Source organism: Paenibacillus polymyxa (genome assembly GCF_018614975.1).
Lineage (GTDB): Bacteria > Bacillota > Bacilli > Paenibacillales > Paenibacillaceae > Paenibacillus > Paenibacillus polymyxa_E.
In genome coordinates, this window is sequence record NZ_JAGGNR010000012.1 from 346027 (window position 1) to 401837 (window position 55811).

Here is a 55811-nt window from a genome sequence, read left to right on the forward strand (position 1 = left end):
CATCAGCCAGCTGATGATTTTCATCAACGATGCATACAAAGCGGACACACTGCCTCGTGAAGCGATGGAGAACTTTGTACAGCTGTTGTCACCACTGGCACCGCATATGGCAGAGGAGCTGTGGAGCCGTTTGGGTCATGAAGGTGGAATCTCTTACGTGGCTTGGCCTGAATATGATGAGTTCATGACAGTGGATGCGGAAGTAGAAATCGTTGTTCAGGTAAATGGTAAAATTGTAACTCGTGCTACAATCGCGAAGGATCTGGATGCACAGGGTATGCAGGACTTTACGATGGAGCTCGCACCTGTTAAGCAGGCGCTGGAAGGCAAGACCATTCGCAAGGTCATTGCCGTTCCAGGCAAACTCGTTAATATTGTTGCCGGTTAATCTCACCGGCTCGGAATAGTTCATCCAGCTTTAACAAATCTTCATCATATTTGTCATGTGTCGTGTGGATCAGGCTGTCGAAAACGCCGTCAAGACTAACCTTCAGCAGTGCAAGTGCCTGAGCGGTAATACCGCCAGGTACAGCGACACGAGCCTGAAGCTCTTGCGGGGTGTATCCCCCTTCGGTGAGCAGCTTGCCTGTTCCCAGGAGCATTTCGCCAGCCAGAGCGCAGGCATCTGCCCTTTTGATGTCTGTCAGCTTCACTGCACTTTCGATCCACTGTTCCAAAAAGAACGATATGAATGCAGGTCCGCAGCTGGAGAAGTCAGATGTGATTCGTGTACAGGCTTCATCCACTTGGTACGGCCTGCCGATATGACTGAGCAGACTTTCCAACACAGCGCGGTCTTCACTGGTCATTCGTTCGCCGTGTATGCATAGGGACGCGCCGCTGCCGACTTGGTGTGTGACGCTGGGAATTACCTTGGAGACTTTGCAAGGAAGTGAAGATTCCAGATGTCGCAGCTGCACGGGACTGGTGATCGAGACAATGATATGATTGGGATTCACGACAGGCAGGATGTCGTCAATAACATGTTTGAATTCAAGCGGCTTCACGCACAGGAAGATGATATTACTTCGGATCACCGTTTCCCGATTGCTCTGGGATTCATGCAGACCGGGGTAACGGAGGGATAACTGACGTACTTTGGACGGGGTTCGATTGCTGGCGGCGATCTGCCGGGGCTCAAGTGCACCCGATTGGATCAGGGCATAGATCAGCAGGCTGCCCATGCTGCCGGTTCCGATAAATCCAACCTTCATTGTTTCAGGCCTCCTTTCATGCTTTACGGTACTGGCGCAGTTCATTCCCTCTATTCTATGCGTGAGCACCTGTTTCACATGACATGAAAAATGCACAACTTGTTTCATCAGGAAAGTTCAACGGTTCGGAAGCACCGCCCGTGTTCGAAATGAATGATTTTGAATTCAGGGAGAGGTGTGGAAGAATGAGATGGAATAAAGGGATGACCATTGCTGCTGCGGTGGTTGGAATTATACTTATATTATGGTCGGGCAAAAGTGAACAACCACCTAGTGGCTGGGAGCCCTTGCAGCTCGGCACCGAGAAGCCGACGATAGAGCAGGAACTCCCTGCTGTACAGTCGGCTACTTCGGTTCAGGGCAATACAGGAGCATCTTCGGTAATGGATGCAAGTGGGCTGCAGACTGGAAATGATGCAAAGACAGATGAGTCTAAAGAGCTTGCGAGCGTTGGGGTTGAAGGTGATTCAGTTGTTCAAACTACAAGTCAGACGAATGATAATCCACCGGACACCTCAAATTCGACTGAACCAGTTGTGCAGGGTACGAATTCGAATCCTTCGGTTACTTCCGAGACGGCATTAGGCAGTAATCCCTCTGTAGTTCGTGAGGAAGTTAGCGACAATGGCAAGATTGATGTGAATACAGCGCCTGTCTCCAAGCTTACGGAGCTTCCCGGAATCGGAGAGAAGAAAGCTCAGGCTATTGTGGATTATCGGAATGCACATGGTCCTTTTGCGAAAGTCAGTGATCTGACAAAGGTCAAAGGAATCGGCATAAAGATGCTGGAGAAGATGGCACCGTATGTGCAGATCCAGTAATATTACGATAAAAAATGTGTTGAACGGGAGGAAAGCAGCATGAGTACAGTAGAGGTACGCAAGGACTGGGATACGTATTTTATGGACATCGCGTATATGGTTTCCACCCGTTCCCGCTGTTCGCGTCGTCATGTGGGTGCCGTTCTTGTTCAGGGAAAGAAACTGCTGGGAACAGCCTATAATGGTGCACCCACCGGCGTCCCGGATTGTTCTGAAGCAGGTTGCATGATATCGGAAGAATATGAGTTGGTCGTGACCGATGGGCAAGAAGAAATGGTGAAAAAGCAACGATGCATTCGCACAATCCATGCGGAGCAAAATTTGCTTTTATTCACAGATCGAATCGACCGCGAAGGCTCGTCCGTGTATGTGACCGACGAACCTTGCTGGACATGTGCCAATATGCTGGCGAATAGCGGGATTACAGAAATCGTGTTTCATCGTTCTTATCCTAAAGATACCGGCAAGGTTACCAATATGATGGAACAGAAGGGAATAACGTTCCGCAGGTTGGAGAATTACCAGCCCCCGCGGGAAACGATGATGACCGTGAGTAATTAATGTAAATATGGTTGACGAATACGTGAGGGAGAACCTCCGGCAAGCCTCAATTGGCTTTCCGGGGGTTTTTCTGCGTTCAACGGGTGAAATGAAGGAGGGGTAGAAATGAAAGGCAGACCGTTACTAAGTTTTACGATTTGTTGGTTGTGCGGGAGTGGAATTGCATGCGCATTAACAGGCTGGACGTTAATCTGGGGGTTAATTGGAGCTCTGGCATGTTTGCCACTTTTACTTCGTTTTATAGATGTGCGTGGATGGTCTGTTTTATTTTTACTCGTTGCCTTTATTGGAGGCGCTGCACATTGGGAGTGGAATGACGCACGCAATCATAGCAGACTGCCCGAGACCCTCCATATTGCTGCTGATGAGCTGGACGGTTGGGCAGCCAAAATTCAGGGTGAGCTGGTGTCAGATGTACGCATTGATGGAGATCGGGCTGACTTTAAGATACAGATGTCTTCATTATTGCCAATATCGGATTCGTCTGCAGATACAGATCTTGCAGCAGCATCTGCATTCAACATAGATGAACAATTGATGGTACAAGTCAGACTGTCGGAGGAAGAAGAACAACAAGTAGCAGCAGGCTGGAAGAGGGGCGATTCAATCACGCTTAATGGTTCTTTTACAACTCCTGGTGAAGCCAGGAACTTTGGCGGGTTTGATTATCGCAGTCACTTGCGAACTCTGCATATCCACTGGTTGTTCAAAGTGAAGGGAGCCAGTTCGGTAACAGCAGTTGCTCCTGAGGGACTTGGACAATATAACGTACTACGGTGGACGGATTGGACTAGGCATAAGTTGGGCTCGGCGGTCGAGGGATTGTTTCCTGAGCCTCATGCAGGATATATGAAGGGTCTTATTATCGGGATGGCGAATGATATCGATCCCGGTACCTATAGTCAATTCTCACAATTGGGTTTAACGCACATCATGGCAATCTCCGGAACACATGTTGCGGTCTATGTAGCTTCGCTCCTCCTTCTTCTGTCCTGGCTAAGGTTAACCCGAGAGACAGCTCTTACGATTGTTCTGGTGCTATTGCCCGCTTACGTGCTATTGTCCGGCGGTTCGCCTTCAGTGATTCGGGCAGGCATAATGTCCATGATTGGGTTGTATATGGCTCGTCGTGGTCTTGCCAGAGATGGCCTTCAGATGATCAGCGCAGCCGCGCTCCTGATGATATGGTGGGACCCGTACTTTTTGCTGAGCGTTAGCTTTCAGTTATCCTTTCTCGTGACCGCAGGTTTGATGATCTATATGCCTTTGGTTAACCGACTGTTCAGCAGCTGGCCGAAATCTCTAGCCGCAACAGCATCCGTTACCGTGACCGCTCAACTGATTTCTTTTCCGGTAACCATTTTATATTTCAACCAGTTTTCATTGCTCTCATTTGTGGCCAACTTTCTGCTTGTTTCTTTGATTAGTGCCATTGTATTACCTCTGGGTACGGTCGCCATGCTGTTGTCATTCATATGGGTTCCCTTGGCGAAACCCCTCGCATGGATTGCGATTCAACTGAATCAACTGACGTTTACAAGCGTGGAGTGGATGAACAGCATGTCAGGTTTTGTATTGATCTGGGCAACACCTTCCCTGTTGTGGATTGCTGCATATTATGCCGTGTTGTATGCCTTACTCTACCTGTTGCATCGTGGCAATGGTGAGCAGCGAGAAACAACGTTTATTGAGGAGGAGACGGCTCCTCTTGTCCGAAGACAACCTCCAGTTTCCATGGGGAATGTGGGGATACGTTCATCAATGTCTAACGTGGCACAGGATCAAGGTAAGAACCGTGTAGATGGAAAAGAAACTTCATTAACGACATTAGGAGCCAGTATCGCATGGCCAGAATATACAAGTGCATTTACTGCACGAGGTGCAGGATATTATGCGCATGAACGAATGAGTAAAGTCCAGCGATGGTTGTGCGGGGGGCTCGCGCTCAGCTGGATTGCCGGATTATGTTGGGCCTACCAGACCCCGCAGCCTGCGGGAAGCGGCATCGTGCAGTTTTTGGATATTGGGCAGGGAGACAGTACATTGATTACAACACCGGAAGGCAAGCACATTTTGGTGGATGGCGGAGGGACGATTAACTTTGGGAACGCAGAACAATCATGGAAAACAAGACGTGATCCGTATGAGGTAGGAGCCAAGGTTGTTGTTCCTTTATTGAAAAAAAGAGGCATCCATCAACTGGATGCTGTCATTGTCACCCATGCCGACCAGGATCATTTTGGAGGACTGCAGGCAGTGCTGGAACAGATTCCGGTTAAACGATTCATGTTTAATGGCACAACCAGCGGTAAGGATAACTTTGATAAGTTACTGAATACAGCCATGGAACGAAAAATTCCTCTATACGCCATTAGGCAGGGCATGTCCTATACGGCTGATAAGGAGACAAGTTTACATTTTATAGGTCCAGATCTGGAACACATGGATGTAAATGCATCGGGCAGTTTGCCTGTGTCTGAACACCAGAATCAAGATTCCGTTGTCTTTTTGCTGGACATGGCTGGGGCTTCCATGTTGTTCACTGGGGATATGGATGCAGCAGTCGAACAGGATCTGCTCTATATGATTCAGGATGGCTCACTCGCTGAAGCTTTTGAACAAAAAGGTGCAGATCTTGAAGTTGCAGAGGGAGTTGTACAAAGGGTACTTACACGCCCGTTGCAAGGTAATTCAAATGATGCTTCAGCATTTGTCTCCATTGACGTTCTAAAGGTCGCTCATCATGGTAGCAAAACGTCGTCCACTGAAGCCTGGCTCCAATACTGGAACGCCAAAACCGCTGTGATATCTGCAGGAGTTAACAATACATATGGGCACCCCAATCCGGGAGTGATGGAACGTCTGGAGGCTACCGGGTCAGATATTTATCGGACAGATCAGATGGGTGAGGTTCAGATGAGAGTGAAGGATGGGAAGATTGATATCCGGTACAAGTTGAACGGGGTTGAGTGACGGCACGCAATCTATTTATCACTGTGATGATGAGTGAAGAAAACTCCGATTTAATACCAATTGGAAGGTTAAAAAGACAAGTGAACTTCCAATAATGTGGATAGACTGAGCAGAAAAAGTAGTGAAGTTAAGTGTGAATATCGAGAAGATAATCCCACCTATGAAGCCTAATAGACCATATGCGGCAATAGTAACGAGCAATCTCATATACGTAGTATCTTTTTTTCTGTATAAAAGTAATCCATCCACCAATATGGAAAGTGGCATAATTAAGAAAAGTAAAATAGCGAGGTTAATCAATAATCCAACTGCAAATTTATACCCGAATGAATAATAGAAAGTATTCTCTATTCTTTCATCCAACGGGACATAGTGATATATCCCCATTACAAGTGAAATGAAAATTGCAGTTAAAACAGCTGCAAGTATTTTTCCCCGCGGCCTATTAATTCTATGGGTGTTTGTCATTTAAATATTAACCTCCATCTTAAATAACTATGTTCAACAAGAGAGAGACTAAGGAAGTTACTATATTTTAACATACAGAGGTTGAGAAAAAGTGGAAAAAGAGAAAGAAAGCACTTATTTGACCTTTAAAAGAAAAAAAGTTGTTTCGCTGTGAATGACTTTTTTCTTAATTTGCATGATGGTCCCGCGGTTCAAGTTACTGAGTATCATTTGATAATTAACAAAGTTCAAGAACTTATTGAAGCAGTCATAACTGAACATGTCGCAAATTTTGAAATGGATATTAGCTCGGTTCCGAGTGTACATTGTTTTTGCAGAAGTGAAAAAAATTTTTTGGATGCGAAAACTTTTTGGGAACCCGTATACGTCTTACTTCTTGTTACGACAAAAGATTTATAGAAAAGGGATAATCGACCATGTTCAATAGGAAAACTGAAAAAATTCTTACACACTGTATTACCGAGCATAAAGAGAACGTATACCGACTTGCTTATAGCTATGTCAAAAATAAGGATGATGCCCTGGATATCGTACAAGACTCCATATACAAAGCGATGACGAATCTTGAACGTCTGAAGAACCCAGACGCGGTCAAAAGCTGGTTTTACCGGATTGTGGTGAATACCGCCCTGGATTTTCTGCGCAGAAACAAAAAGGTTCAGGCGATGGATCATGAAATGATCGAAACCTACAGCCTCGGGGCAGAAGATACGTATACGGACATTGATTTGAAGCTAACGCTCGAATCCTTGCCGGATAAATACAAGAGCGTCATTATACTGAGATATTTTGAAGACATGAAGATCGAAGAAGTTGCTGCTGTACTGGATGAGAATGTGAATACGATTAAAACAAGGCTGTATCAGGCGCATCAGCTATTGCGAATCAAAATGAATGATTAAACAACCAAAGGAGAACGAGTAAGATGAACAATAACATGGAACAGCTGCGAAAAGAATATCAAGAAATACCCATTCCAGATGAATTGGATAGCATTGTAAACCAATCGATTCATAAATTCTCTAAGGAGGGAAGGAGGGGCCTCGGCTCAAAGTACAGATGGTTAGCCGTTTCCAGTGCGGCTGCGTTCATGTTCCTTGTTGCGATCAATGTCAGTCCTCCTGTAGCGAAAGCCTTGTCATCCATACCGGGTGTGGACCGGGTTATCCAGGTGCTCACGTTGAAGGAATACGTGGTTGACGAGTCTAATTACAATGCGAATATCAAAGTGCCTTCCATTACCGATATGGAGAATGAGCAGTTGCAAAGCGGGTTGAACGAGAAATATATGAAGGAGAACAAAGCGCTTTACGAAAAGTTCCAGGCGGAAATCAGCGAATTGAAGAAGCAAGGCGGAGGCCATCTGGGACTTGATGTCGGATATGAAGTGAAGACGGACAACGACGAGATTTTATCTATACAAAGATACGTGGTCGAGACCGCCGGTTCATCCTCGGAGAAGCTTCAGTTTGATACGATCGATAAGAAAAGCCAAATTCTCATAACCCTGCCGATGCTGTTCAAGGACGATCGTTATGTTAGGCTCATCAGCGACAACGTTAAAGAGCAGATGCAGGTGCAAATGAGAGCGGACCCTAATAAGATTTACTGGGCTCCGGGAGCTACCGACGTGCCGATCACCAGTGAGTTCCAGAGCATCGCGAAGGATCAAGGCTTCTATATCAACAACGATGGTAAGCTGGTGATTGCTTTCAACGAATATGACGTCGCGCCAGGGTATATGGGTTCTGTGGAATTCGTCATTCCTACGGATGTGTTGAAAGACGTTGTGATTAACAACAAATACATTAAGTAATGGAAGAGACCGGTGATCGGGTACCCCGCGCCGGTTTTTTTTGTTAGTACTTTGGTCGAAGAGACATTGTTCTGTTTTTGATTTTCCAAAACTTTCTGCACCATCTCATGCGTCTAGCCAATGAGTGTGCGAGATCAGACACTCATAAAAAGAGATGGAGGATGAAAAAAGCTATGAAAAAGAAAACGATAACATACATGAAGATGGGGGCCATGGGCTGTGTAGCCATGCTCGGCGTCGGCGCAGCGAGCTTATCTGCAAATGCGCTGGCCTCGGCACCTGTTTCAGCGAACGTAACTGTCAGCTCTAAGGTACATGCAGCCGTCCCTTCGGCTACAGGAATAAAAATCGTGGAGAAGGTACTGAGCACAACAAGCAAGAACCTTATTGTGAACATCAAGGTACCTCAGCTGGACGGCATGCTTGACACCAGATACCAGAATGAATTGAATGGCATCCTTTTATCCCGTGCGCAAAAGGATCTTGCTCAGTGGGAGAAGGAGGCCGCAGAAACGGCCAAAAAGGCAAAAGTAAATCACCAGAAGTTCCACCCCTATGAATTTTACGTCAGCTATAAGCTAAAGTCGGACGGAACTGGAAACCCGGCAGGAGTAGTTTCCCTTGAAGTAATCACAGAAGGTTACAGGGGCGGAACAAGCATGCCCCGGATCGATACCTACAACTTGAAAAATGCCTCTGCGGCTCAGCGCGTGAAACTGGAGGATCTCCTCGGTTCTAACTATAAAGAAAAGCTTGATGCAGATATTCTTACGCAAATGAGAAAGGATCCCGATCAATACTTCCTGGAAGAATTCAAAGGGACGCTCACGGAACAGTCGTTTTATATTGAAAAAGGCGAACTGGTTATCGTCTTCCCGAAATACAGTATCGCGCCGGGATATGTGGGTTCACCGGAGTTCCGTTTTAATTTGAAGAATGCTAGCCTCTGAGGCAAAGCCGAATGATATGAAGCCAGAAGTCGCAGTATAGTTGGATCTGAAAAAGGTGGCAGCTTACTAAGGGAGCCTATGGCGTGACGATCGTTTTGCTCGACGTTGCACAGAATCTCTGTTATAGAAGTGTAGTGAGGTTCAGCCGCAAAGTCTGCAAAAGTATAAAATGATCATTGGACAAGCGCGTCCTACGAGATGTATTCCTATTTCTTCTCGAAAATGGCTCCCAAAGCGCTCGGCGTAGCTAATGTGATTCATAAAAATCATTTTTACGTGCAATCCAATTTGTGTCCGACATTCTAAATGTACAATTACAACATTAATTCAAGTCTTATGCTGAAAACATGACGATTATTCTGAATATGGCATCCCGTAGCCTCTCTTCTTACGGGATGCTTTTTTAGTTCTAAGAAGGTAGAAGTTCCATGAAATTGTTTTGCTCTCCTCATTGGTTACATGAATTGGATAAAACTTTTTTCACAAGCTCGGCGTCCTGCCTATGAGCGACAAATTAAAAAGGACAGGGACGAAAGCAAAATGAATGACAACACGAATCATTTCGGAAGTCTAATCCGGAACTTTGCACCGGTACGAGGAGACGGTAAACGTTATATGCCAGGACTTGATGGCTTAAGGGCATTTTTTTCGTCATATCTGGCTATCTCATCACCGACCAAATCATTCAGGAATGGAAGAAGGATCATCATTTGAGCCTTTTAAACTTTGGATTCGCAGGGCGCGCAGACTGCTACCTGCCAAAATTGTGATGCTGCTCTTCACAGCGGCGTGGCTCCTCATTATCGATCTCTCGAGATTGAAGGCACTCAGTGGGGCGGGCCGCCATCGACGGAAGAAATGATAGACAATGACTTGCAGTTTTATGACTAGAATAAAGATAAGGATGATCTGAAATGAACAAAAGGAAGAAAACACGGTGGCCCGTTTGGCTGGTTGGATTTATTGTATTTGCTGGCGGGATTCTAGGAATCAATCTAATGGTGCAAAATGTTCTAGCTGGAAACAACAGCGCTACAGAGTACGTTGAAGTGTCGCCCAGTGCATACCCAGGATTAAATATCGAAACAAGGACGAAGAATACGAAGCATTATATATTGTCGATTAGCAACGTCCTAACAAATAGCAAGGAGATTAATACTCCTATTCAGACGTGGGTCAATGATCAGGAAAAGAAATTTTTAACCCAGGTTGAGACAGGTGCAAAAACGCTTCAAGGCGATCATCGTGCTGAATTGAATATTACAGTAGATACGAATAAAATTAATGACCATTTATATAGTTTAGTGTTCACTTCCTATCAAATCACCACAGGCGGTGCTAATGGACAATCGATAATAAAATCTTTTAATATCGACACAGCTGAAAATAAAATTTTGAATTTATCCGATATCATGACTTATGACAAAGCAGCTGTTGACCATATTATGTCAATCGTGAAGGAAGAATTGAAGAAACAGAAAAACGTCCACTCTTATGTATTCGAAGTAGAACTTCAAAAATCTATAAAAAAACCATCTGAATGGAAATGGTCGATAGGTAACGGAGTCTTTACTTTATATTTTAATAAATACGAGATCGCTGCTGGTGCAGCCGGAACGATCCAAGTGAACATTCCACTGAAATCTTTGCATTCCTACTTGAAAAAGGACATCACTAAAAAATGGAATATCACTTATGGAAATAACGATGAGCCAGAAGGGAAGGGGCCAACTCAGCCTCCGCTTGATCCTAAAGGGAAATATGTGGCTCTTACCTTTGATGACGGGCCTCACCCAAAGGTGACACCTAGAGTTCTAAAGACTTTGAAGGAGTACAACGCGAAGGCTACTTTCTTCATGCTGGGCGTACAAGTAGAGTATTATCCTGATATGGCTAAAAAGGTTGCTGAGGCCGGCCATGAGATCGGCAATCACTCCAAGGGTCATCCGAATCTGGCGAATATGAGCCTGAGTGAGGTGCGCAAACAAATCATAGAATCATCGCACCGAATCGAAGATGCGACTGGAGAAAAACCAACCCTATTCCGTCCGCCTTATGGTGCTATGAATGAATCAGTCAAAAAAATCACCAAAGAACAGAAAACACCCATTATTTTATGGTCTGTGGATTCGCTGGATTGGAAAAGCCGGAACGCCCAAGCTGTAAATAAAGAGGTTGCTAAAAACATCAGATCAGGTTCGATTGTACTTATGCATGATATTCACGCTTCTACAGCTGATGCGCTGCCCCAAATGCTTAAATCACTAAAAAAGCAAGGCTACCAATTCGTAACGGTTTCTCAGTTGTTGTCCTTGAATGAATCCACAGGAAATGGCCCTTATTATAATCAATAAGTTCATCACACAAAAAGAGGTACAAACCTTCGTTTTTCTAAGGTTTGTACCTCTTCTATAAGAATGGATTTGCTTCTTATATTCAGATACGGATGTAAGAGAAGTAATTGTAGCTAATTTCATGTAAAAATATGGTTTTAGTTGCGTTTTTATTGGTGTTAAGTAATTTTTGTTGCAGGATTATGGTTATTTTTACCGAATAATAGTTAGGCCCACCCTAGAGGGGGGGATAGAGATACTTAGTGATCGTAGCACTATACATAATAATGAGGGGATCAAGAAAAAATGGAACTTGTAGAAATGACACAAAGTAAAAGTAAAAGTAAAAGTAAAAGTAAAAGTAACAGTAATGCAACTCAGAAGTTTAGAGTAAAGTGGATAAGAAAAGCGATAGTCCTATGGATTGCACTTTTAGTTATCGGTTTGATCGCATTACAGTCCTCCGCTTTTGCATCATCTGCATCGGGTAACTCCATCACTTCAGTTCTTGATCGAAATGATTACTTGCTGGACGATGGTACACTCTGGTCTAAAGGTATTTCTCAATGGCAAACTGATCGTGATTTACTGATGAATACACCAATTCATCACTTCAATTGATTGCAAGTCACAGCACAAAAAAAGCCCGCTTTCCGTTACACTCCACGTGGGAGAATATCGGAAAACGGGCCATTTTTCATAATGTAGAAGAAATATAATAACTACTCTACGCCATCCTTAAAGTGTTTGTTCCAGTGTTTATCGCCCTTGTGCAACAGATCTTCTACCGTTTTCTCAAGAGTCATCAACAGCTGTGCTCTGACATCAAGTACGGTTTCTCTGTACAAGCGTTCTTCCGATCCAACGATTTTATCGCCGTATAATGCCTGTGCAGCTACGTACTTCCGATGTTCCTCGACCAGAGTATCAATGGACTCTAATGCATGTTCCACAAAGTGGGAAATACTTTGATATTCTTTGGGCATTTGTTCTTTTAAAGCTTGAATTTTCGCAAGAGCTGGCATGCTCATCACCTCGTGTTTATGAATGTAAATTTACAATACACTATTTTCATAAAAATTGCATTAAAATCAGCTTAAATTTGGACAAATTTCGACTTTTTTTATTTTCGCAATCAAAAAAGTGCTTATCTATAATGTATGCCATTGCATTTGAATTGAGTCGTGTAAGTAATGGAATCCCTTTTGGATACGTTTGGTGACTCGTTATGCAATTTCTGTTATTCTAAGAGAAGATTTCAGCGGCCTTAATACATACGCCGTTATTTTGTTATGGCAAATTAAAAAAAAACTTAACTTTGCAACAATTTTATTGATGATCACGTCTGTAAGGTTGCAGGGAGAGGGGGATCCTTTGTGGTAGAGCCGGAACTCATCAGAGCCGCTCAATCGGGCGATCGCGACGCTCTAATTACCCTATTGCGGGAGATTGAACAACATGTTTATCGGACCGCATATTACATTCTCAATAATGAACAGGACGCTTTGGATGCTGCTCAGGAAGCGTTGATCCGAATTTACACCAAAATAAATTCATACGAAGAAAAGGCCCAATTCAAAACATGGGTACAACGCATCGTCACGAACATCTGTATTGATAAATTCAGAAGAACCAAACCGTCTGTCTCCATTGACGAACATGACATGGTTTTTCAGGATAATCAGGATGTGGAGTACGAGGTCATGTCTACATATGTGGCCCAAGACATTCAGGATGCAATCAACAAGCTTCCCGAGCATCATCGTACCGTTATTGTTCTAAGATATTTGCAGGACTTATCCTACAATGAAATTGCCGATTGTCTCGATCTTCCGTTGAATACGGTGAAATCTTATTTATTTAGAGCCAGACAGCAATTACAGAATCTACTACAGGAATATCAGAAAGGTGGTGTGACAGGATGAAATGCGAAGAGGTGGTGGAATGGATGCACCGCTATCTGGATCATGATCTGGGCGAGGCGGAAACCGCGCAGATGCTACAGCATGTGGCAAAGTGTCCGGAGTGCGCCGAGAATTTTAGTTTACTCAGAGCTCTTTCCAGAGAACTGGAAGAATTACCGCAAGTAAGCCCGAAATTTAGTCTGGTTGATGCGATTATGCCACAGCTTGATGCCATTGACGAAGCGCGTAAGGAACAAAGTAGCACCATACAGGAAATGAATCCTGTCCCCGCTGCATTTGAGAATTTACAACGTTCAAGTGAGCGGAAAACGAAGCAAAAATGGCTTAACTCGATGGCAGGACGCATGTCCATGGGTGCAGCTGCTGCGGCAGTTATATTGGGATTCGCCATCTGGGGAAATCCGCCTGAACAGATTGAGAATGCCGATTCCATGCTGATGAGATCTGGAGCTTCTCAAGAGAGTGGCAATGTGGATGAGAATCCATTAAGCAAGAGTATTGAAAATTCTGATCCTGCCACTTCATCCCAATCAAGCAGCAACGATGTGTTTGTGGATCAATCGAATGTTTCACCAACTGAACCAGATAACCAAGGTGTAGAAACAATTCCTGAAGAGAATGGTGGAGATGAGGTACAGGAGCCTGAGGTTAAGTCAGATCCGACACCTCAACAACCGGCTACCGAATCATCGCCTGCTCGGAATAAAGGAACTCAGGATAATTCGTCTAAAACTCCTTCGACCGATAATCAGAAGAATCCGGATCAGAACCAAGATTCTGAGCAGAGAACTCAAGCATCAGGAGATGCTCCTGAATCTTCTGCAGATGGAGAAGAGAATGGAGTAACAGAAACAGAAAATGGAGATTCCTTCACTTCTCAGATGATCGTACCAAATACCAATGAAGATGCTCCGGTAGAAGGCAGTTCTTCTCCTGATTCCAGTGCAGGTGCAGATGCTTCTGGAGGAAACAAAGGATTCGCAGCAGGGCCGGATCAGGGAATGGCTACAACAGCAGCACCAAAAGAATGGAAATCCCCTGACGGCTCTTATGTAGTTATGCTTATTGGTGATCAAATCAGCATATACTCCAAACCTGTGAGCGAACCGGATGTTCTAAATTTGGTTGAACAACGCAGTATAGAGGGGACACTGAAGTCAGCGAGTTGGTCGAAGGATGGTACCCTATTTAATTACGAAACGGACAAGGATGGAACAACGGCGAAGAACTCGTTTAATGTACCTGCTGTTTCAGGTGGAGCTCCTGCGAAATAATTAAAAATGGGGAGTGGGCTCCTCTAAAACGAAAGAACATTCTCAGTATGACAAGCATATAGTGGAAGTAACAAAACGTCCTATCTCAGTTCAAACAACTGACGTCGTATGACCGCGCACCGGCTTTTTCTAGAACTGCTGGTGTCCGCGTTTATATAGATGTAGGACAGGGGACCTTCATCCGTAACTGGATGTAAGGTCCCTTTGTTGTCTTGCGCTTTTTCTGGTAGGATAAGAGGGATAAGGAGGCGCCGTGAATGGATGTAAAAAGTGCAACAAAGGCAATACGTAATGGAGAAACGGCACCGATCTATGTGCTGTACGGAACGGAGAAGTACCAGATACAGCAATTTACGGATATGTTAAAAAAACAGGTTATTGAAGAAGAACATCGTGATTTTGCGATTATTCCATATGATTTGTCTGAAACGGCTGTGGAGGTCGTTATTGAAGAAGCAGAGACCGTACCTTTTCTGGTTCCGCGCAAATTAATTATTGTAAGGGACGCGAGCCTGTTCACCGCAGGCAAAGAATCCAAGATTGAACATCAGGTTGATCGTCTGCTTACATATATGGAAAATCCGGCAGATTACAGTACGATTGTTTTTTTGGCTCAAGGGGATAAGCTGGATGAGCGTAAGAAACTGGTGAAGGCTGTCAAGAAAAAGGCAGTCGTTCTTGCTTTTGCTCCACTCAGTGGAGAAGAGTTATTGAATTGGATAGTGAAACTTGCGAAGCAGCGGGATGTTTCCTTGGAGACGGGAGCGGCGGAAACGTTGATCAGCTATGCAGGAACAGGTCTTCAGACCCTGTCTGCTGAAGTAGACAAGTTATGTTTGTTTGCGGGTAATGGGGGGACAATCAAGCGTGCTGATATCGAGTCACTGGTTGCCCGTAGTACAGAGCAGAATGTATTTTCTTTGGTGGAAGAACTCGCTAATTTGCGACTGGAGAAAGCGTTGGCTCTTTTCTATGAGTTGCTGAAGCAGCGGGAAGAACCGATTAAAATTGTCGCTTTAATCGCACGCCAGTTTCGGATCATGATCCAGGTGAAAGAGTTGGGGCAACAAAGTTACTCCCAGCAGCAGATTGCCAGTCAGCTTGGTCTGCATCCGTATGCTGTTAAGATTGCGGGTGAACAAGCCCGTAAATTTCAGCCGGATCGTCTGAGAATGATCCTGAGTCACCTCAGTGAACTGGATTACCAAATGAAAACAGGGGCTGTGGATAAAGTGCTTGGCCTGGAGCTGTTCTTATTAAGACTTGGTGCGTGAAGTGATACGTAAACCTGATAGAATAATAGTATGAGTAACAAAACAAAGCGACCTTTGCTCCATGATGGTTAAATCATTGGAATGAAGGTCGCTTTGTCTGTGTCTTATACTTATCGAATCAGATACTAAAAAATCCTGAAAGCCTATGCTGTTCAGGATTTTTCCATTGGATCGTATAAGTAACGCTTCTTACGCTTGTGCGGAAAGAGCGTTCAGTTTTTTCGCCAAGCGAGACTTTTTGCGTGCTGCAGCATTTTTATGAACCAGACCTTTAGTTACAGCCTTGTCCAGCTTTTTGGAAGCAGCTTGAATCGCAGCTTTTGCAGTATCAACTTCGTTACTTACCAGAGCAGCATCAGCAGCTTTAACAGCTGTACGGAGTGCAGACTTCTGGGAAGCGTTGAGTGCGCGGCGCTTGTCGCTCGTTTTTACGCGTTTAACAGCGGATTTGATGTTTGGCATTACATTCACCTCCTGTAAGGCATTTGCATGAATACAAACGTTTCACAACTTAAAATATTCTATCACGCTAGCATGTAAAATGCAACAGATATTCCTACGATGTTCGACATGCTGTATAAAGAAACCCTTTTTCCCACACAATATGCTCAAATGCGGTAAGGGAGGCAGGGACAGAATGACACTGGATTTGCAAAACTATACAGTTCGTACCGATTTGGCGATCGACTCCAAGGAAATGGCGCAAGGTGGACAGAAACAGACGATTCCCGGACTACGGGAAGATGTAGAGAAAAAAGAGGGCATTACGATTACACGTATTGATGTTCTCAATGAAGAAGCAGCCAAGGCCATTGGACGGGTGAAAGGTCACTATGTCACCTTGGAAGTACCTTCACTACGGAATGGTGATACCGAGTTACAGGAGCGAGTTGCCGCCGAGTTCACACGTGAGATGGAAGATTTTATGGTTAAGGCCGGAATCAACAAAACATCCAAGGTCTTGATTGTTGGCCTGGGCAACTTAAATGTCACCCCGGATTCACTCGGTCCACTTGTTGTGGAAAATCTGATGGTGACCCGTCAGTATTTCGAATTGGTGCCAGATCAGGTTGCGCCAGGGTATCGGGAAGTCAGCGCGATTGCTCCCGGCGTGTTAGGTACAACGGGCATTGAATCCAGTGACATCGTACAGGGGATTGTAGATCGTACCAAGCCGGATGCCATTATTGCGATTGATGCGCTGGCCTCCCGTTCCTTGGAACGTGTAAATACAACGATTCAGGTAGCGGACATTGGTATTCACCCGGGTTCCGGTATTGGAAACAAACGGCGCGGCCTGACTCGTGAGATATTAGGTGTGCCTTGCATCGCCATCGGAGTACCAACCGTATGTTATGCGTCCACCATTGTGAATAATGTGATTGAGATGATGCGCTCACACTTTCGCCAGGAAACGGATCAGACCAAACAGATCATGGGTATGCTGGACGACATCGGTGAGCAAGAACGCTTGAGTCTGGTGAAAGAGGTGCTGGAGCCATTGGGTCATGACCTCATTGTTACCCCAAAGGAAATCGATGAGTTTATTGAGGGAATTGCCAATGTTATCGCTACAGGACTTAACGCCGCACTCCATGATGCAGTGAATCCGGATAACGTAGCTGCTTATACACACTAAAACCTAAACTGAGCTCAGCAGAAGGTCCGAATCTATCGGACTTTCTTTTTTTTATTCCTGGAATCTTTCATCTTCCTGTTCTATCAATTCTTGCAGGCTCATAGAGTTGAAGTATAAGAGTTGTCCAGCAGGGAAGGAGACAGCAGAATGAACAAGATATTGGCCTGGAATATTGGAAAGTGGAAAAAAAGATGTCTGCACGTGCTGGCCATGGGCCGTACGTTGTTGTTGCTTATGATCATATCTGCCTTGTTTTTTGTCGTACTGGGTCTCGGGGGCATGGCAGAGAAACGTTTGAATAGTTCACCCGTTTCTTCCATGAAAGGATTTGCAAGTGCTGTATCAAGCCGCTTTTTCGTCGATATGCTCGGTATGGAGATGCCCCAACTCACCCAGAAGGAACAGACCTCTGCCATATCCGGTGAGAATCTCACCTCTTTTGTTTTCCAATTACTAACGAATGTAAATCCTCAAGACCCCAAAAGTCTGATTGCTAGAGAAATGCCGGGCATGGGTTCCAACCAACCTGTTCTGCTCCGTCCTGGATCTGGTAATGAAAAAGCCGAGGCTCCTGAAGATTATCAGCCCGGTCCCAGTCTTACGGATACGGCTTCTGCGGGTGGAGGGAAACTCGGTAGTGAGCTGCACGTTCCACCAGGCCAGGACAATACGGATCCACCTGATTCGAGCGAGCCTGGAGATGGAGTAGGTAAAGAAGATCCCCCAGCGAAGAATGGTGAGAAAGACCATTCAGGCTCACCGACAACAGGTAAAAAGTCAATTCTTATCTATCATTCCCATCCACGGGAAGGCTACAATCCACTGCTAGGTACAAAAAGTGATAATCCATCATCAGGCAAATCAACAGGTAATGTGTTTCAAGTGGGAACCTACCTCTCAGACAGTTTGGAGAAGCTGGGAATTGGCGTAGAGCACGCCAAGGATGATTATCCCACCAAAGTAAAGGACTATAACTGGAACTATTCTTATAAATACTCCCGTCAAACGGTAAAAGCGGCACTTGCTCAAAATGATGATCTGACGTACCTCATCGACATTCATCGCGATTCACAGCGTCATGGCAAAACAACGACTACCATTAACGACTTGGGTTACGCCAAAGTGTATTTCATTATTGGACATGAAAATCCGAATTGGCGGCAGAATGAAGCTTTTGCAGCGAAAATTCATAAGAAACTGGAAGCCAAGTATCCTGGGGTATCCCGAGGTGTGTGGGGCAAGGATGGCGGAGGAGCCAACAACGGAGAGTATAACCAAACCCTTTCACCCAACAGCATTTTGATCGAGATTGGCGGCATCGACAACACAGGAGCTGAGCTCCAACGGACATCGAAGATTCTCGCCGACATGATTGCCCAAGTGTATTGGGAAGATCAAAAGGTGGATAAAGCCAGTGCCAAAACCTCGTCGCAGGGTGGATAGGAACCATATATGTAAGTATGTAAGAAGGAAAAATAGTTAGAGAGTGACAGGAGGCAATGCACATGTCCAGATTCGGTAAAAGACTGTTATCCATCGCTGTATTAATGTTGCTGGGTGTTCTGTTTGGAATGCAGCTGGCTGGCAGCAACTTTCATATGGGCAATCCATCAGGAGGCACGTCAACCGTGGTGACAACTCAGCCAACTTCATCGGTTACCGAATCTGTTCCGACTGCACCTGTCCAAAAGGAAATCAAAGAACCACCATTTGTACCTGTTCAGTCACCAAGCCAAGTGCTTGGGGCAGATCAAAATAAGGCTCCGGTTGATGTGTTGGCAGACAAAACGGCTGGACTATTGCAAAATCTCTCACACAGTGGAATCAAGTGGGTAGTCTCTCTTTTTAGCGGCGTTGCTGAATAAAATACCATGATTTAAAGGTACAATATAACCTCTGGGAGTGCATGATGACACTTTATTATAAAGTTGAGACATCACGGGATTGATGCTCTGTGCTTCAACTGTTATAATGAAGTGATTGACACTAGGCTGTTTCTGGGGGTAAGGAATGACTGACATTCGGGCAAGACAACGTAAAATTCGTAACTTTTCTATTATTGCACATATAGATCACGGCAAATCAACACTTGCGGACCGGATCTTGGAGCACACAGGTGCGCTCACGTCACGTGAAATGCAGGAACAGGTTCTGGATAAAATGGACCTTGAACGCGAACGTGGAATAACGATCAAGCTACAAGCAGTAGCCTTGACTTACAAAGCGGATGACGGGGAAGAGTATTTATTGAATCTGATTGATACACCGGGACACGTAGACTTCACGTATGAAGTATCACGCAGTCTTGCTGCATGTGAAGGTGCTCTGCTGGTTGTGGATGCAGCTCAGGGAATTGAAGCCCAAACACTTGCGAACGTGTATCTGGCATTGGATAACAACCTTGAAATTTTACCAGTTATCAACAAAATTGACCTTCCGAGCGCTGATCCTGAACGGGTGAAGCAGGAAGTGGAAGATGTTATTGGTTTGGACACAAGTAATGCGGTTTTGGCTTCGGCCAAATCAGGAATCGGAATCAAAGAAATTTTGGAGCAAGTGGTGAAAAGTGTTCCGGCACCGACTGGTGATCCTGAGCAGCCTTTGAAAGCGCTGATTTTTGACTCGCACTACGACCCGTACAAAGGTGTAATCGTATATGTGCGTGTTGTTGACGGCAAAATCAAATCCGGTTCCAAAATTAAAATGATGGCAACGGGTAAATCATTTGAAGTCATTGAAGTTGGAGCGTTCAAACCTCGCATGACCATCGTGGATGAGCTGAACGTGGGTGATGTTGGATTTATCGTTGCAGGTATCCGGCATGTTGGTGATACACAAGTCGGGGATACGGTAACGGATGCCAAAAATCCAACACCGGAACCTTTGCCGGGTTACCGTAAAATTAACCCAATGGTATACTGCGGTCTCTATCCGATTGAAACATCGGACTATGTTGACCTGCGTGAAGCACTTGAGAAATTGCAGTTGAACGATGCGTCTCTGAGTTTTGAACCGGAAACATCCAGTGCACTCGGTTTTGGATTCCGTTGTGGATTCCTTGGACTGCTTCACATGGACGTGATCCAGGAGCGGATCGAGCGGGAGTTTAACATTCCGTTGATCACAACGGCACCAAGTGTAATTTATCACGTCACCTTAACAAATGGTGAAGTGATGAAAATCGACAACCCATCCAACTATCCTGAGGTGGGACGGATTGATTACGTCGAGGAACCATACGTCAAGGCAGATATTATCGTACCGAATGATTATGTAGGTACTATTATGGAGCTGTGTCAGACTAAACGCGGTGAATATGTAAATATGGAATATCTGGACACAACCCGGGTTACCATTACCTATGAGATTCCGTTGTCCGAGATTGTATATGACTTCTTCGACCAGTTGAAATCCGGTACCAAAGGATATGCATCCCTGGATTATGAGCTGTCAGGTTACCGTCAGTCCAATCTGGCAAAAATGGATATTGTACTCAATGGCGAACAAGTGGATGCTCTGTCCTTCATCGTTCACCGTGACCGTGCCTATAACCGCGGACGCATTGTCTGTGAGAAACTGCGCGAGCTGATTCCACGGCAAATGTTCGAGGTGCCAATTCAGGCATCTGTAGGTACCAAGGTTGTTGCTCGTGAGACGGTAAAAGCAATGCGTAAAAACGTACTTGCCAAGTGTTATGGTGGTGACATCTCGCGGAAACGGAAACTGCTTGAGAAGCAGAAGGAAGGTAAGAAGCGGATGAAGCAGGTTGGTAACGTTGAGGTGCCACAAGAGGCGTTCATGGCGGTACTGAAAATTGATGACTAATAATTCAATTTCGGGTACATCACAGAGTGTGTGTATCGAAATTGAATTGTAGGACGTTTGCTTGCAAACGTGGGTACAACACAAATTATTAAATAACTAAGCTGAAAGGGAAGCCGGATGGCTTTCCTTTTTTCAAATAGAGGGGGACTTGCCATGACATTGGCAGCACACAGCCGGAAGACAGGTGCGCCCCAAGCGGTGTATCTTCACATTCCCTTTTGCACGAATAAATGTTTTTATTGCGACTTTAACTCCTACGTTCTGAAAGATCAGCCCGTGATGCAATATCTCGAAGCGCTGGAACGGGAGATGGAACATACCGTTAAGGCCAATCCACCGGGTGAGATTAAGACCATATTTGTAGGTGGTGGTACGCCAACAGCTCTGAAACCGGATGAGATGGCGGTATTTCTTCGTTCCGTGAAGACGTATTTCCCAAATTGGGCCGACGATATTGAATTTTCGATGGAAGCCAACCCGGGAACCACGGATGCGGAGAAACTCGCTGCGATGAAAGAGGGCGGGGTTAACCGTGTTAGTTTTGGCGTGCAGGCTTTTCAGAATGATCTGCTGACAGGCATTGGGCGTATTCATAATACGGATGATGTATATCGCAGTTTGGAGAATGCTCGAAAAGCGGGACTGAATAACCTGTCAATTGACCTGATGTTTGGGTTGCCGAACCAGACTGTTGAAATGTTGAATGAGAGTATCGACAAAGCGCTGGAACTGGATCTGCCGCATTACTCCATCTACAGTCTGAAAGTGGAAGAAAATACACTTTTCCATACACTGTATCAGAAGAACCAGTTGCCACTTCCTCATGAAGATGATGAGCTGGAGATGTATCTTCTATTAATGAGACGTATGAAAGAAGCAGGCTATGGACAATACGAGATCAGTAACTTTGCCAAGCCGGGCTTTGAGAGTCGTCACAATATTACCTACTGGCGTAATGAGGACTACTATGGTCTGGGTGCAGGTGCGCATGGATATGTGGGCCGCGAACGGCATATGAATATTAAAGGTATAAATCCTTATGTTGAAGCTTCACGAGCAGGACTGCCTCGTCTGGATCATTTCGAGATTGCTCGCCCGGAGGCGATGGAAGATTATCTGATGGTTGGACTCAGAATGTTGGAGGGGGCTTCGGCCTCGCGGTTTAGCGAACAGTTCGGAGAGTCCATGGAAGAAGTGTTTGCGAAGCCTTTGGGTAAAATGTTGAACGCAGGGTTGCTTGAGCGGACGGCAGACGGCTTCCGACTGAGCGAGCAGGGTATCCTGTTCGGAAATGACGTTTTTGCGGAGTTTATCGGGTCCATATCGCTGAATTCATAGCTTGAAATTCTATACGCTCTGTTGTATATTTATTCATATTGATTTTACAGGGCGTGTTAATTTAACAACTACGAAGTCAGCTTTCCTCTGGAAAGCTTGGTAATAGGAGGAGAGCAGGATGTCGGTAATATGCAGAAAAGCCGTGCCGGAAGATGTTGAACCACTGTATGAAATGATTAAGGGCTATGCAGAACGTGGGATCATGCTTCCGCGATCACGGGAAATACTGCACCGACAGCTGGAGCACTTTGTTGTAGCCGAAGTTGATGGTGAAGTGGTGGGTTGCGGATCGCTTTGTCGTCTGGGGAATGATTTGGTGGAAGTCAGATCACTCGGTATCTCGGAAGGGCATAAAGGGCTAGGTATTGGCTCCCGATTGCTGGACCGGCTGGTAGAAGAAGCGGAGAAACAACAGATTCCCAAGGTTATGGCGTTAACCTATGAAGTGTCCTTCTTTCTCAAAAACGGATTTGCCGTGGTGGAAAAAGAGATTTTCCCCGAGAAAGTATGGACCGACTGTGTTCATTGCAGCAAGCAGGATTGTTGTGATGAGATCGCGGTGTTGAAAGAGCTTAACGTATCAGCCTAACAACTGAATGGATTGCATGGAACGAGCCGAGTCAGCCTCTGCCCTACATGCAGTCCTTTTTTACTTCAAAGTATGTTCCAGAAAGTTGTTAGGACTCGTAGACATTGGTCTATACTATAAATAGATGAGCCCACTCATCAAACTCACTTGACAATGTTCACGTCAGTTTGGTATTTTTGTATTACCGCTTAGCACTCATCTAACCGGAGTGCTAACGATATGGGACAGTACAGTCAGAAGGAGGGAATACTCACCATGTTAACAGAGCGTCAACGAATGATTCTGAACGCTATAGTGGATGACTATATCCGTTCAGCTGAGCCCGTAGGGTCCCGGAGCATTTCCAAAAGGGGAGATGTTGGATACAGTCCGGCGACGATCCGTAATGAAATGGCGGACCTTGAAGATATGGGTTTTCTGGAACAGCCGCATACATCGGCAGGACGCATTCCATCCCATAAAGGATATCGATATTATGTCGATCATTTGGTTCCCTGGAATCAGGTGGAGCCTCAGGAGTTGGATGATCTGAAGTCGTTCTTCGCTGAAAAACTGAACGTCATGGAACAAGTTATTCAGCATGCATCCAATATTTTGTCACATATGACGAATTATACTTCGATCCTGCTCGGACCTGAAGTATTCCATACTTCCCTTCGTCACTTCCAATTGCTTCCGCTGAACGAGAGTGAAGCTGTGGCAATCATCGTGACCAATACAGGTCAGGTGGAGAACAAGACAGTCCAGATTCCACCTGAAATCTCGGTAGCCGAGATGGAAAATGTGGTTGGCTTGTTAAATACCAAACTTGTGGGCGTACCCATCTACAAATTAAAATCCCGTCTTTATACCGAACTTGGGCAAGAGATGGAACGGCATATTACACGTTATGAGGAAGTTATGCAGGTGCTGAACAGTGCCTTTGACAACGAACATGACAATCGTCTGTTCCTCAGTGGTGCCACCAACATGTTGACTCAACCGGAGTTTAAAGATATCGAAAAGGTAAAAGATATTCTTGATCTGCTTGAAGAGACACCAACACTCATGAAATTGATGATGCCCGTGCCGGGTGGATCTGGTATTCAGGTGCGAATAGGCACCGAGAATGATCATGAAGCCTTTGCTAACTGCAGCCTCATCACAGCATCTTATTCATTGGATGGCGAGGCTTTGGGTTCGATCGGTATTCTGGGACCCACGCGGATGGATTACGCACGTGTCATTCATATTCTAAATATACTATCCCGTGACTTGACGGCGATGCTGACACATCGTTTCAAATAAGATTCGGGAATGAACCATTTCATTCGTATAAGGAGGTGAACATCTTGAAAGAGGAGCAATCATTTACAGAAGAACAAGAGGTAACAGCGGCTGAGCAGGAGCCTATTAATGAAGCTGGCGCTGCAGAAGCACAAGCTGAGGAGATCGCTGATCAGGAGCAGGATGAGCTTGCGCGTCTGAAGGCAGAAGCTGAGGAGCAACAGCAGCGTTATGTCCGTGCACAGGCTGATTTTGATAATTTCCGTCGTCGTACGCAGAAGGAAAAAGAAGAATTGGCTAAATACGCTTCGATGAAGCTGGTCACCGAACTGGTACCGGTTATTGATAACTTCGAGCGCGCCATGGCTACTGTACCGGAAGGAGCAGAGGTCGAATCTTTCTCCAAGGGCATCCAAATGATTTTCCGTCAATTGGAAACGGTGATGAATAACGAAGGTCTGACGGCTATGGAATCGGTAGGACAACCGTTTAATCCTGAATTCCACCAAGCCATTATGCAAGTGGAGAGCGACGAGTACGAAGAAGGTATCGTTGTTGAGGAAGTCCAAAAAGGCTACATGCTGAAAGATAAAGTGCTTCGTCCAGCTATGGTTAAAGTCAGCTCATAATTTCCCAATAGGAAGGGATCAGTCGGCACCGTGGTTGAACAATGTGGGCGAAGTTTAATATAAAGGTTTGTACACATAGAGCACGATTAGCAACATGAACATCCAAATAAGGGTCATACCTGACCATTCATTTTAAATTGTCGAGGAGGAAATATTTCCATGAGCAAAGTAATCGGTATTGACTTAGGAACAACAAACTCATGCGTAGCGGTAATGGAAGGCGGCGAGGCTGTCGTAATTCCAAATCCGGAGGGCGCACGTACAACCCCATCCGTAGTAGGTTTCAAAAAAGATGGAGAGCGTGTTGTTGGTGAAACAGCAAAACGTCAAGCAATCACGAACCCGGATCGTACGATTATCTCAATCAAACGTCATATGGGTACTTCCCATAAAGAAACAATCGATAGCAAAGATTACTCCCCACAAGAGATCTCTGCAATCATCCTGCAAAAATTGAAATCCGATGCTGAAGCATATCTGGGTCAAACGGTAACTCAAGCCGTTATCACAGTGCCTGCTTATTTCAATGACAGTCAGCGTCAAGCGACTAAAGATGCAGGTAAAATTGCTGGTCTGGAAGTTCTGCGTATCGTCAACGAGCCAACAGCAGCAGCCCTGGCATATGGTATGGAGAAATCCGAAGACCAAACGATTCTCGTATATGACCTCGGTGGCGGTACGTTCGACGTATCCATTCTTGAACTGGGTGACGGCTTCTTCGAAGTTAAAGCAACTAGCGGGGACAACCAACTAGGCGGGGATGACTTTGACCAAGTAATCATCGATTATCTCGTAAGTGAATTCAAAAAAGATCAGGGCATTGACTTGAGTAAAGATAAAGCAGCGGTTCAACGTTTGAAAGATGCAGCAGAAAAAGCGAAAAAAGAACTTTCCGGTGTATTGACTACAACGATCTCCCTGCCGTTCATCACCGTTGCTGATGGCGTTCCTCAGCATTTGGAGCTGAACCTGAGCCGTGCGAAATTTGAAGAAATCTCTGCAGGTCTGGTTGAGCGTACGCTCGAACCAACTCGTCGTGCATTGAGCGATGCGGGGATGACGGCTAACGATATCGACAAGATCGTATTGGTTGGTGGTTCCACACGTATTCCTGCAGTACAAGAAGCAATCAAAAAACTGACGGGTAAAGAGCCACACAAAGGCGTTAACCCGGATGAAGTTGTAGCTTTGGGTGCTGCTGTACAAGCGGGCGTACTGACAGGTGATGTGAAAGACGTTGTATTGCTCGACGTAACTCCATTGTCCCTGGGTATCGAAACAGCGGGTGGCGTATTCACCAAAATGATCGAGCGTAACACAACGATCCCTACAAGCAAATCTCAAGTATTCTCAACTTATGCAGACAATCAACCAAGCGTTGAGATTCATGTTCTGCAAGGTGAGCGTGAGATGGCAGCGGGTAACAAATCGCTTGGACGTTTCATGCTCGGAGATATTCCACCAGCTCCACGTGGTGTTCCACAGATCGAAGTTAGCTTCGATATTGATGCCAACGGTATCGTTAACGTATCTGCAACAGATAAAGGTACTAACAAAACTCAAAAAATCACAATCACTTCTTCCAGCGGTTTGAGTGATGCTGAAGTTGAGCAAATGATGAAAGATGCTGAGCTGCACGCTGAAGAAGATAAAAAACGCAGAGAACTCGTTGAAGCGAAAAACAGTGCAGATCAATTGATCTACTCTGTTGACAAAACGATCAAAGATCTTGGCGAAAAAGCAGATGCTGGCGAAGTTGAAAAAGCGAATGCTGCCAAAGAAAAACTGCAAGGCGTTCTGGCTTCCGACAACCTGGAAGATATCAAAGCGGCTACAGAAGAACTGACAGAGATCGTTCAACAACTGTCTGTTAAACTGTATGAGCAAGCACAGGCACAAGAGCAAGAAGCACAAGGTGCTGAAGAGCAACAAGGTTCTGCTAAACGTGACAACGTCGTAGACGCTGATTACGAAGTTGTGGATGAAGATAAAAAACAAAACTAATTCGTAGTTCTACGCGAATTAAACATCGGTGACGTTCGAATTAGAGGGAAAGTCATAGCCGGGGCTCCCGCGCTTTGGCTTTCCTTTTGTCACGATGTGCGATATGGTGAATGATATGGGGGTGGAAGAGTGGCTGAAAAGCGTGATTATTATGAGGTGCTTGGCGTTAGTAAAACGGCTAACGACGATGAGATTAAAAAGGCTTACCGTAAGCTTGCCCGTCAGTATCACCCTGACGTAAACAAGGCTGCTGATGCGGAAGCTAAATTTAAAGAAGTTAAAGAAGCTTACGACGTAGTGAGTGACGCTCAGAAGCGTGCACAATATGATCAATATGGTCATGTCGATCCGAATCAAGGTGGATTCGGTGGTGGCGGTGATTTTGGCGGCGGCGGCTTTGGCGACATCTTCGACATGTTCTTTGGCGGCGGTGGCGGTGGACGACGTGATCCAAATGCTCCGCAACGGGGGAATGATCTGCAGTACACGATGACAATTGAGTTCAAGGAAGCCGTATTTGGCAAAGAAACCGATATTACGATTCCGCGTACCGAAGGCTGTGATACCTGTCATGGCTCAGGTGCCAAACCTGGAACGAAACCGGAAACCTGCTCGGTCTGCCAAGGTAGCGGTCAGCAGGAAGTCGTGCAAAATACACCGTTTGGTCGTATGGTTAATCGTCGTGCATGTTCGAACTGTAGCGGTTCGGGCCAAATTATCAAAGAAAAATGCACAACGTGCAGTGGTAGCGGTAAAGTCCGCAAGCAACGCAAAATCCATGTTCGCATTCCAGCGGGTGTAGATGATGGCGCGCAACTGCGTATGACAGGTGAGGGCGAGGGAGGCCTGCGTGGCGGACCAGCGGGAGATCTGTATATTGTCATTCGCGTGAAATCACATGATTTCTTCGAGCGTGAAGGGGACGATATTTATTGTGAAATACCACTTACCTTTGCTCAGGCAGCTCTGGGAGATGAAGTTGAGATCCCGACGTTGAGTGAAAAAGTGAAGTTAAAAGTACCAGCCGGTACACAAACGGGGACGTATTTCCGTCTCAAAGGCAAAGGTGTACCACGTCTGCGCGGTATGGGGCAAGGGGATCAACATGTGAAAGTGGTTGTAGTTACACCTAGTAAGCTGAATGACGAGCAGAAAGATCTGCTTCGCCAAATTGCAGAGCTGGATGGAGAGCAAACACATGAGCATGAACAATCCTTCTTTGACAGAGTGAAACGCGCCTTCCGCGGCGACTGAGAATAACATACAGCAAGCCCAAAAGGACACCACAGCGGTTTTTACCACGGGTGTCCTTTTTTGTACGCCTTTTTTTAGTGGTTTTGGCAGAATCCATGGGTTTATGCTACAAAGAACGACAGCATTTGTGGGAACATTTCGGTATATTCTGAACGAACTTGCGGAAAGATAGCATGGCGAGAATGATATGCATAGCTGATATACGAGAAATTAGGGAAGCAGGTGAAGCGGATGACCGAGAAAAATATTTTGGCGTACTTTCACAGCCCGGAGCAGGCTCAAGGGGCAGCCAAAAAACTGGAGGCATTGCGAGTGGAGGACCTGTCAATTAATCGATTCAGCCGGTATGCGGGTGTAGGACCAAGCGGGGCTTCCTACAAGCCGGGCGTTTCCGGCAGTTTTTCATCATGGGTGCCCGATTCGATGCAAACAAATGCCAGTGCTGGAATCATGGCTGCGGCGGACCCTTCTGCAAGCGGCATGAGTGATGGCGGACAGGGTGGACCTACAGGAAGGGATGTATTACTTACTGTCGTCGTAGATGAATCAATACATCACCGCGCGATGTCGATAATCGAACAGGCCGGTGGAATGATCTAGTTTCAGGAATGCATATAAAGACCAACAATATAAGATTCAATCTAAACATTTACACAATAACGGAGAGGACAGAAAAAACCTGAAGAAAGCGAAGCGTTCGCCTAAAAGCTTTCGCAAGCATACGCTATTCCCGGATTTCCCACTTGAGAAAGGGAATTAAAAAATCTGGGGATAACAGTGATCGGAAGGTTGTTCTGTTATCGGAGTGTCAGTGTAATCCGATTTAGTTGAACTTATACAATATGAAGGAGGAGCATTACAATGGCAGAACATGAACGTTCGGGCAAAATTCTAACAAAAACGGAAAAGATGAAACGGATGCAATCCGCGAAAAATGAAGACGTGGAATTCAGCGCTGAATCTGCGGATCATGAAGATATAGAAGCATTACGTCGCAGTGAAGCAGCTGATCGACGTCAGGGACGGGAGCTTCATGACTGAAGATTGCTCGGCAGTGACCCTCGAAGCTGTTTTTACAAGCTGGACTGAGGCCGAGTCTGCACGCAGAGCCCTGGAATTGTTGCACCCAAACCAATTAAGTATCGAGAGCCTTAGCAATGAAGCATCGGACTCAAACAATGTTACGGGCTTCGATAATTCTCCTACCGCCGTAGTCGGAGGATTTAGTGGCGAACTGAATGTACTTGCCCTGATTAGTGATGAAACGCAAATGCTGTCCAATGGTCAGGTCTATGATACACCCGAAGAGGATTCGGCAAACAGGCCGAAACAAGAAATTTTGCTGACCGTGTCGGTATCCAACGATTCGCTCCCGCAAGCCGCAGAGATGATCACGCAGAATGGTGGGCGTTTTTGCTAAGTGAGATTCGAATGATGCAAAATGCTGAAGTAAATGAAACAGATATGTATGAATAGATGACAGGATATTCGAGCAGTTAAGCTGCGGATATCCTGTTTTGTTTTTCTTTTACTGGTGCGGCTTTGTGCTCCGGCTCGCTTGTGTAGTACAATAGTTGGGATGTTTGAAAAATGAGGAGGAAAAACCAAGTATGTTATGGCATGAACTAACAATACATACCACAGAAGAAGCTGTGGAGATGATTTCGAATTTTTTACATGAAGCGGGTGCTGGAGGGGTTTCGATTGAAGAGTCCGGTACTTTAAATAAAAAACGGGACACGACATACGGTGAGTTATACGACGTTCCTTTGAATGATATTCCGGAAGGCTTTGCGGTCATCAAAGGGTACTTCTCCGAAGGTACGGATATGGTTGCACTACAGTCAGAAGTTAATCCTAGAGTTGAGGAACTCTCTGAATTCGGAATTGATACAGGTGAGGTTCGTTATGAGACGCGTACAGTGGATGAAAATGACTGGGCAACAGCCTGGAAGCAATATTTCAAGCCGGTACGTGTATCGGAACGTCTGACGATCAAACCAACGTGGGAAGAGTATACGCCAGAAAGTCCGGATGAGAAAATTATTGAGCTTGACCCTGGCATGGCCTTTGGTACAGGAACCCACCCAACGACCTCCCTCTGCTTGCGCACACTGGAAACGGTTATTCAGGGCGGCGAGGAAGTCATTGACGTAGGTACAGGTTCTGGTATTTTGGCTATAGGCGCGATTAAGCTTGGGGCAAAACATGTACTGGCGCTTGATCTTGACCCGGTTGCAGTAATCAGTGCCAGGGAGAATGTAGAACTGAATGGGCTGGAGCAACAAATTACGGTTAAAGAGAGTGATCTGTTGTCCGTCCTTGGGAGTCAGGACCCTGCGCTTGGTGTGCAACTGCCAGTTAAAGTTGTTGTTGCGAACATTCTGGCTGAGATCATTTTGTTGTTCGTGGACGATGTCTATCATGCGCTTGAGTCTGGCGGCATCTATATTGTTTCGGGCATTTGGAAGAACAAAGAGCAGGTTGTACATGATGCACTGGTAGCCTCCGGATTTGAAGTGAGTGCGATCCACCGTGATGAAGATTGGCTGGCGTATGTAGCCAGAAAGGGGTAACGTATGGACTTCCTGGATCGTTTCTTTCGTTATCCGATCGATCAGTTGCCGTTCTTCCTGCTGACGATCCTGATTGCATTTACGGTGCATGAATTTTCACATGCATATTTCGCCAATAAATTTGGTGACCCGACGGCCAAGCTATTGGGTCGGGTTACATTAAATCCGGTTGTACATTTTGACTTGTTTGGTGTGCTGTTGCTCATTATTGCCGGCTTTGGTTGGGCGCGTCCGGTTCCTGTAAACCGTGCGAATTTTGACAAGCCAAGATTGATGGGGGCTATCGTATCTGTAGTAGGTCCGCTGAGTAATCTGTTGCTCGCCATTATTGGTGCCATTGTCTACGGTTGTCTGTTTGGATCAGGCGTACTGGGCAACATTGAGAATGAGCGAGTAGTTACAGCCCTGATGACGTTTTTACCTATGTTCAGCATAACGAACTTTTTCCTGTTTATGTTTAATCTAATTCCTCTTCCGCCATTGGATGGTTATCGTATTCTCGAAGATGTATTGCCAAGGCCTCTCAGTCGCAAGCTGCAGGGGGTGGAACAATGGTCCATCTTTATTTTCCTGCTGATTCTGGTTATCCCGCCATTGCAGGCTGTAACGATTCAACCGTTATATATATTTGCAAATAACATGTATATGGATCTGGTAGGTCTGATTATTGAATTATATCGATAGAGAGCGGTTAGCAATTTGGACTGATATACTGGTCAGAAACACGTAAAAGTTGTATGATCATCTGTGGCGATTGGATTCACGCCTGTCTTTAGGCGGGGTGAATTCCAGTCATAACAGGACAGAATGGGTGGATTGACGAATGCAGCGATATTTTGTATCTGCAGAGCAGTTTAATGAACACGCTGTGATCATCACAGGTGATGATGCACGCCATATCGGCAAGGTCATGCGTGGTAAACCTGGAGATAAACTGATTGTCAGTGACGGAAACTCCAGAGAAGCACTCGTGGAAATTGAGAGTATTGAAGTTGGCCAAGTGACAGCGAATATTGTGGAACCTCTCGAGATGGACCATGAAGCACGGATTCGAGTAACTGTGGCACAGAGTTTGCCCAAGGGCGACAAGATGGAAACAGTCATCCAGAGATGTACTGAGATCGGGGCGGTATCCTTTGTACCGTTCCTATCCGAGCGTACGATTGTGCAATATGATGCCAAGAAAGAAGGCAAACGGTTGGAGCGGTGGCGAAAAATTGCCAAGGAAGCTGCCGAACAGAGTCATCGGAATCGCATTCCATCCGTCGAGCAACCGCTTTCCTGGAAAGGGCTGTTATCTTCTTTTGAGGGCTATAGTCTGGTGTGTTATTGTTATGAGAAAGAAAATGGTAAACAGCTGAGAGATGCACTGAAGCCGTTTGTTGAGCAGCTTGTACCTGATGCAAGTGCAGAAGTACTGATCGTTGTTGGACCGGAAGGTGGATTTTCTGAGAAGGAGACGGCAGAGGCTGATCAGGCAGGTGCTGTATCTGTTGGACTGGGCAAACGCATTTTGCGTGCTGAGACAGCTGGAATGGCTGCACTAACTTGCGTGTTATATGAATCCGGAGAAATGGGAGGAATGTAATTATGCCATCCGTGGCGTTTTACACCTTAGGCTGCAAAGTTAATTTCTATGATACAGAGGCGATTTGGCAATTGTTCAAAAACGAAGGTTACGATCAAGTGGACTTTGACGAACAGACAGCGGATGTATACTTGATTAATACTTGTACAGTAACCAATACCGGCGACAAAAAGAGCCGTCAAATTATTCGTCGTGCCATTCGGCGCAACCCGGATGCGATTGTGGCCGTTACTGGCTGCTATGCGCAGACTTCTCCGGCAGAGATTCTGGATATCCCAGGGGTGGATCTGGTTATCGGTACACAGGACCGTGACAAGATTTTGCCATATGTGAATCAAATTCAGGAGTCCCGTCAACCTGTTAACGCCGTGCGTAATATTATGAAAACCCGTGTGTTTGAAGAGATGGACGTACCGGATTTTGCTGACCGTACCCGCGCATTCCTGAAGATTCAGGATGGTTGCAATAACTTCTGTACATTCTGCATTATTCCGTGGTCTCGTGGTCTCTCGCGCAGCCGGGAGGCGAACAGCATTATTCAACAGGCGCATCAACTCGTACACGCCGGATATAAGGAGATTGTTCTGACCGGTATTCATACTGGTGGATATGGCGATGACATGGAGAACTATGATCTGACCGATCTGCTGTGGGACCTGGACAAGGTAGAGGGTTTGGAGCGTATTCGAATCAGCTCGATTGAAGCCAGCCAGATTGATGACCGCATGCTCGACGTGATCAAACGTTCGGATAAACTCGTTCGTCACTTCCATATTCCGCTGCAAGCGGGGGATGATACGGTGTTGAAACGTATGCGCCGCAAATATACGACAGAAGAGTTCTACAACAAAATGCTCCGCATTCGGGAAGCAATGCCAGATGTGGCGATTACGACTGACGTTATTGTTGGATTTCCGGGTGAGACGGATGAGATGTACCGTAACGGTTATGAGTTGATGCGTAAAATCGGTTTTTCCGAAATGCATGTATTCCCTTATTCCAAGCGTACGGGTACACCTGCAGCACGGATGGAAGATCAGGTGGACGAAGAGGTCAAAAATGCACGTGTGCATGAACTCATTGAATTGTCTGAGCAGATGCAACTGGAGTACGCCAAACAGTTTGTCGGACAGGTGTTGGATGTCATTCCCGAAGGTGAAGCCAAAGGCCGCGAGGGAAGTGGCAAGCTGCACGGATACAGCGATAACTACATTCAACTGGTCTTTGACGGAACCATGGATATGGTTGGTAAAGTGTGCCGAGTCAAATTGGTTGAAGCTGGTGTCAACGAAAGTCAGGCTACGCTGGTACGTGTGTTGGAAGAGAATCTTAAGTCCGCCGCGATGTAATCGAGGTGTCAGAAACAAGGATTTCATTTCCTTGGGGAGCTTACCCGGGGAGATGAGGTCCTTCTTTTGCAAAAAAATAAGATAAAGATATCGAAGTTGATGGGGGAGAGCACGATGAACAAAAAAGAAATTTCAGCAGGCGGAGTTGTTTATAGAACAGGGGAAGACGGACGTCTTCAAATCCAGCTTATCGTAGATCGTTATGGTAAAACAACTCTCGCCAAGGGCAAAATGGAAGATGGAGAAACAATCGAACAGACGGCACTGCGCGAGATTTTGGAAGAGACAGGTATGGTGGGCCGCATTGTAGAGCCGGTTAATATCATTGCTTATACGTACCAACATGCAGATTTTGGCCCGGTGGACAAGGAAGTTCATTATTATCTCGTTGAAGCCGAGAGTGGTGATCTGCAGCCTCAGATTGAAGAAATCAAGGGTGTGGATTGGTATGCTCCGGAAGAAGCATGGTCCCTACAGCAGCAAAGCGGATATGATAATAACGATGACATCTTGCGTGTAGCACTGAACAAGCTGGGCATTAACGTATAACGCACTATTGTTCAAGTCAGTTAGCCGCGCATACTGTGTGGGTCTGGATAGGCAGATCATCAAGCCACGGGTGACTTCGCCGCGGGGGCGTGGACCGGTGGTTTTTTGTGCCAGATGGGCAAGTAACAGAATGGCAAAGCAAGCAGTGAACTGGTGATGTTAAAAAGGGTCTGGGCATGCGCAATCTGTGCCCCGTTGTCCGCTGACAGCCAGGCCGAAGCTGCATGCAGCTGGCCGATCAGCGGCATAAAGAGCAGCGCTCCCGCAATGTTTAATACAACATGGGAGGCTGCGACAAATTTGCCTGCGGATGCTCCGCCCGCGGCAGCAATCACAGCGGTGATGCAGGTCCCCACGTTGGACCCGATCACAATGGCGATGCCGATCTCCACAGGCAATACCCCTGTGGCTGCGAGTGTGATTGCCATGCTAATGACAGCAGCGCTGCTGTGAATGAGCGCTGTCAGACAGGCACCTGCCAGGAATCCCCACCACAAGCTGTCGGCCGAGCGGTCGAGAAACCATTGAAATACGCCCATGCTCCGCAAGGGTAAGGCAATGGATTGCATCACCTGAATGCCTGTCATAACAAGTGCAAATCCCGCAGCTGCGAGGAAGCTGTACTGGATGTTAAACAGAGTCTGGCGCGTGCGTTCAGGAGCGGCCAGATTGCGTTCACCAAGAACAACAAACATGGCCCAGCCCGTTAGCGACAGGACGAGTAGCGGTAGGGAAGCACGTCCGATCTGCAGTCCCACCAATTCCGTTGTCAGGCATGTCCCGATGTTGGTGCCGAGGATGATGCCGAGTGTGCGTCCATAGGTGATTAATCTGGCATTAGCCAGTCCAATGGTGAGTACGGTGACCGCCGTACTGCTCTGTAACAAGGCCGTTGCACCTGCACTGAAGGCCATGCCTTTCCATGGAGCAGAGGTGGCGCGATTGAGCCAATCTGCCAACATGGGCCCTGCCATGCGCTGCAAGGCGGTTTCCATTAGCTTCATACCACCAAAAAAGATAATAAGCCCATAGAGTAGGGGCAATATAACATCTCTAAACATAGAAACATCATTCCTTCCGTCCGGGTTCCTTAACTCATCCTATGAGTAAGAAAAGACAACCATGACAAGCCTAAAGGAATTCAGAGTGGAAGCGTCTAAATTACCCCACCCCAATTCGAAAGATACGGTGATTCGTGCAAACGTAGTGGAGGGGACGAAATCGAATCTGAAGAAGCGAAGCGTGCGCCTTTGTCTCCGGATTATCCCTTTAAGAGAGGGAATCAAAAAAAATCTGGAGACAACAGCGATCGGAAGATCGATTCGTAACCGAAACGCCACCTACGCGCCGCACCAAACCTATCTTTTCAACTAACTATGAAAGAAGTGGATCTACCTTGCCATCAGTTACACTTGAACGCAGTCGCAAAAAGCGGCTTGAACATGCACATCCATGGATATTTAACAACGAAATTGCCTCTGTTGACGGAAACCCGGAACCGGGAGATCTGGTCAATGTATTGAATCATCAAGGTCGCTATCTGGCGACAGGATATTACAATCCCGCATCTCAGATCACTGTAAGGGTTGTAGCTTATCAACCTATGGAGTCCGAACAGATGGATACGGCGTTCTTTGCAGCGCGTTTCCGCGATTGCTTGCGTCATCGGGAGCGTTTTATACAGGATGGAGAGGCATATCGTCTCGTTTACGGTGAAGCTGATTTTCTGCCAGGATTGATCGTTGACCGATTCGGCAGCATCCTCGTTGTACAGTTGCTTACACTTGGCATGGATCGTTGCCGAGAAGCCATCGTTCAAGCACTCATTGAAGTGATGCAGCCGGAAGGCATATATGAGCGGAGTGATGTCTCGATTCGTGAACTGGAAGGTTTGGAGCAGACCAAGGGTCCACTGTATGGAGAATGCCCAAGACATGTCACCGTTACCGAGAACGGGCTGCTCATTAAAGTCGATATCGTGGAAGGACAGAAGACAGGTTACTTCTTCGACCAACGTGAGAATCGTGCAGCGATCGAACCACTCATGAAAGGTTGGGGCTATAAGAGTGGAATCACACTTCAAACGACTGAGCAGGACGGTACAGAGCAGCTGTTGCCTGTGAATAAAAGCGGTAAGGTGGTTACATTCCCTTATTGGGATGGTGCCACCGTATTGGAGTGCTTTTCACATACGGGCAGCTTCACGTTGAATGCTTGCAAGTATGGAGCCAAAAAAGTGACTTGTCTCGATATTTCAGAGCACGCCATTGAGAGTGCACGAACAAATGTGGAGCTAAACGGTTTTACCGACCGTGTCGAATTCGTAGTTGCTGATGCGTTCCAGTACTTGCGTGAACAAGTGAAAGGACTGGATGAACGTACTGCACGTGCGCGTGCTGGTGAACAAAAAGTAGATACATCCAAAGCGCTGGCAGCTGGCGGTAAAACGTTTGATGTGGTCATCCTTGATCCTCCTGCATTTGCCAAAACGAAATCAGCAGTCAAAGGTGCATGCCGTGGATATAAGGATATCAATCTGCAAGGAATGAAACTGGTGAATGAGGGCGGATATTTGGTAACAGCCAGCTGCTCGTATCACATGCGTCCAGACCTCTTCCTGGATACGATTGCCGATGCAGCGGAAGATGCTGGCAAAGTGCTTCGTTTGATCGACTGGAAGGCAGCGGGTAAGGACCACCCGCAAATTTTGGGCGTGGATGAAGGACATTACCTGAAATTTGCTATTTTTGAAGTGCGCAGTAAAAAGAATTAGAGGAGTCTCTTTTTACTTTTTTTAATCCTTCGTGAGATAAAGTGAAGTTTAAATGAATGATACTTTCGGTTAAAAGTCCACAGTGTGAACAGCTGCGGGCTTTTTGCTGTGTTAACGGAGATGATCTCCGGTTTTACCGGAAAGTGGCAAACGTATGTTCCGAACCAAGTCAGATATGTTATACTGGGAATTAAAATCTTGTACGTGTGGTTTGGAGGATTAGACATGTCCGTTCGTTTTGTTATTGGCCGGGCAGGCAGCGGAAAAAGCTCGCTGATTACCCGGGAAATTACATCCCTGCTTCAACAAGAACCGCAAGGCACACCTTTGATTTTACTCGTTCCCGAACAGAGTTCTTTTCGAACAGAGCAGGCATTGGTATCTTCTGGAGCAATTAAAGGTACGATGCGGGCAGAAGTGCTCGGCTTTCGCCGTTTAGCCTACCGCGTAATGCAGGAAGCAGGTGGTTCTGCTCGTATTCCGATCGGAGCCGAAGGCAAAAAGATGCTGCTCTACAAAGTCATCCAGCGTCGTAAGGATGAATTGAAGCTGTTTGGTGCATCCGGCAGCCAGCTGGGTTTTATAGGGGAATTAAATGACTTATATAGTGAATTTAAACGTTATGAAGTTGATCCATCATTGCTGGAAGAAGGGCTGTCTGGAGGGAATACCTCATCTACTTCGCCAATTCTGGAGGACAAGTTGCATGACTTGAATCTGATATATCGTGACTATGAACAGGAACTGACCAATTTATATATTGATGATGAAGATACGTTGACTGAGCTGACAGATCGTTTGTCGGAAAGTGCATTGCTGCAGGATGCCCAGATCTGGATTGATGGTTTTCATGGATTCACACCACAGGAGATGAGTGTGATCGGTAGGCTGATGTTACAGTCGTCTTCCGTGACGATTGCACTGACATTGGATCGTCCTTATGATCACGGGGCTCTGCCTGGAGAACTGGAACTGTTCTATCCCACGGCGAGTGCCTACGCGCGCCTGAAAGGGATGGCTGACGAACTGGGTGTACCGAGCGATATAACCGTGCTAGATTCGGAGATTCCACCGAGATACAAGGATCGTCCGGGACTTGCTCATCTGGAGGCTGGTTTTGACCGCCGAATTCGTTGGAAAAGTGATGGCCTTGATTCCGGAATCCGACTGGTTGCGGCGGAGAACCGACGAGCTGAGATGGAGGGAGCACTGCGTGAGATGCGGCGCCTGGCACAAAACGAAGGTGCGCGTTATCGGGATATGGCGGTACTTGTTCGTCAGTTGGATACCTACGCTGATATAGCTGAACCTCTATTCAGGGATTATGACGTACCCGTCTTTCTGGACCGCAGAAGAAATGAACTTCATCATCCATTATCCGAATTTATCCGTTCCGCACTGGATATTGTTCGGCGCCACTGGCGTTACGAGGATGTATTTCGCTGTGTCAAAACGGACCTGCTGCTTCCGCGTGATGGTTCCATCACTCGTGAAGATATGGACCAGCTTGAGAATTATGTACTGGCTTGTGGTATTCACGGGTACCGCTGGACTGACGGCAAACCGTGGAAGTATGTACCAAGTCTGTCGCTGGAAGACAACGGTCAGGATGGCCGTAGTCGGGGACGGGACCAAATGCTTTCCTTAATGGAGAGCTGCCGAACGGTCATTACAGATTCCTTGGGTGTTTTTGAGAAACGGATGAAAAAGGCAAAGACAGCCAAAGCCCAATGCGAGGCATTATACAGACTGCTGGAAGATGCCGAAATCCCATGGAAGTTGGAACATATGTCTGCTGAAGCTAAGTCTCAAGGTGACCCCGAACGGTCGAGAGAACATCGGCAGATGTGGGGAGCTGTGCTGGATATATTGGATCAGATGGTCGATATGATGGGGAATGAACGGCTGGATATCACGCTGTTTGCCGGGATGATCGAGACCGGATTGACGGAACTGAAGCTGGGTCTGGTACCACCAGCGCTTGATCAGGTATTGGTTGGTTCCATGGACCGTACACGTCTTCAGGACATCAAATACGTATTTATCCTTGGCGCCGTTGATGGTGAATTACCCGCCGTACCTCAGGATGATGGTGTATTAACGGAACTGGAGAGAGCGTTACTGACGGAACGAGGCATGGCGCTTGGGCCAGGTGCAACAAGACAGATGCTGGATGAACGTTTTCTGATCTACACGGCACTTACAGCGGCAAGTAGCCAGTTGTGGCTGAGTTATCCGGTTGCTGATGATGAGGGGAAAACACTGCTTCCTTCCGAGATTGTCCGCCATGTACGGAAAATGTTTGGTCTACATGAACAGCCATTGCTCGCTCAACCACCAGTTGCGAACTCGGAAGAAGCGCATTGGTCCTATGTCACCCATCCGGGTCAGAGTCTGTCTACGCTCATTGGACAATTGCGCAAATGGCGCCGTGGAGAAGACATTCCTAAAATGTGGTGGGCAGTCTACAACTGGCATGTATCTCGGGAGACAAGCAGACCTCAGCTGGAGCGGTTGATGGGATCGATCTTTTATCGTAATCGGGCATTGCCACTACGAACAGCCACCAGTCGTAGACTGTATGGCACAGAGGTAAGGACGAGTGTCTCGCGAATGGAACGTTTCGTAGCTTGTCCGTTCTCCCATTTTGCTTCCCACGGGCTGCGTCTCAAAGAACGGCAATTGTACCGCCTGCAGGCTCCTGATATCGGACAACTGTTTCATGCTGCACTAAGCCAGCTGGCTATGCGGTTGCGTGAAGAAAATCGTAGTTGGGGCAGCTTGACTCCAGACCAATGCCGTAAGGAAGCCGAGCAAACGGTTGAGCAGATTGCACCACAGTTGCAAGGGGAGATTTTGCTAAGTACCAAGCGATACGGTTATATTTTCCGCAAATTGAAGGACATTGTTAGTCGTGCATCCGTTATTCTCGGTGAACAGTCAAGACGTGGAAGTTTTGAACCGATTGGGCTGGAGCTTGATTTTGGACCGGATAAAACACTGCCGCCACTGCGTTTTGAACTGGAGAACGGTTGTGTGATGGAGATTGTGGGTCGGATTGACCGTGTAGATGTGGCAGAAGGAGAGAATGGTCTGCTCTTGCGTGTCATTGACTATAAATCAAGCCAGACGGACCTTAAGCTGCATGAAGTGTACTATGGTCTGTCATTGCAAATGCTCACCTATCTGGAGGTGCTGCTTAGTGCTGCCGAGGAATGGCTTGGGGAAACGGCGATACCGGGAGGAACGTTGTATTTCCATGTGCATAACCCGCTGTTGCAATCCGCAAACGGCATGACATCAGAGCAGGCAGGACAAGAACTGTTGAAACGGTTCAAAATGAAAGGTTTGCTGTTGGCGGACCGGGATGCAATTGCACAAATGGACAACACCCTGGATAAGGGCTATTCAGCCATTATTCCGGTTGCCCTTAAGGCGGACGGAAGCTTTTATAGCAGCGCCGCTGTAGCTACGCCAGAGCAATGGGATACGCTGCTTGCTTCGGTTCGCAGTAATATTCGCGAGATTGGTACCCGAATTACGGATGGGGATGTGGCGATCGAGCCTTATCGTATCCAGCAGGAAGTGGCGTGCACGTTCTGTCCATATAAGCCTGTTTGTCAGTTTGATGAGAATATAGAAGGCAATGAATATAATCTGTTGTCCAAACCGGGCAAACAGCAGATATGGGATATGTTATCTCACACCAAGGGAGGGGAAACATCATGACGAATATGCCCAAACCGGAAGGAAGCTTCTGGAGTGATGACCAGTGGAGTGCGATTTCCGAAAGCGGAGAAGACATCCTGGTTGCCGCTGCAGCGGGATCGGGCAAGACAGCCGTATTGGTTGAACGAATTATTCGCAAGATCGCAGATCCCTCCCAAGGATTTAGTGTGGATCGTTTGCTTGTAGCTACGTTTACCAAAGCGGCCGCCGCCGAGATGAAACAACGGATTCGGGAAGCGTTGGAACGTGCGCTGGAAGAACAGCCTGGAGAAGAGCATCTGCGTAAGCAGCTGTCGCTGCTTGGACGGGCATCTATTACAACGTTGCATTCATTCTGTATGGAAGTCATTCGCCGGTACTATCAGCAAATTCCGCTCAACCCGGCTTTCCGTATCCTGAATGAAAATGAAGCGGAAATCATGCGGCAGGAACTGCTTGAAGAACTATTTGAGGAAAAGTATGGCGAAGAAGATGAAGGGAGTACATTCCGCGAATTGGTGGACTGGTTCAGTGGAGAACGAAATGATGATGCGATGCATCGACTGGTGCAACGCTTGTATGATTTCTCCCGCAGCCATTCCTGGCCGGATCATTGGCTCTCAGAGATGGCATCCGCTTTTCAGGTGGAGAGTGTGGAGGAGCTGGGGCATTCAGCATGGGTTCAGAGTATTATGCGTGATGCTGCTCTTGCTTTAAGTGGTGCAGCAGGACTGCTTCGCCAAGGCATCCATATTTCCATGCAGCCTGAAGGCCCTGCACCGTATGCAGATACGTTAAAAGAAGATCTGATGATGGTAGAAGAACTGTTGTCTGCGGCCCAGGTTATGCCATGGGAAAGGTTGCCTGAAGTGTTTCAATCCGCTGCATTTGGCAAACTGAAACCCTGCAAAAAAGATCAGGCGGACCCTGCTTTACAGGATCAGGTGAAAGAACTCCGTGAGGCTGCGAAAAAGGCTGTTTCCGATCTGAAAGGCTCATTGTTCGGAAGAAGTGCGTTTTCGTTCTGGCAGGAGCTGGAGCAGGCGGCACCACTTATGCAGGAGTTGTCGAGGTTGGTTAGTACATTTGGAGAACGTTATCGGCAGGCCAAACAGGAACGTGGGCAAGTTGACTTCAGTGATCTGGAGCATTATTGCCTTCACATTTTGCGACATGAGGATTCAACGCCTGAACTGTCGATGCCTTCCGATGCGGCTATGGAGTACCGTTCACGATTCGATGAAGTGTTACTTGATGAATATCAGGACACCAATACAGTTCAGGAAGATATCGTGAAACTGATCTCCAGAGAAAACCCGGGTAACCGATTCATGGTCGGTGATGTCAAACAGAGTATCTACCGTTTCCGGTTGGCTGAGCCGGGTCTGTTTATGAACAAGTATCGCCAGTATGGAGCGAGCACACGTGAGGATGGAATGGTGGTAAATCATCTGAATCGTACAGGTCAACGTATTGACCTTGCGCGAAATTTCCGCAGTCGTGCGGAAGTCGTGCATTCGGTCAATATGATATTCCGGCAACTCATGAACGAAGGTGTGGCAGAGATTGCTTACGATGAACGAGCTCAACTGGCATATGGGGCTACGTTCCCGTCAGAAACACTTGGTGATGAGGCTTATACACCTGAACTTATGCTGATCGATCGTCAGGGTGGTGGTCCTGATCTGACAGAGAGTACGGATGAGAATGGGGATGCATCGGTCTCCGCAGAACTGGAGAGTGCCGAACTGGAAACAGCCCAGTTGGAAGCGAGGGCGATCGCAAGGCGTATTCGTGAGATGGTTGGGGATACGGACAAACCTGCCCTTCATGTATATGACAAAGCCCTGCAAACGATGCGCCCGGCACGTTACGGTGACGTGGTCATCTTGCTGCGTTCGACCTTGATGTGGGCTCCGCTCATGATTGAGGAATTCAGGCAGCAGGGAATTCCTGCTGGGGGAGAACAGAGCAAGGGTTATTTTCAGGCTACAGAAGTGGAAATCATGATGTCTCTGCTTCAGCTTGTTGATAATCCAAGACAGGATATTCCGCTCGCTTCCGTGCTTCGTTCCCCGATTGTCGGACTGGATGAAGAGGAATTGGCACAGATTCGGCTTGGTGACAAAAGACAATCATTCTATGATGCGGTTATATCGGCTGCGGGAGAGTGGAGTGATTCCTCCACTAATGCTGTACAACAATCCCGGCAGGATAATCATCCTGATTCCAATATCGTCCAGTTGCAATGGCCGGAAGCCTGGTCAGAGATGGAACAGGGACAGCGGGAGACAGCAGCTTCAGTCGAGGCAGAGATCCTGGACGATGTATATGAATCCGATGTGCATACAGTCCAGACAGATGGAATGCAAGATGCTGGTGTTGCGGGACATGCAAGTGAGGATCTGGGTATAACGGAGATCTCAGGCTCGGAGTTACAGCAAAAGTTAATTCGTTTTATGCGTCAATTGCAGCAGTGGAGACTTGAGGCAAGACAAGGCAGTTTAAGTGAACTGATCTGGCGTATGTATCGGGAAACCGGTTATTTGGACTGGGTTGGTGGTCTTCCAGGAGGACTGCAACGTCAAAGTAATCTTAAGGCATTGTACGATCGCGCACGACAATATGAGGAATCAACTGCGAATCGCGGTTTGTTCCGTTTCCTGACCTATGTTTCCAGACTGCGGGAAAACGGGGGAGACCTCGGGACTGTAGCAAGTAGTTCTGGTGAGCAGGACAACGCCGTACGTATCATGACGATTCACCGGAGTAAGGGTTTGGAGTTTCCAATTGTCTTTGTCGGTGGCATATCCAAGATGTTTAATCAGCAGGATTTAAACGCACCGTTTCTGATGCATAAGGAACTGGGATTTGGTCCGAGGTTTGTGGATCGTGAGAACCGGGTTGCCTATCCTACATTAGCTAATCTGGCGATTCGTCGTCGTGCGCAATTTGAACTGCTTGCTGAAGAGATGCGTGTGCTGTATGTTGCGTTGACCCGTCCCAAAGAGAAAATGATTCTGCTCGGTACCGTAAAAGATGCCGCGAAAAAAGCGCTCGCGTGGTCTCAGGTCAAGGACAGCCCTGAATTGGCATTGCCAGACTATTTGCTGGCTGCTGGACGGAGTTACCTGGACTGGATTGGACCATCCCTGATGAGACATCCAGATGCGGCTGTGCTGCGTGAACTTGCTGGAAGCAATGATTCGTTCTCAGCTTGTCTTGCAGATGATCAATCACGATGGGCGATTTCTATTATTTCCGCCGATCAGGTATCCCGTGATCATGTGGTGGATCAAACACTCGGAGAAGAAGACGGGATGACTGAGGTGCGGAAAGAACGAATTGCTGCACTAAAAGCGGTTCAGCCTGTGAAGTTGGTTGCATCCTCAACTGTAGAAGAGCTGACGAAGAGTGCACAAGATACGGCTAACCAAAACATTGGAGATGAAGGTGCAGATCCAGAAACCTCTCAAGAAGAGCAGACACGTCTGATTCGTGAGGTTAATCAGCGGCTTTCGTGGACTTATCCCTATGAAGCAGCAACTCAAGTAGCAGCCAGTACATCTGTCACGGAGTTGAAAACGTTACTTGCGATGCAGGACATCCAGTCCGTAGAGGTAATGGAGGAACTGGGAGAACAATCCGAGACATTATTGGATCAGAACACCCCAGGGATCAATTACACCAAAGATGAAGCAGGCCATGTACTACGTGGCGTATCCGGTGAATCTAACGAGCGTGAGACTGGATCAGGGTCAGATTCATACGGTACGGTGAACGTTTCGGATGCGGGATCTGCGGGTACGTCTTTCAAACTGCATCTTCGTCGTCCGAAATTCATGGAGGCAACGCAACTGACAGGGGCAGAACGGGGGAACGTGTATCATACGTTGATGCAGCATCTTCCTATAGATGGATCATCCGTTGATTCACATCTTATTGAACAGACGATTGAGCGGTTGATTAAGCTCCAGATTTTGCTGCGCCATCATGCCGCGGCTATCGAACCTGAAGAACTGACCGGATTTTTCAATACAGCCCCAGGGAAAGAATTATTGCGTGCAGCGTGGGTGAAACGGGAGATTCCCTTTGTGTATGGACTTCCGGCACATCAGTCCCCTGTGGAGTGGGTACATGAACGGGCAGCGAACTCAGATATGCATACGATAAATGAAGATATCAAAATACAAGCATCAATTGAAAATGAAACCGTGCTTGTACAGGGAATTATCGATTGTCTGTATGAGGTGGACGGCGAGCTTGTCTTGCTTGATTACAAGACGGATCGGGTATTGGATCATCGTGGTGGTTTGGATGAACTCACCAAAAATTATCGCTTCCAGCTAGATCTGTATGGACGGGCCATTGAAGATATATTGGGTCGGAAAGTTGACCGGAAATGGCTGTACTTTTTTGATGGTGGACATGCAGTGAAATTGTAAAAGAACTGGATCGGAATTCAAAACCTTGGATTTCATATGGGAGAGGGGTGGAATGGACGATGCGTATTTTGCATACAGGGGACTGGCATTTGGGAAAAACGCTGGAAGGACGAAGCCGACTGCGTGAACAGGAAGATTTCGTTGATGAACTCGTCAGGGTCGCTGATGAGCAGCAGGCGGATGCCATATTGATGGCCGGAGATGTGTATGATTCGGTGAATCCTCCCGCAGCGGCGGAACAACTTTTTTATGAAGCGGCAGCGCGTCTGACGGAGCATGGAAGACCTCTTGTGGTGATTGCAGGAAATCATGATCAGCCAGAACGTGTAGCTTCTGTAACTCCACTTGTGAACAGACATGGCATTACACTCGTAGGGATGCCTACTTCAGAAGCGGTGACCATCCATGCGAAGCGAACCGGAGAAATTGCACAGATTGCCGCATTACCTTATCCTTCTGAAGCCAGATTGAATGAACTGCTGGCAACAGATGGGGACGAAAATGTGCTTCGTCAGGCATACAGTCACCGTGTAGGCATGTTAATGCAGCGTCTGGCAGCTTCTTTTCGCCCGGATACCGTGAACTTGGCCATGAGCCATATCTATGTGCTCGGCGGACTTGAGAGTGATTCGGAACGTCCGATTCAGATCGGTGGGGCCTACACGGTGGACCCTTCATCTTTATCGACTGGTGCGCAATACACGGCGCTTGGGCATCTTCATCGTGCACAGCCTGTCAAAGGAGACGGTGTGATTCGATATAGCGGTTCTCCTCTCGCCTACAGCTTCTCGGAAGCGGGACAGAGCAAATCTGTCACGATGGTTGATATGGCACCGGGCGGAGCTGCACAGGTAGAGGAAGTTTTGTTAACGTCCGGGCGTCCACTTGTGCGTTGGCAGGCACGTGGTGGTCTGGCAGAAGTATATCGCTGGCTGGACGAAGGACGTGATCCGCAGGCTTTTATCGATATGGAAGTGTGGATGGACGAGGCGATGTCCCTGAAGGAGATTCAGCAGCTGCGAAAATCACATGAAGGTATCATTCATATTCGCCCGGTGTATCCCGAGATGGCAGCAGCAGGACTTTTGGAACAACGATCCGAGCTACCTGTACATGAACTGTTCCGTAAATTCTATCAGCGTCAGACGGGTGGCGCACAGCCGGAAGACAGCCTGGTACAGCTTTTCCTGGAACTTGTGGATGAAGACGAGCCGGGTGTGCGTGAGGAGGTCGAGGAAAGATGAAGCCAATTCTATTAAAAGTTGCCGGACTGCAAAGTTATCGGGAGATGCAGGAGATTGATTTTACCGTGCTGACGGAGACGGGACTATTCGGTATTTTCGGTCCAACGGGTAGTGGTAAATCTTCCTTGCTCGATGCCATCACACTCGCCATGTACGGAAAAGTGGAACGCGCGGTGAACGGGACGCAAGGCATTATGAATCATGCAGAAGATTCGTTGTCGGTTGCTTTTACATTTGAACTGATGTCGGCAGAAGGCACTCGAAGGTTCCGGGTAGAGCGACGTTTCAAACGAAATAATGAAGTTTCGGTGAGTAACACGATCAGCAAATTCATAGAGACGGTTAATGGTGAAGAGCAGGTACTTGCCGACAAATTGGCAGATGTGAATCGCTGTGTTGAAGATGTGATCGGTTTGAAAATGGATGATTTTACACGGGCAGTGGTGCTTCCACAAGGGAAGTTTGCCGAGTTTTTGTCACTCAAAGGCAGTGAACGCCGCCAGATGCTGCAACGATTATTCCATCTGGAGAAGTATGGGGACCAGTTGGCCATCAAATTAAGCCGGCGGGTCAAGGATAATGATATGGTTCACCAATCTCTTGCTGCCGAGCAACAGGGACTGGGCAATGCCAGCAAGGAGACGTTGGAAGAAACGAAACGTCTTCTTCAAGCCGCTGTTCAGCAGTCTGAATTATCCCGCAAAGCGTTGGATGAAGCTGCAAAGGAAGCTGAACAACTGGGCAAAATTCGTGAGTTAAGTAACGAACGGCAGGCTCGGACGGATGAACAGCAGAAGCTGAAAGCACTGGAACCACAGATAGAGGCAGGCGAACAACGGCTGAAACAATCCGTTGCGGCAGATGCAATACTGCCTGCGTTGCAGACCGTTCGAGATGCCACGGCTACACAGAAGCAGCGGCAGGATACGGCCGAGACAGCTCATCAGCAAGCACTGGAACATGAGCGTCTGGCTGTTCAGGAAGCGGAGAAGGCTGAGACGGCACGCAAGCAAATGACGGAGGAAGAACCGAAACTTTTGCTGCGCCTGGAGCAACTCGAACAAGCAAAAGAGCTGCAACGGGAACGGGACGGGCTTCATACCGATTGCTCGCGCCTAGCGCAGCTGCTGGAACAGGGGCAAGGCGAACAGACTGCGCTGGGACAGCAGCTTGAGAAAGAAAAGGAGTTGCAGCAGCGTGGACGTAAACGGCGTGAGGAACTACAGGAGAGCCTTAAGCCAAATGAAGTGAAGACAGAGGAACGCAGGCAACTTCAAGCTGCGCTTGAACTGAAACATCGTGTGGATACTGCTGCAGAGCAGTTGCAGCAAAATAAGGCTGACATGCAAGCCTATAAGCAGTCGGCAGAACAGGGAGCCGACAAGTTGAAGGCAGCCGCTGAGGAAGAAAAACGCCTGAGTGATCAGTGTCAGCATCTGGTAGAACAGGCGTCAGCAGGTCTTGAGGCCTTGCTCGCTTATGAGCAGGACATTAGCCGCGAACAAAGCCTGCTGGCCCTTGCGGAGGAACAGCTGCGTGGCACGATGCGCGAGCAGGAGCTGCACCGGCTGTCCTCCGCCTTGCGCGCCGAGCTGCGTGACGGCGAGCCATGCCCGGTGTGCGGCTCGCCGCATCACCCGCTCCCGGCTGCGCCGCCGGGAGAAGGTCCGCACGCAGGCGATGCGGACCTGGAACTGCTGCGCAGCCTGCACGCGGAGCTGCAGGAGCTGCGCTTTGGGCTGCGCCAGCAGCTGCACGAACGTCGCAGCCTGCTGACGCAGCTTGGGGCTGCGGCCGGCGAAGCTCCGGCCGCAGCCGAGGCCGCGCCTGCGGCTGCGGAGCCCGAGCCCGCCGGGTCGCCCGAACACGGGCGCTCCCCGGCAGGCTGGGCATCGCGTGCCGCTGCGCTGCGCGAAGCCGCGCAGGCGCTGGCTGCCGCAGCAGCGCCGCTCCAGGCCGAAGCCGCCGCGTTGCAGCAGGCGGCTGTGGGCGCGCAGCAGCGCCGCATGGAAGCGGCAGCTGCGCAAGAGGCCGGCCGTGCCGGGCTCGCCCAGGCGGAGCGCAAGCTGGCCGAGAGCGAGGCCGCAGCGACTGCCTTGCAGAGCCGCTGGGCCGCAGAACTGCCGGGCATCGCTCAGGAGGAGGCCAAGGCCCTCTATCAGGCGATGCAGGAGCGCGATGCGCGCGCCGAAGACATCAAGGAACGTCTGAACAAAAGCGTGACGTTCCTTGAGGAAAAAGACCAAATCATCCAATCTCTCCAGCAGAAGCTGGTGGAATTGGACAAACAACTGATCCAGTGGCAAACGCAGTGGCAGGGCAATAGCAAACAGCTGGCCGAGAAGGAAGAACGCTTGCGCCAGTGGGTTGGGGAGCAGCGGGTAGAAGATCTGATTACTGCGGCTCAGACTCGTCTGGATGGACTGCGGAAAGCAGCTGCGGACTCGGCACAACGCTTCAAAGAAGCGGACACGCTGAAACAGGAGTCGGCGAAGAGAGACGTTATGGCTCAGCAGGCAGCTGCCTCGGCAACAGAATATCTGCAACAGGCACAGGAACGGTGGAAGCAATTGCTGGAACAATCCCCGTTTGACTCGGATGATGCTGTTGTGTCTGCGGCGATTCCTTCCCAGGAAGCAGAACGACTGGCAGGAGAGATCCAGCAGCACCGTGAGCGTGAGCGTGAACTGGCATCCCAGTTGCGCGAACTGGAACAGAAGCTGGGTGGTGCTGCCGTATCGGAGGAACAGTGGTTAGCCTGCACCGAACGTTTGCAGCAGGTCCGAATCGAGGACGAGGCTGCCCTTCGTGCCAAAGCACGTGCAGAACGTGATCTGGAGGATGTGGAGCAGCGACATGTTCGCTGGACCGAGCTGGAGAACAAGCGGTTGGAGGTAAGCCGTCAAGGCGAACTGCTCAGCAAACTGCAATCCGCGTTCAGAGGCAATGCTTTTGTTGAGTATATTGCCGAAGAACAACTGATGCAGGTTAGTCATGCGGCATCTCAGCGTCTGCGCTTCCTGACCAAACAGCGTTATTCACTGGAGGTGGATTCCGGTGGTGGTTTTGTAATCTGTGATGATGCCAACGGGGGAGTCAAACGACCGGTTTCAACGTTGTCAGGTGGCGAGACGTTTTTGACTTCGTTGTCACTGGCCTTGGCACTGTCGGCCCAGATTCAGCTGCGAGGTCAGTACCCACTCCAATTCTTCTTCCTGGATGAAGGGTTTGGTACCCTTGACCCTGAGCTGTTGGATACCGTCATTACGTCTTTGGAAAAATTGCATGACGACCGATTGGCTGTTGGTGTCATCAGTCACGTGCCTGAACTGCGTGCACGCTTGCCGCGCAAACTTGTGGTGATTCCGGCAGGTGAGGCCGGAAACGGCTCACGTGTGGTCTTGGAGAGCCTGTAGAGGGAAACGTGTATGATGTATATCCGCTCACAATCCGGGCTTGGGCCAGGATGCCGAAAATATAGTGCGGATGTATGTTTATCTGTCTGGATGCGACCTGTTACGGCTTGAACGGCAGGACTTGGAGAAAAGAGGGAAGCATTACGCTTCTTTCTACCCCAAGTTTCAGCAATATAAACGATAGAAGCTCTTATAGCCCAAGTAACTGAATATTTCCGAATGTTATTTTTGTAAAAAAATTCTTTTCTTGCTTTTATAACTTCGCGGAGTGAGTTACATCACAGATACAGGTTCATCCCGCTGTTATACTACAGTTAAGCCGACAAACTTTATTTAAGTACCCCGGCGGACATCTGATCAGGACGTTTCCTGAATAGATGTCCGCGTAGCAGACTTCCAAGGAAGCCGCTCACGGGGTGCTTCTTTTTTTGTTTTCCCGTTGGTAGTGTCAATTCGCCCAGTTCTGAATACCATGAAAAGGTGATCAAGAGCAGAATCAGGGAGGCGTTGGCAAGTGGAAAAGGTGGAAGCAAAGAAATTGTGCAAGGAACACATGCACCGTTATGTATGTGTACAGATGAATGACGGTATGCACTACGATGGCATTATGGAAAATGTGGATGACGAAATGATCTACCTGGCGGTTCCCGTTGGACCAGAAGCCGTGGTGAATCATGCGAACTGGGGTCCAAATGCAATGCCGGGGGCGAACTATCCGATAGGTCATACTCGCGGATTTTATCCTGGATACGGCTACCCTACTCCTTATCCGTATTATGGTTATGGCCGTAGACGTTTTAACCGACTGGTGCTCCCGTTATTTGCGCTTACAGCGTTAACCCTTTTACCTTACTATTGAACCAGCATGAATTAAAGAGGTCTTATCATATACAGAGTCTCAGCCTGATGTATCGCGACAGTCATTGCAATACAACGGGCAACATACCGAATATTCAAAAAGGTCATGCCTGTGCAGAAGCGAACTTCTGTAAGGCATGACCTTTTTTTGAACCTAATTAGTGTAAGGTCGATGATGAACGGATGGCACAACGGGTATGCCAAGGCCTTCTCCAATAAAAACTTGCCGATAATCCGGTCTTTCACACTTCCTCCAAGATTCATGAATTCCAGTTTGGCGAACAGGCGTATTCCTTCCGGTAATGGATAACGAGTTAATTCAAGTAGAGGTGTATTACCTTGTTGTGTGTCTAGAGATTGGACGTAGGTTTTTACTTCTAGTATGATAGAAGTGAATACATACATTGGAATACAAAGGAGGGTATGAACTATGGATTGCTTATTTTGCAAAATTGTAGAGGGCAGCATTCCCTCCAATAAAGTACTGGAGAATGACCATGTTATCGTTTTTCATGACATCCAGCCCGCTGCACCGACGCATGTTCTTGTCATTCCGAAGAAACATATTGCTTCCATGAATGAAGTGACCGCAGAGGACCTACCATTAATCGGGGAGATTCATCTGGCTGCTCAAGAAGCGGCGAAGCGTCTTGGCGTGGAAGCAACAGGATATCGCTTAATCAACAATTGTGGTAAGGATGGAGAACAAACCGTTCATCATCTGCATTACCATTTGTTGGGTGGTACCAGACTTGGCGTCTTGACAAGTCTATCCGATTCTCACAAATAAACGAGCTGATGGGTACTAATATTGAGGATTTAGTCATATGTATTAAATCCACGAATGTGTGACCAAATGCTTATAATAATGAATTCATTTCATAATACATTTGAGTTATGAAATGGATTCAAATAAGTGATCATTACATTGAGGTTGACACCTTTATTATCTTTCGCCTATAATGTAAGATGATGAACCGTGTTATTGCTCTTGGACGGTCTGGTCGGAGGGAGGGAAAACTGGTGTCTGAAACTAAAGTTCGCAAAAACGAGACTATTGATGCTGCACTTCGTCGTTTTAAACGCTCCATCGCTAAAGATGGCGTATTGGCTGAGGTGAAGAAACGTAAGCATTATGAGAAGCCAAGCGTAAAGCGCAAGAAAAAGTCCGAGGCTGCTCGTAAGAGAAAGTTTTAGGAGGATTTTAATTACATGAATCTTAGCGAACGATTGAACGAAGATATGAAGCAAGCGATGAAGAGTAAGGACAAGTTCAGACTCTCCAACATTCGGTTGATTCGTTCGACGATCAAGAATCTTGAAATAGATTTGAAAAGAGATTTGGATGACAACGAAGTGCTTGATATCCTGAGTCGTGAAATCAAACAGCGCAAAGATGCCCTCCAAGAATTTGACAAAGCGGGCCGTGAAGATCTCGCGGCAAATGCAAAAGCGGAAATTGAAGTACTCATCCAGTACCTTCCCACACAGCTTACCGAAGAAGAAATTAAAGTTATTGTACAGCAGACCATCCAGGAAACCGGTGCTTCTTCGAAAGCCGAGATGGGGAAAGTCATGGCTGCCCTTATGCCGAAAGTTAAAGGCAAAGCGGACGGCAAACTGGTAAATCAAGCAGTTCAACAATTTCTGCAATAAAGCAAATCAATAAACACCTTCTGACATGTCAGAAGGTGTTTTTTCCATTTACATGAACGCATTTTGTGCTTGTGATAGCAATTTTTTCTTTAAAATGGTTAATATATATTATTATGGATTTATATTCTTGCAATTGATCAAGATTTCAAATATAATTTTAAGATTTTGAAACGAAATGTTGCATTGCACGTAATAAATACCATAAGCTGGACAGTATAACATTAATGGAAAAGGGGTGACTATTGTGAAGGGAAAGCGCCGGAAGAAGCTTACGGGGCCATTGATGCTCTTAATGTTGCTGACGCTGTTGCTTCCTGTCTGGATTGGATCACCGTCAGCGCATGCAGCTGAGAAGAGTGGCGCCGTATATATTATTCCGGTTGACAAACCAATCGAGCAGGGACTTGGCAAGTTCATGGAACGCGGGTTCAAGGAAGCGGAAAAGATGAACGCTGGCCTGATCGTTCTCGATATCAATACGCCGGGAGGCCGTGTCGACACTGCGGAAGCATTGGGTATCCTGATTAAGGACAGTCCGATTGAGACTGTTGCATTTGTTCGTGGAGATGCTGCTTCAGCCGGGAGTTTTCTGGCTCTGAATGCAGATAAGATCGTAATGTCACCAGGCAGTATGATTGGTGCGGCAGCAATGGTGGACAGTACGGGTAAACATGTTGATGATCCAAAGCTTGTTGCATTCTGGAAAAGCAAAATGCAGGGAGCAGCTGAGATAAGTGGTCGTGATGGCAAGATCGCAGCTGGAATGACGGATGTTAACATCGTTGTTGAAATGCCAGAGATCAATAAAACCAAGCAAAAAGGTGAAATTATTGCTCTCTCGGCTGAAGAAGCGCTGAAAGTTGGTTATGCTGACCATATCAGCAACACACCTGAAGAAGCGGCAGCTTGGCTTGGTTACAGTCAGGGTGATGTATTTAAGGTGGAACGGACGACAGCAGAGAATATCGCATCCTTTCTTACCAATCCGGTTGTCATGACCGTATTGTTGTTCCTCGGAATCGCGGGTGTAGCCATTGAACTGATCGTTCCTGGGTTCGGAGTGCCTGGTATTGTCGGTATTGTGTGTTTTGTCCTGTATTTTTCAGGAAACTACGTTGCCGGTTTTGCAGGAGCAGAGACGTGGGTATTATTCACTGTCGGACTCATCTTGATGATTCTGGAGATGTTTATACCAAGCATGGGTATTTTGGGTATTCTGGGATCAATTGCGCTTGTAGCCGGTGTTGTGAGGGCTGCTTATGATACAAGTGATGCCTTTATTTCCTTGGGTATCGCTTTTGGAGCAGCATTGGTAGTCATTGCGATTATCGCAGTACTGTTTAAAGATCGAGGGATATGGAATCGATTCATATTGAGTGACAGTTTGTCTGCGGAACGTGGCTATTCATCCGCTACCGAACGTAAAGAATTGATTGGAATGCAAGGCATCAGTCTGACACCGCTTCGTCCTTCTGGCACAGCGATGTTTGAAGGGGAACGAATTGACGTTGTGGCCGACGGAGATTTTATTCCCGTCGATACTCCGATTATTGTGATTAAAGCGGAAGGTACCCGGATTGTGGTTCAGCAAGCTTTGCCGGTGTAGCCCGCTATGTTGCCAAAGTGGAATAACGCTTTGGTAGCGTACATAACCACTTTGCTGGAGCTGCCCAGCGCAGGTGGAGCAACTTAATACAGCAGCTGGGTTTCATGAAAGTCTGTCATGACATGTTTTTACAAAAACAAATTGCAAATGGAGGATTATTACATGGACACATCTATGATCACGATTTTGCTCATTGCGGTAGTAGGTATTATCGTATTGAGTGTATTTTTCAGCTTTTTCCCAGTAATGCTCTGGATATCGGCAATTGCATCGGGTGTACGTGTTAGCATTATTACCCTGGTCGCGATGAGACTCAGACGTGTAACACCTAGCCGGATCGTAAATCCTATGATTAAAGCAACCAAAGCAGGTATTCAATTGACGATGAATCAACTGGAAAGTCACTTCCTGGCGGGTGGTAACGTTGACCGTGTGGTTAACGCTCTGATCGCTGCACAGCGTGCAAACATTCCACTCGAATTTGAACGTGCTGCTGCGATTGACCTTGCTGGTCGTGACGTATTGCAGGCCGTACAGATGAGTGTAAACCCGCGTGTTATCGAAACGCCTGTTGTTTCTGCGGTGGCAAAAGATGGTATTGAAGTCAATGTTCGAGCAAGAATTACAGTTCGTGCGAATATCGATCGACTTGTCGGTGGTGCTGGTGAAGAGACGATCATTGCCCGTGTCGGTGAAGGGATCGTAAGTACCAACGGTTCAGCAGAAACGCATAAAGTGGTGTTGGAAAATCCGGATCTGATTTCTCGTACAGTCTTGTCCAAAGGACTGGATTCTGGAACTGCCTTTGAGATCCTTTCCATTGATATTGCGGACGTGGATATCGGTAAAAATATTGGTGCATTCCTGCAAACCGAGCAGGCAGAAGCTGACAAGCGAATCGCTCAGGCGAAAGCAGAAGAGCGTCGTGCGATGGCTGTAGCCCAAGAACAAGAGATGAAAGCGCGCGTTGTGGAAATGAGAGCACGTGTTGTTGAGTCAGAATCAGCAGTACCACTTGCAATGGCAGAGGCTTTGCGTAGTGGGAAAATTGGAGTTATGGACTACATGAACCTCAAAAATATTGAAGCAGATACTCAAATGCGCAATTCATTAGGAAAACCTGTTGAAGGTTCGAGTTCCAACGATCAGGGTGATTCCAAAAACGGAAGATAGGCGGTGAGTGCATATGGGCCTATTTGAATGGATTTTTGATAATCTGTATATTGTAGCCGTTATCGGCTTTATGCTTTTCTCCTTTTTGGGGAAAGCGGCCAAATCGGCTGATCCGAACAAAAAGCGCCCAGGCAACGGGATGCCAACCTTCGGAGGCAGTGGTGAATCAGACCGGTCCGATCGTTCACCAGCGCAGACCTCAAGGCAGCAATCTGCCCCCACCGAGACTGCAGGTGGAACTCGTTACGATGAACCGTATGAGAATCAATATGATGAAGACCGGTATGAGAACCCGTATAATGAAGAACATTATGAAAGTGAACAGCATGATGATCGTTATGATCAACCGTATGCGGAGCCAGCTGCGTCTTCTCGCACAAGTTCGCTTGAGCAACAAATGAGAGAAGTGGAACGACAGGAGCGTTTGATTCAAGAGAGATTAAATCGCTTCTCTTCTGCGAATAAACCTGTTGTGTCTGATTCCAGTTGGGATATACCCAGCTCGGATGAATCGGGTGTGTCTCCGCTTCGTCCTGCTGATGTTCGTACAGGAGTGATATGGGCAGAAGTGCTGGGTCCCCCCCGTTCCAAGCAACCATTTGGTACAAGAGGAAAACTGTAAATAAGTTAAGCTGTTGGACGGAAATAGAGCCGTCTCTGGTGAGCAGAAAGCCGCCGGAGACGGCTTTTTCTGTGTGCGCGCCTAGCCAAGCTAGA

47 protein-coding genes and 1 pseudogene (1 of these 48 running past the window's edge) are annotated in these 55811 nt (G+C 47.2%); 42 read left to right on the top strand and 6 right to left on the bottom strand.

The features are described 5' to 3' along the window. Nucleotides 1–388, top strand: partial view of a leucine--tRNA ligase gene (leuS, locus tag J7E78_RS12365; protein ID WP_215076466.1) — the end only. 2057 nt of this gene lie to the left of the window's left edge; 388 of the gene's 2445 nt are visible here — the last part of the coding sequence; its start codon lies beyond the left edge, outside the window; its stop codon occupies nucleotides 386–388. On the opposite strand, the gene comER is transcribed toward leuS, so the two are convergent. After that, nucleotides 369–1214, bottom strand: coding sequence for a late competence protein ComER (comER, locus tag J7E78_RS12370; RefSeq protein WP_215076467.1), 846 nt, complete (start codon nucleotides 1212–1214; stop codon nucleotides 369–371). The genes leuS and comER overlap by 20 nt on opposite strands. A gap of 185 nt (nucleotides 1215–1399) precedes the next feature. Between comER and J7E78_RS12375 the strand changes: the two genes are divergently transcribed. The 3 genes from J7E78_RS12375 (at nucleotide 1400) to J7E78_RS12385 (ending at nucleotide 5569) form a co-directional block, all read left to right on the top strand. After that, complete coding sequence (locus tag J7E78_RS12375) at nucleotides 1400–2035, top strand: ComEA family DNA-binding protein (RefSeq protein WP_251034984.1); 636 nt, start codon at nucleotides 1400–1402, stop codon at nucleotides 2033–2035. A gap of 39 nt (nucleotides 2036–2074) precedes the next feature. Then, entirely contained in the window at nucleotides 2075–2596 is a 522-nt protein-coding gene (locus tag J7E78_RS12380) for a deoxycytidylate deaminase (RefSeq protein WP_091028354.1), read from the top strand. Between the two features lie 105 nt (nucleotides 2597–2701). Further along, nucleotides 2702–5569 (top strand): ComEC/Rec2 family competence protein, encoded by a 2868-nt coding sequence (locus tag J7E78_RS12385; protein ID WP_215076468.1) that lies wholly within the window; start codon nucleotides 2702–2704, stop codon nucleotides 5567–5569. An 18-nt stretch (nucleotides 5570–5587) separates the two neighbouring features. Here J7E78_RS12385 and J7E78_RS12390 read toward each other — a convergent pair whose 3' ends face one another. Then, nucleotides 5588–6037 (bottom strand): hypothetical protein, encoded by a 450-nt coding sequence (locus J7E78_RS12390; RefSeq protein ID WP_215076469.1) that lies wholly within the window; start codon nucleotides 6035–6037, stop codon nucleotides 5588–5590. A 416-nt stretch (nucleotides 6038–6453) separates the two neighbouring features. On the opposite strand from J7E78_RS12390, the gene J7E78_RS12395 reads away from it, so the two are divergent. From J7E78_RS12395 to J7E78_RS12415, 5 genes are all read left to right on the top strand, one after another. After that, nucleotides 6454–6939 (top strand): RNA polymerase sigma factor, encoded by a 486-nt coding sequence (locus J7E78_RS12395; RefSeq protein ID WP_215076470.1) that lies wholly within the window; start codon nucleotides 6454–6456, stop codon nucleotides 6937–6939. A 23-nt stretch (nucleotides 6940–6962) separates the two neighbouring features. Beyond that, nucleotides 6963–7853, top strand: coding sequence for an anti-sigma-V factor RsiV (gene rsiV, locus J7E78_RS12400; protein WP_215076471.1), 891 nt, complete (start codon nucleotides 6963–6965; stop codon nucleotides 7851–7853). Nucleotides 7854–8026: 173 nt separating this feature from the next. Continuing rightward, the gene (locus tag J7E78_RS12405) at nucleotides 8027–8803 is read left to right on the top strand and encodes a DUF3298 and DUF4163 domain-containing protein (protein WP_215076472.1); all 777 of its coding nucleotides are present in this window, start codon (nucleotides 8027–8029) and stop codon (nucleotides 8801–8803) included. A 914-nt stretch (nucleotides 8804–9717) separates the two neighbouring features. After that, entirely contained in the window at nucleotides 9718–11157 is a 1440-nt protein-coding gene (locus tag J7E78_RS12410) for a polysaccharide deacetylase family protein (RefSeq protein ID WP_215076473.1), read from the top strand. A 285-nt stretch (nucleotides 11158–11442) separates the two neighbouring features. Next, nucleotides 11443–11757, top strand: coding sequence for a hypothetical protein (locus J7E78_RS12415; protein WP_215076474.1), 315 nt, complete (start codon nucleotides 11443–11445; stop codon nucleotides 11755–11757). Nucleotides 11758–11858: 101 nt separating this feature from the next. Here J7E78_RS12415 and J7E78_RS12420 read toward each other — a convergent pair whose 3' ends face one another. Then, nucleotides 11859–12161, bottom strand: a complete 303-nt coding sequence (locus tag J7E78_RS12420) for a hypothetical protein (RefSeq protein ID WP_062835531.1) — start codon at nucleotides 12159–12161, stop codon at nucleotides 11859–11861. 351 nt (nucleotides 12162–12512) lie between these two features. Between J7E78_RS12420 and J7E78_RS12425 the strand changes: the two genes are divergently transcribed. From J7E78_RS12425 to holA, 3 genes are all read left to right on the top strand, one after another. Then, nucleotides 12513–13061, top strand: a complete 549-nt coding sequence (locus J7E78_RS12425) for an RNA polymerase sigma factor (protein ID WP_017687205.1) — start codon at nucleotides 12513–12515, stop codon at nucleotides 13059–13061. Continuing rightward, entirely contained in the window at nucleotides 13058–14335 is a 1278-nt protein-coding gene (locus tag J7E78_RS12430; RefSeq protein ID WP_215076475.1) for an anti-sigma factor family protein, read from the top strand. Before J7E78_RS12425 ends, J7E78_RS12430 begins: the two co-directional genes overlap by 4 nt. A gap of 257 nt (nucleotides 14336–14592) precedes the next feature. Then, the gene (holA, locus tag J7E78_RS12435) at nucleotides 14593–15609 is read left to right on the top strand and encodes a DNA polymerase III subunit delta (RefSeq protein ID WP_215076476.1); all 1017 of its coding nucleotides are present in this window, start codon (nucleotides 14593–14595) and stop codon (nucleotides 15607–15609) included. Nucleotides 15610–15798: 189 nt separating this feature from the next. Here holA and rpsT read toward each other — a convergent pair whose 3' ends face one another. Beyond that, complete coding sequence (gene rpsT, locus J7E78_RS12440; RefSeq protein WP_024628504.1) at nucleotides 15799–16071, bottom strand: 30S ribosomal protein S20; 273 nt, start codon at nucleotides 16069–16071, stop codon at nucleotides 15799–15801. A gap of 175 nt (nucleotides 16072–16246) precedes the next feature. On the opposite strand from rpsT, the gene gpr reads away from it, so the two are divergent. From gpr to J7E78_RS12530, 18 genes are all read left to right on the top strand, one after another. Next, nucleotides 16247–17248, top strand: a complete 1002-nt coding sequence (gene gpr / locus J7E78_RS12445) for a GPR endopeptidase (protein ID WP_215076477.1) — start codon at nucleotides 16247–16249, stop codon at nucleotides 17246–17248. A gap of 147 nt (nucleotides 17249–17395) precedes the next feature. Further along, nucleotides 17396–18691 (top strand): stage II sporulation protein P, encoded by a 1296-nt coding sequence (locus J7E78_RS12450; protein ID WP_215076478.1) that lies wholly within the window; start codon nucleotides 17396–17398, stop codon nucleotides 18689–18691. A gap of 62 nt (nucleotides 18692–18753) precedes the next feature. Beyond that, complete coding sequence (locus J7E78_RS12455) at nucleotides 18754–19113, top strand: hypothetical protein (RefSeq protein ID WP_215076519.1); 360 nt, start codon at nucleotides 18754–18756, stop codon at nucleotides 19111–19113. Between the two features lie 145 nt (nucleotides 19114–19258). Further along, the gene (lepA, locus tag J7E78_RS12460; protein WP_215076479.1) at nucleotides 19259–21073 is read left to right on the top strand and encodes a translation elongation factor 4; all 1815 of its coding nucleotides are present in this window, start codon (nucleotides 19259–19261) and stop codon (nucleotides 21071–21073) included. Nucleotides 21074–21226: 153 nt separating this feature from the next. Further along, nucleotides 21227–22411, top strand: a complete 1185-nt coding sequence (hemW, locus tag J7E78_RS12465) for a radical SAM family heme chaperone HemW (protein ID WP_036668565.1) — start codon at nucleotides 21227–21229, stop codon at nucleotides 22409–22411. Nucleotides 22412–22529: 118 nt separating this feature from the next. After that, nucleotides 22530–23000, top strand: a complete 471-nt coding sequence (locus J7E78_RS12470; RefSeq protein ID WP_017687214.1) for an N-acetyltransferase — start codon at nucleotides 22530–22532, stop codon at nucleotides 22998–23000. Nucleotides 23001–23255: 255 nt separating this feature from the next. Next, nucleotides 23256–24287, top strand: coding sequence for a heat-inducible transcriptional repressor HrcA (hrcA, locus tag J7E78_RS12475; protein WP_215076480.1), 1032 nt, complete (start codon nucleotides 23256–23258; stop codon nucleotides 24285–24287). A 44-nt stretch (nucleotides 24288–24331) separates the two neighbouring features. After that, a complete protein-coding gene (gene grpE / locus J7E78_RS12480; protein ID WP_215076481.1) occupies nucleotides 24332–24895 on the top strand; it encodes a nucleotide exchange factor GrpE in 564 nt (187 codons plus the stop codon). A gap of 159 nt (nucleotides 24896–25054) precedes the next feature. Next, nucleotides 25055–26899, top strand: coding sequence for a molecular chaperone DnaK (gene dnaK / locus J7E78_RS12485; RefSeq protein WP_215076482.1), 1845 nt, complete (start codon nucleotides 25055–25057; stop codon nucleotides 26897–26899). A gap of 129 nt (nucleotides 26900–27028) precedes the next feature. Continuing rightward, a complete protein-coding gene (gene dnaJ, locus J7E78_RS12490) occupies nucleotides 27029–28153 on the top strand; it encodes a molecular chaperone DnaJ (RefSeq protein ID WP_215076483.1) in 1125 nt (374 codons plus the stop codon). A 231-nt stretch (nucleotides 28154–28384) separates the two neighbouring features. Next, nucleotides 28385–28753 (top strand): hypothetical protein, encoded by a 369-nt coding sequence (locus tag J7E78_RS12495; protein ID WP_215076484.1) that lies wholly within the window; start codon nucleotides 28385–28387, stop codon nucleotides 28751–28753. 261 nt (nucleotides 28754–29014) lie between these two features. Continuing rightward, a complete protein-coding gene (locus tag J7E78_RS12500; protein ID WP_215076485.1) occupies nucleotides 29015–29194 on the top strand; it encodes a YfhD family protein in 180 nt (59 codons plus the stop codon). After that, nucleotides 29187–29573, top strand: coding sequence for a hypothetical protein (locus J7E78_RS12505; protein ID WP_215076486.1), 387 nt, complete (start codon nucleotides 29187–29189; stop codon nucleotides 29571–29573). The genes J7E78_RS12500 and J7E78_RS12505 overlap by 8 nt, the downstream gene beginning before the upstream one ends. Nucleotides 29574–29763: 190 nt before the next feature. Further along, nucleotides 29764–30729, top strand: coding sequence for a 50S ribosomal protein L11 methyltransferase (gene prmA, locus J7E78_RS12510; RefSeq protein WP_215076487.1), 966 nt, complete (start codon nucleotides 29764–29766; stop codon nucleotides 30727–30729). A gap of 3 nt (nucleotides 30730–30732) precedes the next feature. After that, nucleotides 30733–31413 carry a site-2 protease family protein gene (locus J7E78_RS12515; RefSeq protein WP_215076488.1) on the top strand — a complete coding sequence of 227 codons (681 nt, stop codon included), beginning with the start codon at nucleotides 30733–30735 and terminating at the stop codon, nucleotides 31411–31413. A gap of 139 nt (nucleotides 31414–31552) precedes the next feature. Further along, nucleotides 31553–32317, top strand: a complete 765-nt coding sequence (locus J7E78_RS12520) for an RsmE family RNA methyltransferase (RefSeq protein WP_215076489.1) — start codon at nucleotides 31553–31555, stop codon at nucleotides 32315–32317. 2 nt (nucleotides 32318–32319) lie between these two features. Beyond that, nucleotides 32320–33666 (top strand): tRNA (N(6)-L-threonylcarbamoyladenosine(37)-C(2))-methylthiotransferase MtaB, encoded by a 1347-nt coding sequence (gene mtaB, locus J7E78_RS12525; protein WP_215076490.1) that lies wholly within the window; start codon nucleotides 32320–32322, stop codon nucleotides 33664–33666. Nucleotides 33667–33780: 114 nt separating this feature from the next. Next, complete coding sequence (locus J7E78_RS12530; RefSeq protein WP_215076491.1) at nucleotides 33781–34215, top strand: NUDIX hydrolase; 435 nt, start codon at nucleotides 33781–33783, stop codon at nucleotides 34213–34215. A gap of 59 nt (nucleotides 34216–34274) precedes the next feature. On the opposite strand, the gene J7E78_RS12535 is transcribed toward J7E78_RS12530, so the two are convergent. Further along, nucleotides 34275–35276, bottom strand: a complete 1002-nt coding sequence (locus J7E78_RS12535; protein ID WP_076250688.1) for a Na/Pi cotransporter family protein — start codon at nucleotides 35274–35276, stop codon at nucleotides 34275–34277. Between the two features lie 335 nt (nucleotides 35277–35611). On the opposite strand from J7E78_RS12535, the gene J7E78_RS12540 reads away from it, so the two are divergent. From J7E78_RS12540 to J7E78_RS12565, 6 genes are all read left to right on the top strand, one after another. Then, nucleotides 35612–36988, top strand: coding sequence for a class I SAM-dependent rRNA methyltransferase (locus tag J7E78_RS12540; RefSeq protein ID WP_215076492.1), 1377 nt, complete (start codon nucleotides 35612–35614; stop codon nucleotides 36986–36988). A 225-nt stretch (nucleotides 36989–37213) separates the two neighbouring features. Beyond that, nucleotides 37214–40717 (top strand): helicase-exonuclease AddAB subunit AddB, encoded by a 3504-nt coding sequence (gene addB, locus J7E78_RS12545; protein ID WP_215076493.1) that lies wholly within the window; start codon nucleotides 37214–37216, stop codon nucleotides 40715–40717. After that, nucleotides 40714–45141, top strand: a complete 4428-nt coding sequence (gene addA, locus J7E78_RS12550) for a helicase-exonuclease AddAB subunit AddA (RefSeq protein WP_215076494.1) — start codon at nucleotides 40714–40716, stop codon at nucleotides 45139–45141. Before addB ends, addA begins: the two co-directional genes overlap by 4 nt. Nucleotides 45142–45200: 59 nt before the next feature. After that, entirely contained in the window at nucleotides 45201–46385 is a 1185-nt protein-coding gene (locus tag J7E78_RS12555; RefSeq protein ID WP_215076495.1) for an exonuclease SbcCD subunit D, read from the top strand. Then, the gene (locus J7E78_RS12560) at nucleotides 46382–49801 is read left to right on the top strand and encodes an AAA family ATPase (RefSeq protein WP_215076496.1); all 3420 of its coding nucleotides are present in this window, start codon (nucleotides 46382–46384) and stop codon (nucleotides 49799–49801) included. The genes J7E78_RS12555 and J7E78_RS12560 overlap by 4 nt, the downstream gene beginning before the upstream one ends. A 514-nt stretch (nucleotides 49802–50315) precedes the next feature. After that, nucleotides 50316–50660, top strand: a complete 345-nt coding sequence (locus J7E78_RS12565) for a hypothetical protein (RefSeq protein WP_215076497.1) — start codon at nucleotides 50316–50318, stop codon at nucleotides 50658–50660. A 200-nt stretch (nucleotides 50661–50860) separates the two neighbouring features. Here J7E78_RS12565 and J7E78_RS29380 read toward each other — a convergent pair. Next, nucleotides 50861–51043 (bottom strand): annotated as a pseudogene (locus J7E78_RS29380) (cysteine synthase); the annotation flags it as partial. A gap of 46 nt (nucleotides 51044–51089) precedes the next feature. On the opposite strand from J7E78_RS29380, the gene J7E78_RS12570 reads away from it, so the two are divergent. The 6 genes from J7E78_RS12570 (at nucleotide 51090) to J7E78_RS12595 (ending at nucleotide 55716) form a co-directional block, all read left to right on the top strand. Beyond that, complete coding sequence (locus J7E78_RS12570; protein WP_215076498.1) at nucleotides 51090–51449, top strand: histidine triad nucleotide-binding protein; 360 nt, start codon at nucleotides 51090–51092, stop codon at nucleotides 51447–51449. A gap of 233 nt (nucleotides 51450–51682) precedes the next feature. Further along, nucleotides 51683–51856 carry a 30S ribosomal protein S21 gene (rpsU, locus tag J7E78_RS12575; protein ID WP_005547957.1) on the top strand — a complete coding sequence of 58 codons (174 nt, stop codon included), beginning with the start codon at nucleotides 51683–51685 and terminating at the stop codon, nucleotides 51854–51856. A gap of 15 nt (nucleotides 51857–51871) precedes the next feature. Then, nucleotides 51872–52315, top strand: coding sequence for a GatB/YqeY domain-containing protein (locus J7E78_RS12580; RefSeq protein ID WP_017687237.1), 444 nt, complete (start codon nucleotides 51872–51874; stop codon nucleotides 52313–52315). A 283-nt stretch (nucleotides 52316–52598) separates the two neighbouring features. Beyond that, the gene (locus J7E78_RS12585; RefSeq protein ID WP_215076518.1) at nucleotides 52599–53921 is read left to right on the top strand and encodes an NfeD family protein; all 1323 of its coding nucleotides are present in this window, start codon (nucleotides 52599–52601) and stop codon (nucleotides 53919–53921) included. A 162-nt stretch (nucleotides 53922–54083) separates the two neighbouring features. Beyond that, nucleotides 54084–55094, top strand: coding sequence for a flotillin-like protein FloA (gene floA, locus J7E78_RS12590; RefSeq protein WP_215076499.1), 1011 nt, complete (start codon nucleotides 54084–54086; stop codon nucleotides 55092–55094). Nucleotides 55095–55107: 13 nt separating this feature from the next. After that, a complete protein-coding gene (locus J7E78_RS12595; protein WP_215076500.1) occupies nucleotides 55108–55716 on the top strand; it encodes a hypothetical protein in 609 nt (202 codons plus the stop codon). Nucleotides 55717–55811: the final 95 nt, after the last annotated feature.

Coding starts and splice junctions, on each gene's coding strand:
- addB (WP_215076493.1), top strand. CDS start 37,214: ATGTCCGTTCGTTTTGTTATTGGCCGGGCAGGCAGCGGAAAAAGCTCG.
- J7E78_RS12375 (WP_251034984.1), top strand. CDS start 1,400: ATGAGATGGAATAAAGGGATGACCATTGCTGCTGCGGTGGTTGGAATT.
- J7E78_RS12390 (WP_215076469.1), bottom strand. CDS start 6,037: ATGACAAACACCCATAGAATTAATAGGCCGCGGGGAAAAATACTTGCA.
- addA (WP_215076494.1), top strand. CDS start 40,714: ATGACGAATATGCCCAAACCGGAAGGAAGCTTCTGGAGTGATGACCAG.
- J7E78_RS12560 (WP_215076496.1), top strand. CDS start 46,382: ATGAAGCCAATTCTATTAAAAGTTGCCGGACTGCAAAGTTATCGGGAG.
- J7E78_RS12410 (WP_215076473.1), top strand. CDS start 9,718: ATGAACAAAAGGAAGAAAACACGGTGGCCCGTTTGGCTGGTTGGATTT.
- J7E78_RS12580 (WP_017687237.1), top strand. CDS start 51,872: ATGAATCTTAGCGAACGATTGAACGAAGATATGAAGCAAGCGATGAAG.
- J7E78_RS12535 (WP_076250688.1), bottom strand. CDS start 35,276: ATGTTTAGAGATGTTATATTGCCCCTACTCTATGGGCTTATTATCTTT.
- comER (WP_215076467.1), bottom strand. CDS start 1,214: ATGAAGGTTGGATTTATCGGAACCGGCAGCATGGGCAGCCTGCTGATC.
- J7E78_RS12520 (WP_215076489.1), top strand. CDS start 31,553: ATGCAGCGATATTTTGTATCTGCAGAGCAGTTTAATGAACACGCTGTG.
- J7E78_RS12500 (WP_215076485.1), top strand. CDS start 29,015: ATGGCAGAACATGAACGTTCGGGCAAAATTCTAACAAAAACGGAAAAG.
- J7E78_RS12455 (WP_215076519.1), top strand. CDS start 18,754: ATGTCCAGATTCGGTAAAAGACTGTTATCCATCGCTGTATTAATGTTG.
- J7E78_RS12385 (WP_215076468.1), top strand. CDS start 2,702: ATGAAAGGCAGACCGTTACTAAGTTTTACGATTTGTTGGTTGTGCGGG.
- lepA (WP_215076479.1), top strand. CDS start 19,259: ATGACTGACATTCGGGCAAGACAACGTAAAATTCGTAACTTTTCTATT.
- J7E78_RS12405 (WP_215076472.1), top strand. CDS start 8,027: ATGAAAAAGAAAACGATAACATACATGAAGATGGGGGCCATGGGCTGT.
- rsiV (WP_215076471.1), top strand. CDS start 6,963: ATGAACAATAACATGGAACAGCTGCGAAAAGAATATCAAGAAATACCC.
- J7E78_RS12420 (WP_062835531.1), bottom strand. CDS start 12,161: ATGCCAGCTCTTGCGAAAATTCAAGCTTTAAAAGAACAAATGCCCAAA.
- J7E78_RS12470 (WP_017687214.1), top strand. CDS start 22,530: ATGTCGGTAATATGCAGAAAAGCCGTGCCGGAAGATGTTGAACCACTG.
- J7E78_RS12505 (WP_215076486.1), top strand. CDS start 29,187: ATGACTGAAGATTGCTCGGCAGTGACCCTCGAAGCTGTTTTTACAAGC.
- J7E78_RS12415 (WP_215076474.1), top strand. CDS start 11,443: ATGGAACTTGTAGAAATGACACAAAGTAAAAGTAAAAGTAAAAGTAAA.
- J7E78_RS12570 (WP_215076498.1), top strand. CDS start 51,090: ATGGATTGCTTATTTTGCAAAATTGTAGAGGGCAGCATTCCCTCCAAT.
- J7E78_RS12595 (WP_215076500.1), top strand. CDS start 55,108: ATGGGCCTATTTGAATGGATTTTTGATAATCTGTATATTGTAGCCGTT.
- J7E78_RS12450 (WP_215076478.1), top strand. CDS start 17,396: ATGAACAAGATATTGGCCTGGAATATTGGAAAGTGGAAAAAAAGATGT.
- hemW (WP_036668565.1), top strand. CDS start 21,227: ATGACATTGGCAGCACACAGCCGGAAGACAGGTGCGCCCCAAGCGGTG.
- J7E78_RS12515 (WP_215076488.1), top strand. CDS start 30,733: ATGGACTTCCTGGATCGTTTCTTTCGTTATCCGATCGATCAGTTGCCG.
- J7E78_RS12555 (WP_215076495.1), top strand. CDS start 45,201: ATGCGTATTTTGCATACAGGGGACTGGCATTTGGGAAAAACGCTGGAA.
- rpsT (WP_024628504.1), bottom strand. CDS start 16,071: ATGCCAAACATCAAATCCGCTGTTAAACGCGTAAAAACGAGCGACAAG.
- holA (WP_215076476.1), top strand. CDS start 14,593: ATGGATGTAAAAAGTGCAACAAAGGCAATACGTAATGGAGAAACGGCA.
- J7E78_RS12395 (WP_215076470.1), top strand. CDS start 6,454: ATGTTCAATAGGAAAACTGAAAAAATTCTTACACACTGTATTACCGAG.
- gpr (WP_215076477.1), top strand. CDS start 16,247: ATGACACTGGATTTGCAAAACTATACAGTTCGTACCGATTTGGCGATC.
- J7E78_RS12495 (WP_215076484.1), top strand. CDS start 28,385: ATGACCGAGAAAAATATTTTGGCGTACTTTCACAGCCCGGAGCAGGCT.
- hrcA (WP_215076480.1), top strand. CDS start 23,256: ATGTTAACAGAGCGTCAACGAATGATTCTGAACGCTATAGTGGATGAC.
- J7E78_RS12530 (WP_215076491.1), top strand. CDS start 33,781: ATGAACAAAAAAGAAATTTCAGCAGGCGGAGTTGTTTATAGAACAGGG.
- J7E78_RS12430 (WP_215076475.1), top strand. CDS start 13,058: ATGAAATGCGAAGAGGTGGTGGAATGGATGCACCGCTATCTGGATCAT.
- dnaK (WP_215076482.1), top strand. CDS start 25,055: ATGAGCAAAGTAATCGGTATTGACTTAGGAACAACAAACTCATGCGTA.
- prmA (WP_215076487.1), top strand. CDS start 29,764: ATGTTATGGCATGAACTAACAATACATACCACAGAAGAAGCTGTGGAG.
- J7E78_RS12380 (WP_091028354.1), top strand. CDS start 2,075: ATGAGTACAGTAGAGGTACGCAAGGACTGGGATACGTATTTTATGGAC.
- mtaB (WP_215076490.1), top strand. CDS start 32,320: ATGCCATCCGTGGCGTTTTACACCTTAGGCTGCAAAGTTAATTTCTAT.
- J7E78_RS12585 (WP_215076518.1), top strand. CDS start 52,599: ATGCTCTTAATGTTGCTGACGCTGTTGCTTCCTGTCTGGATTGGATCA.
- floA (WP_215076499.1), top strand. CDS start 54,084: ATGGACACATCTATGATCACGATTTTGCTCATTGCGGTAGTAGGTATT.